A 57,215-nucleotide genomic window follows, 5' to 3' on the forward strand; every position below is an offset into this window, starting at 1 on the left:
TCAAGGCCGTTTCTTGAGCGATTAATTCCAGCTTCCGTTGATAGGAAAAACCTTCTTCTGTTATCTCTAAGTTATAGTATTTATTGACTTGAAACTGATTAAGAACCTTGCCCACTCTCAAAGCTATCTTATCTTGACCCTTTAAAGCTCTTTTCTCCCTTTGAGTCGCCTGAACAATAGAACTCTTGCAAATTAATTATATGTTATAGCGGTAAGCGCTTGAGTGAGATACAGACCAAGCTTTGCCTAGCATGGTTTATAGCTCGTGAAACTGTACCTCATACGACTGCACACCGCTATATAATGAGGCTTTTACATGAGTATTTAAGTTATCTTGAATTACTCTAATTTTCTGGGCATCCGGATAATGCTCATCAACCAAATATTTCATTTGGTGTGCATAATCGCTCGCCGTCCTTTGTTGTGTAACTTCTACATGTCGCCAACCTTGTAATGGTTCAAAAAACATAAACATATTCGCTACACCATTACGCTCATATTGATAGTCATACCTTTCTGGTTCTCTCGGTTCGGCTGGTATTTTCTCTTTTGTTTCTTTGACTAATTGTTTACAACTCTCATCAAAACACAGCCAGGGATTTTGCTGGTCATACTCACTATGATAAATATCCAAGACATCTTCCATGGCACAGACAAACTCCGCTGATTCTTTTGGGGGAATGACCCATGATTGATTCAGCCATGGTTTCAATTCATTTTTTTTAAGGTTTTTCTGATGGTTTCTCGTGATATTTTTTCCACATATTCAAGTTCGACCATTTTATCTGCCAGCATTTGAAGTGTCCATTTTGCTCGTCCCGTTGGTGTTTCACTACAAGCGATGGCAATCAGATATGCTTCCTTTTCCCCATCGATAATTTTGGCACGGCGATGTTCTTGCTTTTTTCGAGTTAATGATGATTCAATTCCTGACTCGACAAATCTTTTTCGTACTCTCTCAATGGTGGCTTGAGCAACATTTAAGGCTTCACTAATTTTCGAGTCAGTCCAACCACCTTCCTGTTGATTGACGTCTGCTAAAAGTAGTATTCTGGCATGGTTCATTTTGTACGCTGCTATTTTTCCTTTCTTGGTTAGCTGCTCGAGTTCAGTTCTTTCGGAGTCTGTTAGATCTACAATATATTTTTTCTTCGGCATTTTTTTGTCTGAAGTTGGATAACTTCTTCCAGATTAGCTCTTTTTTATCCCTCAAAACAAAATTGATGCTCTAATAGATACAGCTAACGGCAGTATCCTGATACCAGAATCAGCGTCTAACAGTAGGTTTTGTCCCCTTAGATATTTCTGGCTAAAACTAAATATTTAGCCACGGCGTTAGGAACTAGCGTCGTTAGATGCAGATGGTAGAACCGCTACCTAGTAGAGCCGTCAGGACTCGAATGGCAAGTTTACCGCGAGAAGCGTCAGAAGCGCAAAATCTGTGAGATTAGTCTTGGAAACGCTAATCGAGCGCGAAGCGGATTAGCGTAGTTCATTAAACATGGGTACAGCAAAAAAAGTTAAGGGATGTATCCATTGATGGATAAGGTTTTTCGGCTATTGTAGTAGATACGTTTGGGGTCAGTTGAGATAGACAAAAATAGTCAAAATATTTATAATGGAAGATTGGACTAAAATTTTCTGTGATTTGCCCATGTTATTGTCTTGCGCCACCGGTAGGGAACAGTTTTTAGGGAGTGAAGCGATCGCCACTTACGCCACAGCTAAGGCCGTAATCCTGCCGATTCCCTACGAGGCCACCACCACCTATCGCAAGGGTTGTGAAACCGGGCCGGCGGCGGTGATTACCGCTTCCCAACAATTGGAAGCCTATGACGAGGAACTCAAGAGGGAAACCTGTTTAGAAGTGGGCATCTATACCCATGATGCGATCGCCGATACCCGTCAACAACCGCAATTGTCCGCCGAGGAGATGTTAGCCGTCACCACAGCTACAGTTTCCCGTCTAATTGCCGATGATAAATTTGTCGTCGCCGTCGGGGGTGAACACGCTATCACTACGGGAGTAGTACAAGCTTACCGACAGGCTTTATCGGAACCCTTTACCGTGGTTCAAATTGATGCCCATGGCGATATGCGTTTTGAGTACGAAGGCTCCCACCATAACCACGCCTGCGTGATGCGTCGGGTGTTAGAAATGGGTTTACTGACCTTACCCGTGGGAATTCGGGCTATTTGTCGGGAAGAAGCGGAATTAATCGCTAAACAGCAGATTCCCGTGGTTTGGGATCGAGATATCGCCGGTGATCCGAATTGGATCGAAAAAGCGATCGCCAAAATCACCACCGAGAAGGTATTTTTAACCATAGACGTGGATGGCATAGATCCGGCTTTAATTCCGGGGGTGGGAACACCTGAACCGGGGGGGTTAAGTTGGCATCAAACCCTAGGCTTTCTCCGTCGTCTTTTCCAAACTCATCAGGTGATTGGCTGCGATGTGATGGAATTGGCCCCGATTAGTGATTCGGTGGTTTCGGAATTTACCACTGCCAAGTTAATTTATAAGTTAATTGGCTATCAATTTACTGCCTAGGGGCTTGCCTAATTAGGAGCAATCGTGTTATGATAACAATTCGTGCGGACGTATAGCTCAGTTGGTTAGAGTACATCGTTGACATCGATGGGGTCACTGGTTCGAATCCAGTTACGTCCATAAGGTATAATCTTGATTTCTAATGATAGGATGAAGGATCGAAGCTCTCCAGAGAAACCCTATGACTAGCTTACTGCGCGACTTTTGGTATGTGGCCACACCGGCAAATAAACTGAAACCCGGTCAGCTAATGGCCAAAAAAATGCTAGGTGAACCGATTGTTGTCGGTAGGAGAGAGGATGGAGAAGTGTTCGCATTGCGGGATATTTGCCCCCATCGTGGCATTCCGCTGCACCATGGCTGGATTGAAGGGGATGGGGTGTACTGTTGCTATCATGGCTGGAAATTTAACACTAGCGATGGCGTTTGTTCTGAGATCCCCTCATTGACCGAACACGATCGCCTTGATATTAGCAGAATTTGCGTCACCAGTTATCCCTGTCGCGAAATACAAGGTCATATCTGGGTGTTTATTCCAGCAGACTCAAAAAGAGAAATTAATCAAGAAAATCTGCCTCCTGTGCCGACTATTAGCGCTTTTGGCAAACTTACCCCCAAAGTAGCCGAAACTATCACTTTTGACTGCAATATTGACCATGCAGTGGTGGGATTGATGGATCCGGCCCACGGTCCCTACGTTCATACTTCTTGGTGGTGGCGCAGCGGTCCGCGCAAATTTCGGGTCAAGGAAAAACAATACGAACCTGTTCCCCTCGGTTTTCGTCTTGCTCCCTATGATATGCCCGTCAGTGCGAAACCTTATAAAATTTTGGGTAATAAGGTATCGATTGAAATTGTTTTTGAATTGCCCTCGGTGCGTACAGAAATACTACGAGGCGATCGCTATTTGGCCTGTGCTTTTACGGCAATTACTCCCATCGATGAAAATCACTGCGAAGTCCATCAAAGTTTATACTATACGATTCCTTGGTTGGCATTTTTAACCCCTCTTTTGCGTTATTTAACTCTACAATTCCTCAAACAGGATCGCGATGTGGTGATTAAACAACAGGAAGGACTTAGTTATCATCCGGCTTTGATGTTAATTGATGATGCCGATACCCAGGCCAAATGGTATTATCGCCTTAAGCAAGAATACGAGAAATCTCAAGCAGAAAAACGGGATTTTGTCAACCCCGTTAAAGCACAGATTTTACGATGGCGCAGTTAGAATTCGATGATTTTATTTAGGTTCTGCTCAGGGATTTATTGACACTTGTTTCAATTTGATAAATAGAGGAAAGGACGCTACCTTGATGATTATTGACTAGATCGTATTTGACTTCTTGTAAATAATTAAAAATGGCATCCCGCAGAATCGGTTTTTCAATGTTTACCGTGTGCTGATAGTCCCATAAATCCCAAACTATCAAACCAATTCCCACGATTGGATCGATTAATTCTGCCCCAAAACTACTCGCTACTGCTCCACCGGTTTTAGTGGCAATTTTCGCCCCCGTTTTTCCCGCTAGGGACAAATAAACTGTGCTGCCCACTTTCATCACTGGGATCAGAGATTTAACTCCTAAAGCAGTGGCACCACCGACTAAAAGTTTAATTGATGTGTTAGAAATATTGCCCTCGGTATCTTGAATTGTTATGGCTATATCGCTAAGATAACGGTCCCATTTGCCTTGGGGAATTTGATAACTGGCCTGAATATTCTCTAATTCATTGCTTAAATTACTGACATATAAATTAACGGCATCCCTAGTAATTCTCTCTAGACGTAATTGGGCCTCTTGGGGACGAATTACCCGTTTAGTAAACTCGGTTTGAATAGTTTTGGTCAAATTTTCTGCCACCACCTGTTCCGGGGGTGGATTATCTGTATTGACCCAGTGAGCGATCGAGGAGTATAATCCGCTTAAAAAGGCCTTACCCTCAAATTGTTTTTGATTGAAATAGTTAAAATACCAAGGCAGAAAACCCTGATCTACTCGTGTCATCAACTCCTTCACCCATCCCTCAATTTCTCCTAGGGCAAAGGTTTGAGAATTTGCTCTCGCTGTCTGTAAAGCTTGGCTAATTTTTTGATCGATTTTACTGTTCGATTTTTGGGGTATAGTGACGGGAATCTCTAGGGTAGTTTCAGTAGCAACCTTAGTTTTTAACGGTTCATTGCTGGCAGTTCCTAGCCAAATTTTCCCTAAAAGAGGCACAATAACCACTAGAACAACTATAGCCCAAATTAACGGGGTGATCGCCTTAATCAGTTGACTGATCGCCTGAATGCGGTTAGTTTTTTCACTATACTGAGGTGGCTCAATATTTTCTTGTGAATCTGGCCTGGAGTTCATCAGCTAACCTACTTAAAATTATTAGATCATTGTTCTCGAAAAACCGCAGAAACCCCAATTTTCCGAGCGGTAAACTGGAGAGGCCATTATCGGGTAAAAGACAGCCAATACCCGATAAATATCGGCAATTTTAGCGAATTTCTGCCTTCATCCGCTCAAGGGTTTGCTGCATTTGGTCGAACATCATTTGCGGAGTCATACCAAATTGACCTAGTTGGGTTTTTAGCTGTTCTACGGTCATTTGGGCGGAGAAATCCTCAGATAACTCAAAACGCTTCATAAATATCTTGTAGCGTTCCATTAACTCCTCCATCCTATCGATAAAGATGATTTTACCCTCTCGATCGAATTTCCCGTACTCGCTGCCCAGTTGTGTGAGGGACTGGTAATCCTCAAATAGCTGTCTAGCTTCCTGTTGAACCACTTCTGAGTCAAAGAATCCCATAATCTTAAAACTGCTTATCGTCGATAGTTATTCTTCCCCCTATTTTATTTTAGTCGGGGAAAAAGTCTAGCTCTGGCCGATTTACGGATTACCGTATTGGGGAAATTGAGAGGATCACAAACGGCCTCCCCTCGCGGTTTATCCTAAATCCAGTTATTAAAAACCGATTATCTATTCCGCCTTTTGCCTCTTGCCTCTTGCCTTTTGCCTATCCTGATATGTTACCTATACTTAACGGATTGAGTATTAACCGTTGCCCCAGGGAGTTTAAGATAAAAAGTGAAAAATCAAAAATTGTCCTTTAACTGCTCCACAGTGGCTATTTCGCTAAATTTGGGCTGCAGCCCTTATAATTTGCCAAAACGACGATGACGACCCTGATAATCTTTTAAAGCGAGGTGAAATTGCACTCGATCGAAATCGGGCCAGAGGGTGTCAGTAACGTAGATTTCCGCGTAGGCCATTTGCCAGAGTAAAAAATTACTAATTCGCATTTCACCACTACTGCGAATTAACAGGTCTGGGTTAGGAATCCCAGCAGTATAAAGATACTGTTCAAAGAGAGATTCATCGATCGCTTCCGGGGAGATTAAACCCTGTTGCACCTGACGAGCGATCGCCTGACAAGCTTGCACGATCTCCTCTCGGCCACCATAATTAGTAGCTACCGTAAATTGAATACCGGAATTTTTGCTAGTTTCTGCTTGAGATTTAGCAATTTCCCGTCTTAAAGACTCTGGCAAGGCTGATAAATTACCAATAAAGCGAATTTTAACATTTTCCTGCATCATTTCCTCTAATTCGCGCCGCAAAACCCGCTCGAATAGAGTCATTAAAAACTCTACTTCCTCGAGGGGACGACCCCAATTTTCCGTAGAAAAAGCATAAGCGGTCAAAGCGGGAATACCCCAGTCACGACAACAGCGCAGCAAGTCTTTGAGCGCATCTACTCCCCGTTGATGGCCCATAATCCGCGGCAAACCACGATTTTTCGCCCAACGACCGTTCCCATCCATAATCACTGCGACGTGCTGAGGCAAACGGTTTTTATCTAAATCCGTAGGTAATTCTGGTGATAAGCTCGGTTTAAGAGTCATTTTCTATCTTTGGGGGTTGCGCTGGGCGAACGGGAGAACTTTTCTAAGATTAGACGACCTTTTAAGCCAATTGTACGCCCTAAACGTCCCCAACTCGGTGCGACCACTTCCCCCTCTCCCGACGGAGAAAACTTCGCTTCGAGCAGCTCTTTTAGTTTACTGCTGGTTAAAGGCCGATCCAAATTACCCCCCGACGCGAGGGAAATCGAGCCGGTTTCCTCAGAAACCACAATACAGATACAATTATCTAGCCTTTCGGTAATGCCCATGGCTGCCCGATGACGGGTGCCTAATTGCCTAGAGGTACTGCGCTCCGATAGGGGTAGAATAACACCAGCGGCCACCACTCGATCGCCGCGGATAAATACGGCCCCATCGTGCAGTAAAGTTTTAGTTTGAAAAATAGTTTGAATTAATTCCTTAGATACTTCGCCATTTAGCGTCACCCCCGGATTGACAAACACCCTGGTGTCGAGATTGCCACTGGTTTCTAATACCATCAGCGCACCGGTGCGATTTTGAGATAGATCCTTCACCGCGTCCACTAACTCATCAATGACATTATCGGTCTTGGGAGTGGGGGAACTTTTTTTAAATAATTCCCACACTTGACCTTTGCCCAATAATTCTAAAAAACGGCGGAATTCCGACTGAAAAATCACAGCAATCGCCACTGCTGCCCCCAAAATCAATTTTTCTAGGACTAACCCTAGCAAGCGCAATCCTAGGGCATCGCTAATCACCGAGGCTAGCATTAAATAGATTAGTCCTCGTACCATCCAAAAGGTACGCCGCTCGCCGATAATTAGCAGCAGCATATAGGTAAGCAGCAGAACTAACCCAAAGTCTAGGACTGACAGACCATGGCTGAGAATCCAGGACAATAACCGGCGAGGGTCCAGAAAAAAACCCGACATGGGGGGACAATAGCGATGAGGTTTATATTAAGGAGAGTCGAGTGGGTAGGCGGTCTTGACGCAGCAGATCCGCCAGATTTTCCCGTTCAAGGATCAGATTAGCTTCTCCGTTGTGGACAATTACCGCCGCCGGACGGGGTAAGCGGTTGTAATTAGAAGCCATACTGTAGTTATAGGCTCCTGTGGCTAAAACCACTAAAATATCCCCCGGGTTGGTTTTCGGTAGCGTAATATCCTTAATTAGAATATCGCCGGATTCACAATGTTTTCCAGCTATTGTCACTACTTCCTGACATTCTTGACTCATTTTATTGGCGACCACGGCCCGGTAAACCGATTGATAGGTAATCGGTCGGGGATTATCGGACATTCCGCCATCGACGGCGATATAGGTGCGGATTTCGGGGATTTCTTTGCGATTACCCACTGTATAGGCCGTTACGCAAGCGGTGGCAATCAGAGAGCGTCCCGGTTCGGCAATAAGCAGCGGATAAGCGATACCTCTTTCCTGACAAGCTTTGGCCACTGCTAAGGACACTGCTTGCACCCATTCCTCGATACTTGGGGGGTCATCACTTTCGAGGTAGCGAATCCCTAAACCACCACCGACGTTTAATTGCTCTAGGGGTAAACCCCGTTCTAAACCTAATTTAAACCAGTCTGCTAAGACAGCGGCTAAGTCTTGGTGGGGTTGACGTTCAAAAATCTGGGAACCGATATGAGCGTGTAAACCCAGACAATTCAGCTGCGGATGAGCTAAAACATAGTCAAATACCGCTTCGATTTGATGGGGGTCAAAACCAAATTTACTGTCTAAGTGACCCGTGCGAATATATTCGTGGGTGTGGCACTCGATGCCGGGGGTTAAACGCAATAGGATCGGAATAGGGTTATCAGGACGATTTTCGCCTAATTTAACCAGATTTTCTAACTCTAGCCAGTTATCAACGATAATAATGCAGTTATGCTCAATCGCATATTCTAACTCAGCGATCGATTTGTTATTACCATGAAAGTATATCGGCACATCAGTTTTATTGATCTGGTCTAAAGCGGTTAACACCGTGTGAATTTCTCCGGCCGACACCACATCAAAACCTAATCCTTCACTAGCGACCACGGCCGATACGGCCAGGCAATTCCACGCTTTCGAGGCATAAATTACCCTAGATTCTCCGGGATAATGAGTCTGGAAACCTTGCAGATATTGACGACAGGCAGTGCGGAGGGTGACTTCATCGACAATATACAAGGGTGAACCAAAACGTTCCACTAGGGTGGTCACATCGCAACCACCGATTTCTAGACAATCGCGGTTATTAACCTTGGCCGTCAGGGGTAACAGGGTTTGATTCGGGGATAGACAATCTTGATAGGCTAAATATTTTTGTCCGGAATTGCTGATTTTAGGTTCAGTTGATAGCATGATCGGTGTTTTTTGTCAAGAAATCGATAATTTTTGTTACAATCTCCGCGCATCCCCGATTCAGTTAAGGGAATTTTGACCGTCGGTGATCTAGATAACCAAAATAGTTCTCTCTTTCAGTGTACGATCAACGACCCGCTAAAAATCCCTTTTTTGTCAGGAAAAAATCGAGCAGCCACCCCGAAATAGTGGTAATAGTATTGAAGGAGTGGTCTTAAAAGTGATGATATGACTGACCAGAATGGCGTGTTAGTAGAAGAACAGAGCGAGGATATTACCCGTAAGATGAGTCAATTAGCCACCGAGTCGCCGAAAAATCAATTACAGATTCTGACACAATTAGCTGGGGACGGAGAAGCTGGCCTAACTGTGTTGAGAGATTTTTTATTAGCCCTGCGGCCCACTCCTGTTAATCTGGTGACAGGTAAGGCCTATCAGTTGCTCTATCAAGATAATAGCGCTCAGAGCAAGGAGTTTTTAGCTAATTATTTCCCCACGGGTATTGTTCCCCTCGATAGTGCTAAGGGTATCGATTATCGACTTTTACAGGAATTATTGGCTAAACAGGATTTTCAAGCTGCCGATAGTCTCACCCGTCAAAAACTCTGTGAATTAGCAGGAGAAGGAGCAATACAGAGGAAATGGGTCTATTTTACGGAAGTAGAAGCTTTCCCCGCTGTGGATATTCAGACTATTGATAATCTTTGGTTAGTTCATTCGGAAGGGAAATTCGGTTGGTCGGTGCAGCGCAAATTATGGATAGGTGTGGGACAAGATTTCCCGAAACTCTGGCCGAAAATTGGCTGGAAAAATGGCAATAATTGGACAAAATACCCCCAAGAATTTATCTGGGATTTAAGCGCTCCCGTCGGCCATTTACCCCTGTTAAATCAACTGCGCGGGGTGAGAGTGGCTGCCTCTTTATTCTCCCATCCCGTCTGGAGCGAAAATTGACTCTCCCCCGCTAACCGCTCGTGCGGTGTAGCGGGGGATTCTTGGTTCATAGGCTCTTGACTAGATCAAACAGGTTTAACCGGACGACCCCCGTCAGACCGCCTCCGCAAGCGTTTTCTAACACGGTCAGTCCGACCGCGTTTTTTCCTCGGTTCTTGATTACCTTTGCTGATGCCGTATCTCTCGGTTCGATGTGACCGCAGGAATCGCATCGGTGAACTCTTTCCGATAACGACTTTTTACCAGTAATCGCACCGCAATTCGGACACTCTTGCGAAGTTCCGTTTTTATCGACCTTAAGATAATATTTTCCCCGTTTCCAAACAACAAATGGTAGTATCTCGTTAATAAAACTACCGATGCCCGAATCCAGAGATTGTTTTCTATAGCGGTAAGCGCTTGAGTGAGATACAGACCAAGCTTTGCCTAGCATGGTTTATAGCTCGTGATACTGTACCTCATACGACTGCACACCGCTATAACGATCCCTCTAGACCAGGAAACAAAGTTAATATCTTCAACGAAGATGTTATCAGCGATATCACAAAGATAATGAGCTAGTTTAAAGTGCCAATCTCTACGAGTGTTAGACACTTTTTCATGTAATCTTGCTATCTTCTCCTGAAGTTTTAACCAATTGTTCGAGCCTTTGACTTTATGTTTCAAGCGTCTTTGTAGCAATTTAAGCTGACTTTGTACTTTCAACAAAAATCGAGGGGCTTTGATTAAATCTCCCCGTGAAGTAGCTACAAAACTTTCAATTCCCGCGTCGATCCCTAAACAGGTTTTCCCAACTGTCATATCGGGAACTAATTCCGGAGATTGGAAGGAAACCGAAACGTAAAATCCCGACGCTTTTCGGATAATTCAAGCTTGTTTAGGCTCGAACCAGGGCGGGTACTCTCTGGATTTCCTAATCCGAATTTTTCCCAATTGTGGAAAATTTAAGTATTCGTCACCTAAGAAGTTTTTTGACAGCGCAGGAAAAACAAAACTCCGCATCTTTTTCTTAAATCTAGGAAAGCCAAAGCCTTTCGATTTCATGTCAGAAAACGCCTTATCTAAAGTTTTTAAGACTTGCTGTAAGACTTGAGCGTTAACCGTCTTTAATATCGGATAAACTTTTTTAGCTTCCGTTAGATTTTTAGCTTGAACGAAGTAATTAGGATAGGGTTCATACGCAGGAATTATGTACTCGGAAACTAACGAACAACGATCCGCAAGACACTTTCGAGAGTTTAACCAATCTTTCCGTTCTGAGAGTGCGTAATTGTAAACGCTTTTACAAACATCGAGAATGTGGACGATCTTTTGTTCCTGTTGCCTGTTTACCTTTAGTTTGTACTGGTAGGTAAGCGTTATCACTGTCGTTCGCGAGGGTGATGTACAATCAGATTATAACATTTACCGCCTAATATGTTAACTGATTACCATCATGGATTTCGCTCTGTTTACAAACTTACTGCTCACGTCGTATTTGTCATCAAATATCGGCGGAAAGCTATTAACGATGAAATCTTAGCCCGACTTAAAGAAATCTTTGCGTCAACGCTCACGAAATGGGAAAGCGCGTTGCTTGATTTCAACGGTGAATCGGATTACGTTCACCTGATTATTGATTACAAGCCTGACATCGCTTTATCCAAACTAATCGCTAACCTTAAAACAGTTAGTAGTCGCTTAATTAGAAAAGAATTTCCGGATTTGGCGGCAAAGTATTTCGACAATAAACCTTATTTTTGGACGGGAGCTTATTTTGTGGCTAGTTGTGGCGGCGTTACCGTCGAACAACTAAAAAAATACGTCGAGAACCAAAACTCCCCGAAAGTGGAAACGCTACCGCGTTAGTTTCATTCTGGTGGCGATTCTACGCGGTTTAACGGGAGTCCTCTGGCTCCATTGAGATAGATTGAGAATACTTGTACAGCTAGTGTATCAGCTTTCTACATTTTCGGGACAATTTCCTCTAAGGCCGCTTCTAGATTAGGATAGCGATAGTCAAAACCGATCGCTTGGGTGGCTTTTGGCAGCACTTCTTGACCTTCTAAGACGATTTTTGCTCCTTCTCCCAAGAGAATTTCGAGGGCAAAATCTGGCACCGGCAACCAAGAAGGACGCTTCATTACTTCCCCTAAAATCTGACAGAATTCTTTCATCCGCACGGGATTGGGTGCAGTAGCGTTGAAAGTGCCGCTAATTTCTGGGCGATCGAGACAATAGATAATTAAATTAATTAAATCATCCCGATGAATCCAAGAAAACCACTGACGACCGCTGCCAATCGGTCCGCCGGCAAAAAGTTTGAAGGGTGGGATCATTTTCCCTAAAGCACCCCCATTGCCTAAAACAATACCAGTGCGAAGAATGACTAAACGAGTGCCGTAATCTTTAACTTTTTGGGCGGCCGTTTCCCACTTTTTACAGACATCTGCCAGAAAATCGCCACCGGGAGGGCTGTTTTCGTCAAAACTAGCGGTTTCACTGGTTCCATAGTAACCGATCGCCGAGGAGTTAATTAAAACTTTCGGTTTCTGGGCAGCAAGTGCGGTCGCAACGCGCTCGCTACGCGAGATCGCCTCGACAATTTTCTCGGTGCCGATTTGCCGACTAGCGACGATTGCCTGTTTTACTTCACCGGTCCAGCGTTCCGAAATCGGTTCTCCCGCTAGATTAACCACCGCGTCACATCCAGAAATCTCTTTTTGCCAATCCCCCGATTCTGTGGCGGTATAAGGGATAATCTCTATCTTAGGATAGATTGACTTTGGGTAAATTCTTCGGGCTTTATCGGCATTGCGCGTCAAAATTAGGATGTCATCGCCACGATCATGGAGTTTGACCACCAATCTACTACCCACAAATCCCGTCGCCCCAGTAATCGCTATTTTCATGGTTTATTGACTAAATTTATCCTTATTTTAGCTGGTTTTTAACTATCAGAACTCAGGAGTCAGGAGTCAGGAGTCAGAAGTCAGGAGATTATTTTTATTTATTCTCCCTACTCCCCACTCCCCAATTCATAATTCATAATTCATAATTCATAATTCCCACTCCTGTCTTCTCACTTATCCTGATACCCCATCCCGTTAGCGGCTGCATAACGATTCATAAAGCGCATAAAACGCTCCCAGTGTTCATCGGTGATTTCAAAACCACATTCTACCCGTTGAATTTCATCTCCTTCATCTCCTCCAAAAATAAATTTAGTCGAGTTGGGAATCACTGTAATCACTCCTTCCTCATCGGTGAGACGGAGATCACCGTAGGTACGGGTGGTGAAACTTTGGAAACGTTCGATCGCTTTCAGGGTTTTAAAAGTCATCAGGACATTGCGAATCCCGGTATTTTTATTTTTGCGGAGACTAACACCGCTTAATTCTTCTGATAAACCGACAAAAAACTCGATCGTGGGAGTGGTCATAGGTATAGCTATAAAATTTTAGTTATTGATTTTCTCTTAATTACTTTGGAAGGGGAAAAGTAGTTCATGATTACTAATAAAGTAACCATGAACCGAAAAACAAGCTATTCCGCTTCTCCACCTTGGATTTTGAGGAGGAGAAAACCCCAAGCTAATCCGACAAGGACGAGAACGCTCGCCACGATCGGCCCATTAAATAACATACTTTCTGCGGTCATGGTGATTGCTCCTGAGCCTACAATAATCGATCAACAGATCAATGGTATTTTAACCTACGAAGGCGATCGACTGCAGCCGGACTAGGGCAAAATTGAGGGAGAAAATCGGCAAATAAATTTGAGAACTTTACTAGTATATATGTTCTAGCTATGCCGCCCCTCTCCTCAAGGAAGGATGCTCACCCCGATGCTAGATATTTTTAATACTATCTTTATATTTGCCGTCGCCACTTTGTGTTAGGGTCTTATCTGCTTAATTCTCCACTTATACTAGAAAAATTAAGTATTGATAACTATTGGTGATGACTGGTAAAAAATCCTTTATGCTCAAGATTAAGTTAATATTATTCTTAGGTTTGTTGCTGCTGAGTTGTCAATTGACTAATCTCAATGGTAATAATAGTTCAATGGCTCAGATTACAACTGAGAATCAAGGGCAAATATTACCGATCACGGCCAAAGCAGATATTAATGGTCAGATGATTGAATTAGAAGTAGCTCAAACCCCAGAACAACAGGCCAAGGGTTTAATGTATCGCTTGTCTTTGGAGAAGAATCGTGGTATGCTATTTCCCTTTGCACCACCTCTGATAGCCCGGTTTTGGATGAAAAATGTCTCGATTCCTCTAGACATGATTTTTCTAAAAGATGGTATAGTAAAAGCAGTTTTGCTCAATGTCCCCCCTTGTGCTGTGGATCCTTGTCCTGTCTATGGGCCAAATACCATGGTTAATCAAGTGATCGAACTAGCTGGGGGTCGAGCCAAAGAATTAGGAGTGAAAGAAGGAGATAAAATTAAGATTGAGTCTATCTCAAGACCTTAATTTTTGAAAATGGTTTTAACTTTCTTATGGAAAGTGTGCCTTGTCCGGAAATATAAGTATGGCTTTTAGAAGCTATTAGGCATTTATACTGTTTAAAATCTAACCATATCGATTAAGATTTTCATAGTCTATCAAATGATAGATTGAATAATCTTCACACTTGCTATAGATTAAACAGAGACAAAATTCTGCTCGCTCTAACGGGACTATCTTAAGAGAGCCGGCGATTTTTAGGAAAGCACTCTCTATCCTCTATCATCGAGATAGCTTAGATACAGAGAAAACGTTCGCTAGACTAACCGTCCTTGAAACCGATCAGGTGGTGTTTTGTTAAAATCACGAGATGTACTATTGAGGAAAAAAATACCCCTATGTCAACGATTGCCTATTCCCAATTCCGACAATTTCTGCAAGAGGAATTGTCCCTTCCCCAAGAATCGATCGCTATGGCCGAGCGCTCGATCCAATCTGATAAAATTCATTTACCGATGATTCTCTGGCAGTACGGTTTAGTGACCTTGGAACAATTAGACAAAATTTATGATTTTCTCGAAGAGGTAGTCTAATCTTACAATTGCTCACTATTGACAAGGAGAATAATTGCCATGGCTGCTGATAGTTTCTGGCACAATTTGAAAATTCAGATTCCAAAAACTACTAATCATCACCTGAGAAGTGGGTTATTTAAACCCACTTTTTTAATAGCTATACAATTGAGAATTATCGATTAACTGCTCAGTCCATGAAACCCCATGACCAATTTGCCAAAAACTACCTTGAACAATTACTTTCTCCCCTGGGAATCGTCGAAATCAGCAAAGAAGTCAGCGACGAAACTCGACAGATAGATTTATTTTTTTCCCCCAATCCCGAACCCAACCCCGATTATCTGGGATTATTAGGCAGAATTGTCCTTAATACTGTCTTAATTGAACCCTATCGCAATCCTCCCAACCGGAGCGAGATTCGTAATTGTTTAGCGAAACTTTTGACGATTTTGGCCGAACTGCAAAGACAAGCTAAACGGGAAAATCAGAGTTACAATGAAGACAATTCCCCTCGTTTATGGATTTTATCCCCTTCCGCTAGTCTGACTCTTTTAGAGAGTATTGGGGCAGAATTAGACCCAGATTGGCCAGAAGGAGTCTATTTTCTTCCCGCGCTTTATCGCACGGCAATTATCGCTATTAATCAATTGCCTGTGACTGCTGAGACTCTCTGGTTAAGATTATTAGGAAGGGGAAAAACTCAAAACCAAGCGGTGCGAGAATTGTTAGAATTACCTCAAGGTAATGCTTTTCGGGAAAATGTCCTGGAATTATTAATTAGTTGGCGGGTTACTATGGAAATAAATAACATCCTAGAAACTGAAGATAGAGAGGTGTTTATGACCTTATCTCAAACCTATCAGGAATGGAAGGAAGCAACTAAACAGGAAGGACGACAGGAAGGACGACAGGAAGGAAAACTGGAATCTATTCCCCGTTTGCTTGCTTTGGGTTTAAGTGTGGAACAAATCGCTCAAGCTTTGGATTTAGACTTAGAACAAGTCCGACAAGCTATTCAAGAAACTCCATGAAACCCCATGACCAATTTGCCAAAAACTACCTTGAACAATTACTTTCTCCCTTGGGAATCGTCGAAATCAGCAAAGAAGTCAGCGACGAAACCCGACAGATAGATTTATTTTTTTCCCCCAATCCCGAACCAAAACCCGATTATCTGGGATTATTAGGCAGAATTGTCCTTAATACTGTCTTAATTGAACCCTATCGCAATCCTCCCAATCGGAGCGAGATTCGCAATTGTTTAGCGAAACTTTTGACGATTTTAGCCGAACTGCAAAGACAAGCTAAACGGGAAAATCAGAGTTACAATGAAGACAATGCCCCTCGTTTGTGGATTTTATCCCCTTCCGCTAGTCTGACTCTTTTAGAGAGTATTGGGGCAAAATTAGACCAGGATTGGCCAGAAGGAGTCTATTTTCTTCCCGCGCTTTATCGCACGGCAATTATCGCTATTAATCAATTGCCTGTGACTGCTGAGACTCTCTGGTTAAGATTATTAGGAAGGGGAAAAACTCAAAACCAAGCGGTGCGAGAATTGTTAGAATTACCTCAAGGTAATGCTTTCCGGGAAAATGTCCTGGAATTATTAATTAGTTGGCGGGTTAGTATGGAAATAAATAACATCCTAGAAACTGAAGATAGAGAGGTGTTTATGACCTTATCTCAAACCTATCAGGAATGGAAGGAAGCAACTAAACAGGAGGGACTCGAACAAGGACTAGAACAAGGACTAGAGCGAGGACTAGAGCGAGGACTAGAGCGAGGAAAACTAGAGGCTAAACTGGAATCTATTCCCCGTTTGCTTGCTTTGGGTTTAAGTGTGGAACAAATCGCTCAAGCTTTGGATTTAGACTTAGAACAAGTCCGACAAGCGGCGCGAGAGTAAAGGTGGAGAGTTAAAACGCAAAAATGCCACAATGGATAAAATAGGCATTTTCTGACTAACTGACATCCTCTATGAGTAACCACCTAAGCGGAAGCGAGATTCGCCAGCGATTTTTAGACTTTTTTGCGGCCAGAAACCATAAAATTCTCCCTAGTGCCTCTCTAGTCCCAGAAGACCCCACCGTTTTGCTGACTATTGCGGGAATGCTCCCTTTTAAACCGATTTTCTTAGGGCAAAAGACCCCAGAATTTCCCCGCGCTACCACTTCTCAAAAATGTATTCGCACCAACGATATCGAAAATGTCGGCCGAACTGCCAGACATCATACTTTTTTTGAGATGTTGGGCAATTTTAGCTTTGGTGATTATTTTAAAGAACAAGCGATCGCCTGGGCCTGGGAATTGTCCACAGAAGTTTTTAACCTTCCCCCCGAAAGATTAGTCGTTAGTGTCTTTAAAGAGGATGAGGAAGCTTTCGCTATCTGGCGCGATAAAATCGGTATTCCTGCCCATCGTATCCAAAAAATGGGCGAAGCGGATAACTTTTGGGTATCGGGTCCCACGGGTCCCTGTGGTCCCTGTTCGGAAATTTACTACGATTTTCACCCGGAATTAGGGGATAAAACCATCGATTTAGAGGATGATAGCCGTTTTATCGAGTTTTATAACCTCGTCTTCATGCAGTATAACCGCGACGCGGATGGCAATCTGACACCCCTAGCGAATAAAAACATCGATACGGGGATGGGTTTGGAACGGATGGCGCAAATCCTGCAAAAAGTCGCCAATAACTACGAAACTGACCTAATTTTCCCGATTGTCGCTGAAGCGGCCCGGTTAGCAGCGATAGACTACCAGAAAGCGGACGAAAAAACGAAAGTTTCCCTAAAAGTCATCGGTGATCATGTGCGTTCAGTAGTACACATGGTGGCGGATGGTATCTCAGCATCGAATACTGACAGAGGTTACGTCCTGCGTCGTCTGATTCGGAGAGTAGTACGACACGGGCGTTTGATCGGTATTGAAGGTCAATTTATCACCAAAGTGGCGGAAGTGGCGATCGCTCTTTCCGAGTCCGTCTATGGCAATGTTCGGGAACGAGAAAGGGTGATCAAGGCAGAATTAGAGCGAGAGGAAGCGAGATTTTTAGAAACCCTAGAAAGAGGCGAGAAACTGCTCGAATCGATTCTAGAAAAAGAAAAAAGCCAGATTTCGGGAGTCGATGCCTTTACCCTTTATGATACCTATGGCTTCCCCCTCGAACTCACTCAAGAAATCGCCGAGGAGCAGGGTTTAAGCGTCGATACGGCGGGTTTCGAGGAGGAAATGAAAAAACAGCAGCAAAGATCAAAAGCCGCCCACGAAACCATAGATTTGACGGTACAGGGCAGTTTAGATAAGCTGGCAGAACATATTCACCCGACGGAATTTCTCGGTTATACGGATTTGCAAGCAACCGCAACAGTAACGGCGGTTTTAGTCGCCGGTAAAACGGTGGAATCGGCCGCAGCAGGCACTGAGGTGCAGGTAGTTCTCGATAAAACCCCTTTTTATGCCGAATCGGGTGGACAAATCGGTGATAAGGGTTATTTAACTGGCGATAATCTGCTTATCCGCGTGGAGGATGTGCAGAAAGAATCGGGGATTTTTATCCATTTTGGCCGGATTGAGCGGGGAGTCGTCACCACCGGCGATACAATTAATGCTCAGATCGATCGCTCCTGTCGTCGTCGCGCTCAAGCTAATCATACCGCGACCCATCTGCTACAATCGGCCCTGAAAAAGCTTGTCGATGGGGGGATTTCCCAAGCAGGTTCCCTCGTCAGTTTTGAGCGCCTCCGTTTTGATTTTAACTGTCCTCGTCCCCTGACTAGCTCTGAATTGCAACAGGTGGAAGAACAGATTAACACTTGGATTGCCGAAGCGCATGACACCGAGATAGCGGTGATGGGATTGGAAGAAGCGAAGCAAAAGGGAGCTATTGCCATGTTTGGCGAGAAATACGGCTCAGAAGTGCGAGTTATTGATATTCCTAGCGTTTCTATGGAATTATGCGGGGGAACTCACGTTAAAAATACCGCCGAGATCGGTTTATTTAAAATCATCTCCGAGACGGGAATCGCTGCGGGAATTCGTCGCATCGAAGCGGTGGCCGGCCCTGCCGTGTTAGCATACCTGAATGAACGGGATCAGGTGGTGCGGGATCTGTGCGATCGTTTTAAGGTCAAACCTCTGGAAATTCCTGATCGCATTACGGCCCTACAATCAGAGTTAAAGGGGACACAAAAGCAGTTAGAAGCGGTTAAACAGGAGTTGGCACTAACTAAATCGGATGCTTTGCTATCTCAAGCTGAATCTATCGGCGAATTTAAGCTATTAGTCGCTTCTTTGGGCGATATTGATGCCAATGCTTTGATGGCCGCAGCCGAAAGACTACAGCAAAAATTAGGGGAAGGGGCAGTGGTTTTGGCCTCGACTCCCGCAGCTGATAAAGTGAGTTTAGTGGCCGCTTTTAGTCCCCGGGTGATTAAAGATAAGGGTTTACAAGCGGGTAAATTTATCGGTGCAATCGCTAAAATCTGCGCTGGTGGTGGTGGTGGTCGTCCCAATTTAGCTCAAGCTGGGGGACGGGATGCTAGTAAGTTAAGCGAAGCTTTAGCTAAGGCCAAAAGTCAGTTAACTAGCAGTTTACAATAGTGTTAAGGGTGGGCATTTTGTCCACCTTTAAAAAATTAGTTATCCTCTCGGTGTGATTGGTAAAAATAATATGGAACTACTGATCAAGAATTTGGGGTCAATTAGAAATAATAATCAAGCAATAGATTTAACCAAGAAGTTTTATACTTTTATTGGCTACAACAATAGTGGCAAAACCCTAGTTTCTCAGCTTTTATGGACAATTTTTAATCATGACAATATTAGAAAGTTTTCCGAAAATACCCAAATTGATTCTTTAGTAATTGACTCTGAAAAACCTATTAAAAAAATTACGATCAATCAAGAATTAATCGATGAGATTCTCAATAAATTTAGCCAGTTTATTGAAAAAGAAGTTGTTAATACCTACAATCTTGATGCTAGTATTAAAGAAACGATTATTGGTTCCAATAAATTAATTTTTCAAGCGGATATTAAAGAATTTAAAGAGACGGAATTTCAACCAACTTTTTCGGTTCGTGTTGCAGGAAATAATGATCTGGAGTATTTACAGATTAGCAAGCGCAAAGGTAGCCTAACAATAAATATAAAAGAACTTAATATACCTGAGAAAGTATTTGATCAAATACCCAGAGACTTTTTTGAGAGATTTAACCCATACAAGGAATCAGTAATTATTCCGTCAATAATAAGAGTGCTTTTGTCTCCGATACAAGATACTTTTTTTATCCCCGCTAGTCGTAGCTTTTTTCCTGTTTTCTACCAGTACATTTATGAGATAGAAAGAAATAAGAGAATTGAGTCTAACCGTCTATTTTTAGAATTAATAGAAAATATTGATGATGATAGTGACAGTAATGAAGATAAATTAAAACGTCTTCGGGAACAATTACCCAAAAGGTCTTATACAGAACCAATGAATAAAGTGATTGAGTCGCTTTATTCTCTCAATACCAAGAAAAAAATTAATTCAGTTTATAATTCTCTGATTGAAAAAATGATCGGATTAATGGGAGGAGAAATCACGATTTCTAGCCTAGAATTGATCGCACCTATTCAATTTTCTTTTAAATTCGATGAAAGCAAAGATTTACCTATGTATCTAGCTTCATCTTCAGTCAATCAGTTGACTATCTTGTATCTTTATCTCAAATATTGGGCCAAGGAAAAAAACAATTTTTTGATGATAGATGAACCAGAAGTTAATTTGCATCCCGAAAATCAAATTCGCTTAATGGATATTTTAGTTCAATTTGTCACCGAGCATAATAATCGGGTTTTGATCACCACCCATAGCCCGATTTTAACCGATATTCTCAACAATTATGTTTATCTTCATACCTTAAAAAGTTATGATGTTGATGTCACAAAAATTATTGAAGATAATCAATTAAAAAATTTAAATCCAGAAATTTCAATTGCTAAAGAAGACTTAGGAGTTTACTTTTTCACGGGTGATAAAATTATTGATTATGGAACCAGTCAATATGGTGTTTATTTTCGTAATTTTACAGAAGTTATCAACTCTGTGCAGAAATCTGGAGAAATTTTAACCAATCATATCTATTTAGCAGAGAATGAGTAAGTCTAACTCAAAAAAAGAAATATTTTCCCTTAGACAAGAGTTTCATCAAGCTTTAGAAAAATCGGGTTTTATTGAAGAAATCTGCCTTAGTCAGGATGAGTATATTCAAATTCTAGAAACAAATAAGAGCGATTTAAAGAAAGTAGTTATTAATCACTTACAGTTATCGTCTAAAAATGACAAAAATATATCTACAGAAGTAGATAAAATCTGGGTTATCAATTTAGAAAAAGAGTTACCCGGTATCTCTGCTTCTGGCAAAACCCCTGAAAAAGCTATATTAGTTTTACAGAGAAAAGTCAATGATGCTGGTAAATTTCTCAATTATCATCTGCAAATTTGTTTAATTGAACTCAAAGCATCCCTACAGGCAAAAAAAGGCAAAGAAAGCACATTAAAGCAGATTGCTGGTAAATTTCAAAGCGGGATGAATAGAATCTATATGCTTCTGACTCTCAATAATCATGCTAATCCCCAGAAAAACTATCAAGATACAGAAATATTTGTGCATTTCAGAGGAATCATTTTTTATAATCGTAACGAAATTAGTGAGATTGCCAAAGAAAATGAGCCAGACTATAATTCGAGCGAGAGTACCTTATATAAAATTCTCTCTCCATCTACAACATCAAATTTATTAACCCTAGAAACCCTATTAGAAGAACGAGATAAAATCGTCGTTAGGTTTATCAAAAATCCCAATCAAAATCAAAATTATATCACCATAGGACTGAAAGAATTACTCTGAATAAATGCTGCTTCTCTGCAATATTGACAAGCTTTTTAGCTGGCAGCCTTTCACTGTTTACTGTTTACTGGACGGCTACGCCGTGCCTTTGGCAACACTGAAAAAAAACCGCCACTCTCCTATACCTTTTAAACAGGATTTAGTATAATTTTGATGGGCAAAAATTGCTATTAACTACCCGGAGGGGGAATTACAGGAATTTCGATCCCGTCCGGCGCTAAGGGGGGAGGTGTGGGGGTTAGTTCTGGCTGGTCAACAGGTTCAGGTGTACTAACTAAGGGAATATTTTCCAGCACGGGAAGACGGGGAGTGATGGGTTGGGAAAACATCGCTTGAATTGCCGCTTTTCTGGTTTCTGGAGGTTCCAAAGCTTGCTGCCAGAGACTTTCATAGAAGAAGAAAATCACCCCTAAACCCCGTTGACGAGCAGCCAATACCTTTTCTTCAATAAAGGGTAGGGCAATCGGTCGATTGCGTAAACCGGTTAAAACTCCCACACCAGTGGGGATAGTTTGCTGGGTTTCCTGAATTTCGGGACGCTCTAATTGCTTGAGAAAACTGGGCAGATCGGGACGATAAACCTGTACGATTAACTCATCGACTAATCCTTGCCGCACCCAACCGAGCCAATCCTGTAAATGACCATTATAGGCGAATTCGTAGGGATTAGGGGCGATCGAAAGCAGTATATTCGGTTTAATTGCCTCAATTGATTCTTTGAGATTAGCCAGAAAAGCAGTGATTTTATCGGCCCGCCATTTTGTCCATTCGGGATCCCGGGGGTTAGCCGGAGGTGTTTTTTCCGTTTCCTGTTGATAAAGGGCGATAGTATAGGGATCATAGCCGAATTCGTTGGGTAAACTCAGATGATCGTCGAATTGGATGCCGTTAATATCGTATTGTCCCACCACTTCCAAGACTAATTCCCGCAGAAAATTCTGCACCTCGGGACGGAAAGGATTCAACCACACCACCTCACCGGCTGCCCCCACCCAAGTGGTCCCTCCGTCGCGTTTTTGGGTTAACCAGTCCTGATGTTTTAAGGCTAATTCTGAGGTGGGAGGGGCCATAAATCCGAATTCAAACCAAGGAATGACCAATAATCCCCTTCCACGGGTTTGTTCCACCAATTCTGCCAAGATATCTTGTCCCTGCACTCCCGTAGGCACAAAAGGCTGTATTCCTTCCCGTTGAGCGATCGCACTAGGATAGAGAGCATAACCGGAATTCCAAACCACGGGATAGATAGCATTAAAATTAAGATTAACTAATTGCTCGATCGCCTGTTGTCGTTTATCCCTGTCCATCAGCATCGCAGTATCGTTGGTGGTAATCCAAACACCGCGGATATCAGGATCTCGACTTTGAGAGAAAGCGGCAGAAAAATAGCCTAAGAATAGGACTATGAGAAAAGATGCTAAGAATAGTAGTATAGGGAGCTTTTTAAGAATTTGCCGCCAAATGCTGGTCGGAATTAGAAAAGTCATTTCTTTAAGGTGAAGATTAACGCTTTTAACTGGTTATGATAACAGCTTTGCTCAACTCTTTCAGGCTAGATTGACCCAGAATATATATTTGCCTATTTCTTCCCTCGCCACAATTGACCTTGAGGATAGAAATAATCAAGACGAATATCGAATTGATCTAGGGCCAGTAATAACCGATTGGAAGGACGAAAAAGAAATAAGTTGACCCCTGGAATTTCTAGGACTTCTTTTAACTTATCGGTATCGGGGTTAGTGGTAGTCAGGAAGTATTGTACATCAGAATTAAGACGATAATTAAGGGAAAGCAAATCACCTAAGTTAGTCCAGTCATTACCTTCGTCGCTGATAATAATGGCATTGGGTACAGCATTGATTTTTCTGGCAACTTCGCCATTCCAATAACTAGGAACTTTTGCCCAAGTAGTTTCGGAAAGAGCATTATTAAAGTTTGATATTATACTAGCAGTTAACAAAAAAATCAAGATAATTTTACCGAAAATTCTACCTTGATTAAGCAATTGTGATAAGAAAAAAGCCACAGTTATATAGATAGTAGGAAAGGACGCAATTAGATAACGGGTGACAGTTGATCTAGTGGTGGTCAAAATTAGATCGGGAATGACTAAAGCTAGGAAAGGTACTAGGGTTGAGGTAATCAGAAAAGTAAAAGCTATCGGGTTATTGTAGCGATAAACTCGCTCAAAAGCATAGATAGTTAAGATTAAAAAAATTAGTCTATATATATAGGTGAAGATGTTATTAAAACCAAAATCGCTATCGCTAAATGGAGAAGTAAAAGTTAAGAGCCATAATTTACCAAACAATCCCCAATCGAGATAGTTAACGGCAGCCCAACTGGTGGAGTTAAAGGCCCTTTGAGAGTTAGTTAAAAAAACCTGTAACCAGGGTATATATAAAATTATCATTGTTAACCCAGATAACAGGAAAAATATCAAGTTATTTTTTCGCTCTGGTTTCATAACAAGATACCAAATTATCAAGACTGCTTGAGCAAATAAGTTGAGAATAAAAAAGAGATGGGTGTAGAGTCCGAGAGTATTAGAGAAGGTGTATAAAGACCAATTAACAAGAGTTCTTTTTTTGAGACATTTTAACAGCATTAATTGACTGATTATCGTTAACAAAACTAAAAGACTATACTGACGAGACATTTGAGCAAATATTATATCAACTGGAGAAAGTGCCAATAAAATTACTGCTAAAATTGCCGTTAATTTTGATGCAAATAATTCTAGGGATAGATAGTAAATAAATGGCAGGGAGAGAAGACTAAAAAAAATCGCTAAACTGCGGGAAGAAACGGGAGAAAAACCGAATATTTTTTCCCAATAGCGAGAGATCATAAAGTATAAAGGTGGGTGCTGAGGGTCTTCTTTAGCGAGAGATTTTATTGTATCAAAAACATTACTTTCGGGTTTCAGTTGTTGAAATTTTCCTAATTCTGTGGTAGATAAAAGACGATTTTTAAAGATAGTATCGGCGATTTCCTTTGCTTGATAACCAGTGGTTCTAATCGTGGTGTAGGATTCATCATGCCAATAGATTTTTTTATCGATATTTGCCAAACGAAAAACCACACCGAGAGTTAGGATAATTACCAAAAGTATTAAGAGCCAATTGGTCTTTGTATAATTAATATTTGCTTGCATTTTAATAATTAGAGCGACTTTGTTTAAGATTAAGAAACTTGGTAAATTCCGGTTGAAAAAGTAGCTTAATTGTGCCGGTGGGACCGTTACGGTGTTTAGTAATAATTACTTCGGCCACACCTCGATCGGGACTATCCGGGTTATAATATTCATCTCGGTATAACATCATAATTAAATCCGCATCCTGTTCGATCGATCCCGACTCGCGTAAATCGGACATCATCGGTCTTTTATTATTGCGAGATTCCACAGCGCGACTTAACTGAGAAAGAGCAATTACCGGAGCATGAATTTCTCTCGCTAAACCCTTAAGACTGCGGGTAATTTTAGAAATTTCCTGAACGCGATTATCACCTCCACCTTCCATTAATTGCAGATAATCGATTAAAACTAAGCCCATTTGTCCCTTTTTTTCCGCCTGTAAACGCCGCACTTGGGAACGCATTTGAAGCACACTTAAATTGGCACTATCATCGATATACATGGGCAAATTTAATAACTTTTCTAGTCCCCCAAGAACCTTCTCTAAATCATTTTGTCCCAAACGGCCCGAGCGAATCCGATTACTTTCGATTTTAGCCTCATTCGATAACAAACGTTGGGCTAATTGTTCCTTGGACATCTCCAAACTAAAGATAGCTACAGGTAAATTCTGTTGAGCGATATTATAGGCAATATTAAGAGCAAAAGAAGTTTTTCCCATGGAAGGCCTACCCGCGATAATAACTAAATCCGAGGGTTGTAAACCACTGGTCATCGCATCGAGATCATAAAATTGAGTTTCGATACCGGGTAGAGTGGTCGTCTCCTGCATTTTCTCAATTTCGTTAAAAGTTTCAATTAAAGTATCCCCCAGAAAAATTAAACCCTCCTGGGGTCGTTTTTGGGTGAGACGAAAAATCTTTTGTTCCGATTCATCGAAAACATTTTCTAATTCTAGCGTCGTATCTCTGGCTAATTCGATAATTTCTCCCCCGGTGGAAATTAACTGACGACGCATATATTTATCCATCACTAATTCAGCATAGCGATCAATGTTGGCAGCCGAAACAGTGCGCTCAATTAATTGTAACAATCGCGGCATTCCCCCGATTTCTTCCAGCAGATAGTTATCTTGTAACCAACTGCTAACCGTCATTAAATCCGTCGGTTTTCCCTTCCCTTGTAAAGCAAGTGCCGCACGATAAATATCTTGATGGGTTTTCACATAGAAAGCTTCTGGAATTAAAAAATCACTGATTCTACCTAAAGCTTTTGGATCTAGTAAAATGCCACCTAAGATAGATTCTTCCGCTTCAATATTTTGGGGGGGGAGGGACTGATCGCTAATCATTGTCAATGCTGACCGTGCTTTATCATTAATATTGTATAGTCAGTTTCACCGTAATTAAATACAAATGTTCAGGTTAATGATCGGGGTTGGGTTTTGGGGTTTTAGGGTTTTGGGGTTTTAGTTGAAATTTCCCCACTTCCCCACTTCCCCACACCCCACACCCCACTTCCCCACATCCCACATCCCACACCCCTTGTAAACAGGATTTAGTATGACTTTAATGGACTCCTCTGCGCTCTCCCCGGCCGTTTACTTTATTGGTGCAGGACCCGGAGATCCGGAATTATTGACGGTAAAAGCCTATAAAATTCTCCAAAAAGCCGATGTCATCCTCTTTGCTGATTCCCTCGTCCCCCAACAGATTCTTGAGGATACTCGTCAAGATGCCGAGTTAATTCCCACCAGTAGCATCACCCTAGAGGAAATTATCCCTTTAATGATCGATCGCGTGCGTCGGGGTTTAGCGGTGGTGCGACTGCAATCGGGGGATTTAAGTCTCTATAGTGCCATCCAAGAACAAATTGAGCTTTTGACAGCAGCAGATATCCCCTTTCAGCTAATCCCCGGAATTAGTGCCTTCCAAGGATTAGCGGCCAAATTGGCCCTAGAATTAACGATTCCGGAATTAGTCCAGACAATTATTCTAACCCGGGTGGAAGGAAAAGCCTCTCCCATGCCAGAAAGTGAAGAATTAGCCTCTTTAGCCGCCCATAAAGCCAGTTTATGCCTATATTTAGCCGCCCGTCACGTTGACAAAGCCCAGGAAAAACTCCTACAATACTACGGGCCAGAGCAACAGGTGGCCGTTTGTTTCCGTCTCGGTTGGCCCGACGAAAAAATCTGGGTTGTCCCCCTGTCAGAGATGGCCCAATTAACCCATCGGGAAAATTTAACTAGAACTACCCTTTATCTAATTAGTCCCGCTTTAAACCAGATTACAGGAACTCGATCGCAACTTTATCACCCGCAACATTCCCATCTTTTCCGTCCTCATTCTTAGGTATTTTCTGGGAAATGTACCGAAAGAAATACCTGGTTTCTACCTAAAGATAGATTTAAAGAGCGGCGATTTTGTTTAGGATTATTTCAGGAGGTAGGACAATTTTAAAAAACGTTTAAAATTCGTCTAACAATCCATGCACAGCTGCCCTATATGTTCGGGAATTACCCTTCGTCACCTTGTGGCTAGTCGTGCCTACTGGTATTGTCCTCACTGTCGTCAGGAGGTTCCTAACTTCCTTGATTGCTCCAGTCCTGCCAAGGTAAAGGTAGAGCGAGTTGGAGCGCAAAAAACAGTCTAGATTTGTAAAGTTGGTAGATGGCAATAATGTCTGTGGGATGGGTTAATTTTTAACCCACCCCACTTTATCTGTCTATACATCCCGAGGATTGAGATGACTCATTTCCCAAGTCACATAGGTACCGATCGGACTCCAAATCAGGTAGGGTAAGAGTAGGATGCCCGCCCAAGAAGAAACAGGGAAAACCAATAGCACCAGAAGACAACCCAAGAAAAAACCCGTACCTCCGATAATCGTTCCCGCTTTGAGACTGCGTAGTTTACAGGTGACGGGAGTATAGGCAGTAATAGTCAATTCCACCAACAGATAAAAAGCCATCAAAAACCAGCGATTAGCCGGTTGAGCTTCCCAGACTAAATAAGCAGAAATTGCCCCACAAATATAGATAATTGTCCAGATAAGAGGGATTAATCCTTCAAAGGTTAACCAATCGGGACGACGCAAACGCGCAAACCAACGTACATCGCGAGAATTGAGTAATCCCCCAGCTAACGCTACCAAAAATCCCACGACACCGATAAGCAACCAAGAGGGAATCATGATTTTAAGCTATCCTCCGCTAATTTTGGCTTTGTAACCCGATTCAATGAGAATTTGTAGAATTTTTTGGCGATGATCTCCTTGGATCTCAATGGCATTTTCTTTAACTGTACCACCCGTCCCGCAAGCAGTTTTTAACTGTTTTAATAATTTCGTCAGAGTTTCGGTTTGGCATTGAAAACCTGTAACTATGGTAACGGTTTTTCCCGCCCGACCAGATCGGGAGGTTTGTACTCGCAAATTCTGCTGATTTGGGGGTAATTCAGGAATGGAACGCTCAAAAGCTTGAGAATTGCTTTCATTTCCAAATTCCTGATAGGCAATCCGGTTTTTTTCCTTTGATTTACTCATATAGCAATTATCATACTGGGTTTGGGGTTTGGGGAAGTGGGGAGATGGGAATTATGAATTATGAATTATGAATTATGAAGTGGGGAGAAGGGAGAATAAATAAAGATATAGCGTTTCCTGTTTGCAAGAGGTACATTATCGATGTTGAAAAGCTTAATCAGCAAAAGTTTAAATGTACCACACAGGTGTGAAAAACGCTATAATCTCCCGACTATTGACTACTGACTCCTGACTCCTGACTCCTGACTCCTGACTCCTGACTGCTGATAGCTCTTAATTGGTTGGACTGGCAGCGCATTTGATTAAGTTCAGCTGCCGACATTCGATCGAGATGACCTAAAATCATATTAACTCGACCTTGAGACTTTAATTTTTCTCGATGTCGTGCCAAAAAATCCCAGTAAAGAAAGTTAAAAGGACAGGCTAAATCCCCGACTCGTTGATTTTTTTTATACAGACAACCCCGACAATAATCACTCATTTTATCAATATAGTTGGCCGAGGCGGCGTAGGGTTTGGAGGCGAGAATTCCCCCATCGGCAAATTGTCCCATTCCCAGTACATTAGTCTGCATTACCCAATCGTAGGCATCGATAAAAACACTATGAAACCAGTTTTCAATCTCTTGGGGAGAGCAACCAAAAATTAAGGCAAAATTGCTCAAAATCATTAATCTTTGAATATGATGAGCATAACCAGTATTTTCCACCTGTGATAATACTTGTTTGAGGCAATTCATCTCGGTTTGATTACTATCCCAAAAGAAAGCTGGTAGGGGTTGTTGATGCTCAAACCAATTGAGATTAGCGTAATCTTCTCCCAGATAATGATAAATCCCTTGCATATATTCCCGCCATCCCAACACCTGACGGATAAATCCTTCGATGCTATTTAGGGCTAAATTATCTTTTTTATAGGCAATTTCTGCCCCTTGAATCACTTCCAAAGGCGTTAGTAATCCTAGATTCAGATAGGGAGATAATAGGGAATGCCAGAGGGTTTCTTCTCCCGTTATCATCGCATCTTGGTACGGTCCAAAGTTGGGCAGACAATTAGTAATAAAATGCTCTAATACTTGTAAAGCTTGTCGGCGGTTTACTGCCCAGCAAAAAGGTTTAATGTTTCCATATTTAGGAATATCTAAAGCTTCCACATCAGCGATAACTTGAAGGGTAATTTCATCGGGTTCAAACCAAAGAGGAGCAGCAGTTTTTAAGCCATCTTTGGGCGGTTTACGGTTTTGTTTATCAAAGTTCCATTGTCCTCCTATGGGTTGATTATCCTCGATTAAAATCTGCCATTTTTTGCGACTTTCTCGATAGAAATCCTCTAGTAATAGTCTTTTACGAGATTTAGCCCAATTATTAAAATCTGTCCTTGTCCAGAGAAAGTGATTATTATCAATTAGGGTTATAGCACAGTCTAAATTGAGATTTTTAATTAATCTAAGAAAAGGCAAATCATTAGGCATCATTATCTGTAATTCTTTAATACCTAATCTTTTAATCCAAGCAGACAAAATCGGTTCAAAATCTTCAGCAATTTCGTAGGTGACAGACCATTCTAAAGTTTTTAATTCTTCGGCAAAATGACGCATCGCCGACCAGATTAAAACTAATTTTTGCTGATGATAGGGTCTTTGTCGAATATGATTGTGGGATTCAATTAAAATAACTGGTGTTTCCTGTGAATAGGCTTGACGATTAGCTAAGGCCGCTTGTCCTGTCCATAATTGATCCCCTAAAATCCAAATACCAATAGTCATAATTATCTCATTGCCTCGACTATTCCCCCATATTTTTTAGCCATAATATCCGCCATTTCCCGAGCAGAAAATTTACTGGCTTTGTCCATGCTGGGTGTAAATGTACCCGTAGAGGTTAAATAATGGGTAAATACCCCGACTTTTTTGCTAATAATCCACATATTTCTTGAAGTCAAAAATCAAAAAGGGGATGGTAATTATGAATTAGGAATTATGAATTATGAATTAGGAATTGGGGAGATGGGGGAAAAAAGCTGTCTCCTGACTCCTGAATACTGACTCCTATCTCCTGACTCCTGATTAGGTTTTTGTCCTAAGACTTTGGGCGCTTAGATAAAGTTGCGTCCATTCTCTGACCACTTGCGTGCGTTTACAGTTTAATTCGCCGGCGATTTCCTCAAGGGTTTTACCCGCTTTTAAGCCATCGATAACGCTTTTACCCGTGGGAGAAAGCCCGGCATAGAAACTTTGCCATTGACTCAGAGTTAAGCCAAAATTATGCTCTTGCGGGCTGATTTCTAACCATTCAGCGATTAATTCTCTCTCTTCCTTGAGGGCAAAAACCTTAATCGCATGATAGCCAACTTTTTCCCGGAGACGATAGATCTGTTGGATGGGAATATTCATCGCTTTGGCGATCGCATCTTGGCTTTGGCCCCCTAGATAGAGGTTAAACCAAGTCACCGCCTCCGGACTAACATTTTCCTCTAAATACTTAGCAAAACTCTCTTGAACTTTTGCCCGTTGAATTTGCGCTTCTTGACAAGTGCGTTGATCTTCGTAGGTAGCGATCGCATTTTGATCCAGTAAACTTAAGCTAGTTTCCCCCTCATCGCCACTAATTTCATCGGAGAGAATCCGGATCATTTCTTGCCGAGGCACATTAGTGATACCGCTTCTCGATTGACGACGGAGATAATTAACAAAACGATAGGCTAACAGGGGTTGATTGCGGATCGGACGCAGAGCGTATTCCTCCAGGGTGGCTAACAGCAGCTGATCACGAGTAGCTTGATCATTGGTACAACGAGCGATCCATGCTAACTGGGATTGCAGATAGCGATCGCTATTTAACATTTCTTGAATAATTTCTTGCAAGACATCGGCCACCGCTTGCTGACGATCGCGACTTAAGGAAACCCAAGTGCGAATTTGTTGCCGGAGAGTGACACAAGCACCGAGACGATCGATCAGGTTACGATAGGCGCGGGTGGGATTAACTTTCAGATAGCGTTGCCGCAGAATTTGCCAAAGATAGACTAATCCCCGTTTAGCGATTTCTAAATCTCTCTGGTCCAAAGTTTCCCAACGTTGGCTATCTTCACCGAGTAACCAATTGATAATGGTATCCCTTTGGCGATCGGTTAAGGAATCCTCTGTTTGAGAGAGGCGATCTTGCCATTGTTGCCTTAACTCGTCGATTATTGTCGTCATCGAAAAATTGATTCCCAAACCCCGTCTTTTTAGGACGGCTTTAGTTTCAATACTAGCGCATTTACACGGTGTATGCTAAAACCTGAGCCATGGAGAAAGCCTATCGCTACCGATTTTACCCAACACCCGAACAAGATAGGACTCTAGGCAGAAGAGAAATAGGAATTGTGCGGAAAGTGCGCGCGCATCGCTAGGGTGTGTTCCCTGAAAACATGACAATTTCAAGGTTAACCAATATTTGGGAATGCACCACCCCTACCATTTATAATTCGGGAACATTTTCCTGTTCATAATTTTCTATTAATATTCCCAAAATTTCCATTAAAGAAGCAAGAGGATGATTTTCATTTTCTCCTATTTCATCTATCAAATTATCTAACATAATTACTAATTGTTCATATTCTGATTCGCTACGGGGTATAAAGAGTATTGGCTTTAAGTTTGTCCAGGCTTGCCGTGTTTTCTCTAGATCTATCGTCGGCATTTTTTTACTCCTTCCATTTGTTTTTGTCCTATTCAGCATGAGTTAAAACTTCTCGAATATATAGCGTTTTTCAGTCTGCTGAGGTACAAAAGTTATGGGTTTTAGGCAAAAGGCAAGAGGCAAAAGGCAAAAGGGAAGAAAATAGATGTACCTCACTAGCTTAGGAAGCGCTATAAATTTTTTGTCGATGTAATGAATCGCTGCTATGAGTCTAATCTTATTTCCGCCTATGTTAAAGACAGTCATTTTTCCTACTTTGTCAGCACTGGGGAAAATAGTTCTTAATTCTGCTATGGACTGAAATTGTCCTGTCTTTATTTTTTGATACCATTCTTTTAATGCTGATTTTGTTTCGGGATACCTTTCGGCAAATTCATTTAATTTCCTCCGACTGATAACGGGCATTTTATTAATAAATCCCGAAAATATTGCCCTTAATTAGCTTTAACTTTCTGCCCGATTGTATCGGCAGTGGTAGTGGAAACCATGGCCGCCATGACTTGTTCGGGGGAAACCGTAAAAGGCAGACGATGAATGTCCGAATTAGGCTGACAGGCAATTGCGGCCGCGTGGCGCAATTGGGCCAGGGAAACATCTCTTAATCCTAAATCCTCTAGGGATTTCGGTAAACCAATTTGTTCATAAAACTGGATTAGTTGCCCCCGGGCCGATACTGCTAATTGATTACCCAAAACTATTTCCTCTAGACGCAATTGGGCGAGAATTCCGTAGGCGACTTTTTCCCCGTGCAGGGCATGATGGCAAGCGGGAATATGGGTTAAACCATTATGAATTGCATGGGCGGCCACGGTACGACAATTAGCGCCCCCCAAACCACCAATTACTCCGGCTAATAAAACGGTGGCATCCACCACCTGTTTCCAGTCCTCCCCGCCGATATTTTCCAGGGCTGCCGGGGATTTTTGGAAAAGAATATCCCGCAAAACCCGGGCCTGTTGGACAGCGGCAATGATCAGGGTTTCTGTGCAATGACCGCTACTGACGGAAGCTTCGTACCATTTAGCGATCGCATCGCCAATACCGGCGATTAAGGTTCTTTTCGGGGCAGTTTGGATAATACCGTAATCGAGAATTAATAAATCCGGACAACGGGCTAGGGACAGATCGTAAAGAAACGCCCCCGCATCGGAATAAACGTTAGATAGGGCTGTCCAGGCGGCACAGGTAGCGGCGGAGGTGGGAATCGTAGCGATCGGCAAATGGCACTGATGGGCGAGTAATTTGGCCGTATCGAGGGCCTTGCCGCCACCCACACCGATGATAAAATCTGCCTCATGACTCTTGACAGATGCCTTTAAATATGCTAGGGAATTTTCCGAACAATCGGGGGCGTAACTGTGATAGCTGGGGGTGAGATTTTTCAGGGGAGATGACAAAAAAGCTAAATTGCGATCGCCGCCCACCACGAGGGGACGTTTACCCAAATCCGCTAACTTGCCGGTGGATTCTTCTAGGGCATTGTCACCCCGAATCACTTGTGCGGGGGCGATCAACAGGGGCAAAACAGCGACAGCATTGGACATTTTTTGACAACCTCAAGGATTATTGGCTAATTTTAGCGAAACTTTCGGGAAAAAGCTGTAGTTCGGGCGTATTATCCCCCGGAGCGGAGAAGGATTTTTTAATCTGTCCCAAGTACAAAGGAGCAGATAAACCGGGCTGAGGATGAACGAGAGTGCGAGCGCTAATGATAAATTGATTATTACCGCCAGCACCGGCGCGACCGGAGGAAAACAAGTCACTAGCGGCTTGTTTTAGGGTTGCTTCCACCTGCTCGGGAGTAACAGTATTGGGCAGGGAGATAACGGCTTGATTAGCTCCGTTATCATAGACAAGGGAGAATCTCACCGCTCCCGGAATTTCTGTCCGGGTAAACAGTCCCAACCCAAGACCGAAAATCCCCACCGTCAACACGGCCATAAAGCTAGTGACACCGACGAGACGAAAGCGGATTCCCCAACCGACGAGAAAAGCGATAATCGTAAGTACCAAAAAAACCAGCGTGGCAATACCAGACCATTGGGTGTATTTGGCGAAGTTCAGGGGAATGTCCATATTTTCTATAATACTAATTCTATGAAAACGGTTAGCATAAACCATTGTACCTATCCTGTGGTCGAAACTTTCCATTCCGTGCAGGGCGAGGGCTTTTGGACGGGAAGCAATGCTTTTTTCCTCCGTTTGGGAGGTTGCGATGTCTATTGTCCTTGGTGCGACCAAAAAGAGTCTTGGAATGCCCACCGTTATCCCCAACAATCCCTGCGGGAATTGGTAGAGATGGCAAAAGGGGCTAACCCCGCTATGGTGGTGATTACCGGGGGTGAACCTTTGATGCACAATCTTGATCCTTTGACCGAGGAATTAAAAAATCAGGGTTTACGGGTACATTTAGAAACTTCTGGCGCTCATCCTTTTACTGGGGTTTTCGATTGGGTGACTTTTTCTCCTAAAACTTATAAAATGCCCGATCCTACTATTTATGCACAGGTGAATGAGTTAAAAATTGTCGTGGCTAATCCAGAGGATTTAGACTGGGCAGCTATGCAGGAAAGTAAGTTATCGGAAGGGGTGATTAAATATCTACAACCTGAATGGAATACAGTGGAAAGCAAAGAGTTAGTCTTTAATTATGTTCTCCGGCATCCCCAATGGCGCCTCAGTCTCCAAACCCATAAGTTTTTAGGAGTCCGCTAGTCAGTTATCAGTTATCAGGAGTCAGTTATCAGGAGTCAGTAGCCGGTCGTCAGGAGATTACTTTTTACTTATTCTCCCCACTTCTCCCCGCAACGCGCACGAAGTGGTCTCCCCAACCCCTAATTTACTAACAAGAGGTTAAATAAGTAGCTAGACACAATTAATTACACATATCTAACTGCCTCTTGACTTTTGCCTCTTGCCTTTTGCCTATCCTAACCAAGAAGTTAATTTTGTCCTATTACTTACTATGTCTAACAACAATTCTGAACGAGTAGTGCGTCGTGGTCGAGTTTTTCCGGAGATTCAATCTACCGAGGAAGAAAAGGCCAAACATCGCGCCCGACAATTAGAATTTTATCATCGTTGTTGGCCGATTTTTCAGAGTTTACAGCCCCGGTTAATGAAACATTATTATGGTTGGTACATTGCGATCGAACCCGATAGCGGCGATTATTTTATCGATCCCGATCAAGAAGTGGCCAGTAAAAAAGCCAGGGCAAAATATCCCGACAAAATTCATCACATCTTTGGCATTAATGAAACTGGAGTTAGTGGCAGAATATGATTGAAGGGAGATTTGGAACCAAAGGACAAATTTATTTTGATATTGATTTAGTTGGCGATGATGGATTGATTCTACCCACAGAAGTCATGCTGGATACGGGTTTTACCGAGTTTTTAGCCATAAATAGTCAAGATGCTGACAGTCTTGATTGGCGTTTTTGCGACAAAATAAATTGATAACCGCTCAAGGAGAAGCATTTTTTGATATATATTTAGGCAGAGTAAGAATTGATGGTCAAGAATACGAAATTCCCGTCTTTGCAGGGGAGGCAATTAAGGAGATTTTGTTAGGTTCGCGGTGGCTAAAACAATTTATCTTAGTAGCTAATTATCAACAAACACAGGTGACATTAGGATAATGACAAAAAAGGCGATTATTTTACTTTCTGGGGGATTAGATTCAGCGACAACAGCAGCGATCGCTTTAGCTGCTGGTTATCAATTAATCGCCCTTTCCTTTCGTTATGGACAAAGACACGAGCGGGAATTAGCGGCGGCGAAAAAAATTGCTAATTTCCTCGAAATTAAAGAACATCATCTGATCGAAGTCAATCTATCTTTGTGGGGAGGTTCCGCTTTAACCGATCAATCTATTGCTATTCCCCAAGAGGGAATTAACCCGAATATTATCCCGATTACCTATGTACCGGGGAGAAATACAGTTTTTATTTCGATCGCTCTTTCTTTAGCGGAAGCAAGGGCAGCGGAGGCGATATATTTAGGAATTAATGCGGTGGATTATTCCGGTTATCCCGATTGTCGTCCCGAGTATTTAGAGGCCTTTCAAACTTTAGCTAATTTATCATCGAAAGCGGGTTTAGAAGGGAAAGCACCCCAATTAATTGCCCCTTTGGTGATGGATAGTAAGGTAGATATCGTCCGGCGTGCTGTTAGTTTGGGGGTTCCCATCGCTGATACTTGGTCTTGTTATCAAGGAGAAGTTGAACCCTGCGGTTTATGCGATTCCTGCCGTATCAGAGATCAGGCTTTAATTGAGGCCGGTTATCCCGAATTAGCTACTTCCTTCTTGAAACAGTCAGGAAAAGGGGGAGCATAGTGAAAAATGGAGATAATCTAGGCTATTAAATGTTCAATGAGGATTTTACTGCCGATTAATATTAAAACTAAACCGCCGAGAATTTCCACCTTTTGACTAAATAAATTACCGAATTTATGCCCGATAAAAACAGCTATAAAACATAAAACAAAGGTAATAAAACCAATGACAGTGCAAGCTAAAAGTAAGGGAGTTTTAATCATCGATAAACCCAAACCAACTACCAAAGCATCGATGCTAGTAGCGATCGCTAATCCGATTAAAGTATAGCAATCTAGAGGATTAAATTTTTTTTCCTCGTCATCATTTTGAACAGCTTCGTAGATCATTTTACTGCCGATCGCCCCTAGAATAATAAAAGCGATCCAGTGGTCAAAAGAGGCAAGAAAATCGCGACAGGTTAGACCGATACCCCAACCAATCATCGGCATAATTGCTTGAAATCCCCCAAAAAACAAAGCAATTTTCAAAGCCTTATTAACATGAATATGGCGAATCATCAGGCCACTGGTTAGAGAAACGGCCACGGCATCGGCGGCTAATCCCACGGCAACAAAGGAAGTGGTTAAAAGTTCGAGTGAAGTAAACATCTATAGTTGTTTATCCTTTAATTTCCCCTTATCTTAACTAATTTTTCCCCAGAAAACTTTCATATTTCTCTCATGATCCTCTCATTTATCTATCATTTCTCTAACCTAAGTAGGTAGGCGTTAAAAGTTGTCAGATGCCCCCCTTATCAAGGGGGGATTAAAGGCAAAATCCATTTTTAATTTAATTATAACCAGCTACTTAATTACTGAGAGGATCGAATTGAAAACGTTTAAAACCACATTATCGGTTCCTCACCGATCGCCTGCACCTGATGGATCGCTTCTGGGGTAAAACTGATGATATCCTGAACTTATAGGACTTTTTCGCCCGCTACTGTGATTTTATGGGCAAATTCAGCCGTAGGAGTCCGAGTAACCAATGCTGCTGTTTCATAAATTCCCCCGAATTTTTTCCCAGACAAAGTTAAGGAAGATACTTTTTCCCATCATCGATCATCCCGTCGGCTTTTAAGGTGGCGAACGCTACCATATAGGAAAAGTGCCAAGTAAAAAATTATGATAATTTCGAGAATTACCGGAGAATGAGGTGGGAGAGAACGGTGATAAAATTAGCTAATTGACTCCCCCAACTTAAGCACCCAATAACCGCTCACCGAAAATATGGCTGATTTTTTTAACACCTATGGTTTTTTAATTGTTTCAATGATCTTTGGGTCCATCTTAGGCATTTCAATTTATCTGCCCTTAATGGCCGGTCAATTATCCTTAGCAACCCCCGGTTTTTACGCTTTAGGTGGTTATGTGGCCGCCATTCTTTCCACGAAAGTTTTTACTAATACTGGTAGCAATTATCCCCTGGCTTTGGTCTTTTTAGAAATGTTAATTGCTGGCATGATTGCGGGAATATTAGCAATAGTTTTAGGTATTCCTGTTCTACGTTTGCGAGGGATTTATTTAGCTATTGCCACAATCGCCTGGGTAGAAATTTTGAGAATTATTGCCCTTAATCTCGATATAACCGGCGGTGCGGTCGGTATTTTCGCCATTCCCCAACCTTTCACTACTCAATTAGCCTACCTTTGGCTGGCTTTGCCCCTCTTATTCCTAACTATGCTGTTTCTCTACCGGTTAGAAAACATCAAAATTGGTCGGGCATTTAATGCCATTCGTGCCGATGAATTGGCGGCTGCGGCCATGGGAATTAATCCCACCTATCACAAAGTTTTATCCTTCACTTTCGGGGCAGTTTTAGCGGCAGTTGTGGGAGCGGTAAGCGCCCATTTTATCAATACTTGGAATTCCCGTCAAGGAACCTTTGATGCCAGTATTATTTTCTTGGCTTTCGTTTTAATTGGTGGTTCCAGAACTTTTGTCGGGCCGGTGGTGGGCGGCATTGTTTTAACTGCTTTGCCCGAAGTTTTACGCGCCCTCGGTGGTGTGAATGGTTTACCAATTTGGTTAGGGAATTTCTTGCGCGATGGTCGTTTGATTATCTTTGGAATTTTAATCGTTTTGGGAACGATTTTTTATCCTCAAGGTTTAATTACACCTGAATTAATCAAAAAACTAATGCCTTTTAAAAGACGTTCCTCTCTTAGTCAAGTTGATTCCTAATTACAGTGATCAGATTTTAGTTTTCAGGTAATTGATTACTGTTTAAGTACCTAAGCAAAATTAATTACACATTTCGATAAAGCTTTTGCCTATTGCCTATGGCCTCTTGCCTATCTTCACTAGGAAATTTATTTTGCACGACTACTTACTGTTCACAGCAAAAAACTCCCCACTCCCTACTCCTGTCTCCTAACCCACCCTACTGATACGGATATCCCCCTTCCGGCTAATGTAAAGAAAACGTTACAGTAACAGGTAAAGCCCAGTAGCCAGGAAGCCGTCGATCATGTTTGAATACTTTAACCAGAAAGCTATCAAAGCGGTGATGTTCGCCCAAGAGGAAGCCCGTCGTACCGGTCACGGTGTCGTGGGTACGGAGCATTTACTCTTAGGATTGATAGGAGAAGCCACCGCCACCGCAGCCTCAATTCTCAAGGATTTAAAAGTCACCCTGCACGAAAGTCGCCGCGTGATTGAAGGAATGACCGGCCGCGGCACCGGTTACAGTCCCGTTAATATCCCTTTTACCCCGAAAGCGAAAAAGATGTTCGAGCAAGCATTTCAGGAAGCTCGACAATTAGGGGAACAGGCGATCGCACCTGAACATCTATTACTCGCTATCACCGCCGATCCCGAATCCCTAGCCGCTAAAATTTTAATTATGCAGGGTGTTGATTTGATCAAACTTCGCGGCCTTTTAATTAAAAATGCCGGGGAAAAAGTCGCTAGTGGTCGCTTCACGAGTGATAGTGACTATGAAGACCAGAAAAATACTCCTCAAGGCGGTATTTTAGCCCAATATGGCCGCAATTTAAACCAAGAGGTCAAAAATGGCAAAATTGACCCTTTAATCGGTAGAGACCCAGAAATCGAGCGAGTTGTCCAAATTTTAGGCCGTCGCAGCAAGAATAACCCGATTTTACTGGGTGAGCCGGGGGTGGGCAAAACAGCGATCGCTGAAGGGTTAGCACAACGCATCCATAATGGCGATATTCCCGAACTTTTGCAGGATAAACAGGTAATTGCCCTCGATATGGGGTCTTTACTGGCGGGAACCCGTTTTCGCGGCGATTTTGAGGAACGTTTAAAGGGTGTGGTGGAGGAAGTTCGCAAATCGGGCAGTATTATCCTGTTTATCGATGAAATTCACACTCTTGTGGGTTCTGGTAGCATGGGAGGGGCCATGGATGCTTCTAACTTGCTTAAACCTGCTTTAGCTCGCGGCGAGTTACAGTGTTTAGGGGCAACCACTCTCGATGAGTATAAACAGCATATTGAGCGCGATGCGGCTCTAGAAAGACGTTTTCAGCCAGTTATGGTGGGAGAACCGACCAAAGAGCAAGCGATCGAGATTTTACGCGGTTTAAAAGCCACCTACGAGGATTTCCATCAGGTAAAATACGATCAAAAAGCGATCGAAGCTGCCGTTAATCTATCCTCGCGCTATATCAATGATCGCTTTTTACCGGACAAAGCGATCGATCTTCTCGATGAAGCCGGATCCCGCACCCATCTGCGCTATTCTCTGCAAAGTAAAAGTCCTGCGGAGGTTAGCGAAGAATCCCCCCTAATTAACCCCGAATCTTTAATTCCGGTGGTGGATGCGGAGGAAATCGCCCAAATTGTCGCCGCTTGGACTGGTATTCCCGTTACCCAATTAACTGAAACTGAGTCAGAATCGCTCTTAAATCTGGAATATCAACTGCACGAGCGGATTATTGGTCAACAGGAGGCAGTGAATGCCGTTTCTCGTGCTATTCGTCGAGCGCGAGTAAATTTAAAGAATCCTAACCGTCCGATTGCCTCGTTTATTTTTGCTGGTCCCACGGGAGTAGGTAAAACCGAATTAACGAAAGCCTTAGCTAAGTTGCTCTTTGGCTCGGAATCCAGTATGATTCGCCTAGATATGTCGGAATTTATGGAATCCCACACGGTTTCTAAGTTAATTGGTGCGCCTCCCGGATACATCGGTTATAATGAAGGCGGTCAGTTAACGGAAGCAGTGCGTCGTCAACCCTATAGAGTGGTCTTGTTTGACGAAATCGAGAAAGCACATCCCGATGTTTTTAATCTTCTCCTGCAACTGTTAGAAGATGGTCATTTGACCGATTCCCAAGGTCGTCGGGTGGACTTTAAGAATACCCTAATTATCATGACCTCGAATATTGGCTCAAAAGTCATCGAAAAAGGCGGTAATAGCTTAGGATTCGAGATGGCTGACGATTTTGCTCAATCCCGTTACCAACAGATTTCTAATCGGGTGACAGACGAGTTAAAACAATATTTCCGTCCCGAATTTCTCAACCGTCTCGATGAAATCATTGTTTTCCGACAGTTAACTCGCGAAGAAGTTACCCAAATTGCCGATATTCTGATCGCAGATATAGCCAAACAATTGACAGAAAAAGGAATTTCTGTGGAAGTTACCGCCGCTTTCAAGGATTTGGTCATCAATGAGGGTTATGATCCTAGCTACGGTGCGCGGCCTTTACGTCGTGCCTTAACTCGACGCTTAGAGGATAGTTTAGCCGAGGCGATGTTATCGGGAAAAGTCAATTCTGGAGACCATGCGCTATTAGATGTAACTGCGGACGGTGTGGTGACAGTCTCTAGTCATCAGCGCTCCGAGCAGAGCGATATTCTCTCGCAATTACAGTTACAACCGGTGGGTTAATCCGCTCAAAAATTGCTTTTTCCGGGGTTGAAAATTTTTCAACCCCGATTTTTATAATCTAGGCAAAATAACTTCTAGGGGAGCGGGAATCATCTCGGTGCGAAAGTCCAGAATCTGGACTAGGATTAAATAGGCAACGGCGATTAAAATCGAAATCGCTCCTGTGATAATGGCGATAACTTTACCAGAATTCATATAGTTAAACGTTAATTTCCTGAGATTGCCGCAAAAGCTACCGAAATTTATTCTCATCTACGATTGCGAGCCTAAACAATTGAAACTGAGGATATCTTACAGCACAATTCTCCCGGACGGTTGAGAAGGCAGTGCATCTCAGCAAAGCTGTCCCTTGAAAATTTGACAGGAGATAGTTCTTGTCGCTCAATTCATAGATTAAACTCTATGGTCAAGCTTTAAATTATTTTTTACTTGAATCTATACAACCAGCAAAACCCTTGCTATAATCGCCAATATATGGTAAGGAGAACAATTCCATCCACTGCATCGGCATCTTCAAAGTTGATCAACCTCGCTTTGTTTTAAGGTAGGCTAAGGCCTGCCTTACTTTTTATCGGTGATCAGCAACCAGTAAGCAGAAAATTGCCATTTAATACCGATCACCGCTCAGACTGTTCACGGAAAACTCACATCTGATAACTGATAACTGATCTGATCCCCTAGCGTGATAAGCTGAGTATTGGCTAATTTTACAAAAAATTAAGACTTTCCCCTTGTGGGAGTTATCAGCTAAAACCCAGAGTAGACATAAACAATGGTAGCGACAACAGAAACTAACGTTGGTAAAATCGTCCAGATCATCGGTCCTGTCATCGATGCCGAATTTCCCAGTGGCAACCTGCCCCGTATTTATAATGCCTTAACCGTAAAAGGAACTAACTCCGCCGGTCAAAATTTATCCGTTACTTGTGAAGTCCAACAGTTACTCGGTGACAACCAAGTGCGGGCCGTTGCCATGAGTACCACCGATGGTTTAGTGCGCGGTATGGATATCGTGGACACCGGCGCAGCAATTAGCGTTCCCGTGGGTAAATGCACCCTCGGTCGGATTTTTAACGTTCTTGGTGAACCCGTGGACGAAAAAGGACCGGTTAACGTCACCGAAACCTCTCCTATTCACCGTCCCGCTCCCAAATTAGTCGATCTTGAAGTAACACCGACGGTTTTTGAAACCGGTATCAAGGTGATTGACCTGCTCACCCCCTACCGTCAAGGTGGCAAAATCGGCCTCTTTGGGGGTGCTGGTGTGGGCAAAACCGTCATTATGATGGAATTAATCAACAATATCGCCATTCAACACGGTGGTGTCTCGGTTTTTGGCGGTGTGGGTGAAAGAACCCGCGAAGGAAACGACCTCTACAACGAGATGATCGAATCGAAGGTAATCAACGCTGATAACCCCGAAGAATCGAAAATCGCCCTCGTTTACGGTCAGATGAACGAACCCCCCGGAGCGAGAATGCGCGTCGGTCTCTCCGCTTTGACCATGGCCGAATATTTCCGCGATGTCAACAAGCAAGACGTACTCTTATTTGTTGATAATATCTTCCGTTTCGTGCAAGCTGGTTCGGAAGTATCGGCGCTCCTCGGTCGGATGCCTTCTGCGGTAGGATACCAACCCACCCTCGGCACGGACGTAGGCGACCTGCAAGAGCGGATTACCTCCACCAAAGAAGGATCGATCACTTCCATCCAAGCGGTCTATGTACCGGCGGATGACTTGACTGACCCCGCTCCTGCTACTACCTTCGCTCACTTGGACGGAACAACTGTACTATCCCGGGGTCTGGCTTCCAAAGGTATCTATCCGGCGGTAGATCCCCTCGGTTCCACCAGCACTATGCTCCAAGCTGATATCGTCGGTGATGAACACTACGGCACCGCTCGCGCTGTTCAATCTACCCTGCAACGCTATAAAGAGTTACAGGACATCATCGCTATTCTCGGTTTAGACGAATTGTCGGAAGAAGATCGTCTCACCGTTGACCGCGCTCGCAAAATTGAGCGTTTCCTCTCGCAACCTTTCTTCGTGGCCGAAGTGTTCACCGGTTCTCCTGGTAAATACGTTACCCTCGCTGATACGATCAAAGGCTTCCAGATGATCCTCAAAGGTGAACTCGATAGCTTACCCGAACAAGCGTTCTACATGGTCGGCAGTATCGATGAAGCGATCGCTAAAGGCGAAAAACTCAAAAAAGGCTAATTAAAAGTCAGTAGTAACCGCTAAACGCGGTTACTTAACCCAGAAATCTGCCAAAATTATCGTTATTATCACCAATGAGCATTACAGTACGGGTTATTACACCCGATCGCATTGTCTGGGATAACGTGGCCGAAGAAGTAATCCTACCCAGTTCCACGGGACAATTAGGTATTCTTAGCGGTCACGCTCCTTTATTAACTGCCCTGAATATTGGCGTAATGCGAATTCGACCGGGGAAAGACTGGGAAAATATCGCGGTTTTGGGCGGTTTTGCTGAAGTCGAAAATAATGAGATCAAAGTCCTCGTTAATGGGGCGGAATTAGGCTCAAAAATCGATAAAGAAAAAGCTCGCGCCGAATACGAACGGGCCCAAACTCGTCTCGATGAAGTCAGTAAAGGGGATGACCGTCGCAAAACTATCCAAGCGCAACAATCATGGCGCAAAGCTCGCGCTAGATACCAGGCCGCTGGCGGTTTAGTATCGGTTTAAACCAAGCCAAATCAAATTAAATTAAAGCAAAATCGGGCGGGTTTATATAAACCTACCCGATTCTTTTTCAGTTATCAGTTATCAGTTATCAGTTATCAGATTTGAGGTTTCAGTGAATACTGTTAAGTAGTCGTGCAAAATTAATTTCCTAGTGAAGATAGGCAAGAGGCAAGAGGCAAGAGGTGTTTAGATATGTGTAATTAATTTTGCTTAGGTACTTATTGAGAAGTTGCTGTTCTCCTACTGATCGGTGATCACTGAAAAAGTTTCCTGTTTTCCGTTGCCTAAAACTGGAGATTTTGTCGCTCTCCATTAAGATAACTGCTAAACTAAGACGCATTTAAAACGCTTATTCTTAGATTAGCCCAACCTTCCCCAATCCCTTTACTGTTGCCTTTTGACTCTTGCCTCTTGCCTCGTCTCAACAAGCAATTTAAATTACGAACAGCTTATAAATTAATTGCTACCACTAAAAACAACTTCGGGGAATTTTAACTGTGCATCGGCCATGGGAATTTGTCGGCCTTGATTGCGTAACTCTTGCCAAAAATTAATTACTTCTGTGGCTTTGTTGAGAACATCGACGCGATCGGATTCATCAATCCAGTGTTTTGCTTCTAACTCCTCTTGCAGTTGTTGCCAAGCATCATTGCGCGGCCAGAAAAAATAAGCGGTGAGGGGGCTAGTTCCTTTGCCGACCACCTGATCCACAGCGATCGCTACGTTCTGATCTAACCACAATACTTTTAAAATAAACTTTGATTCGGAACTGACTGTCATTGTTAATCGTTAATCGTACAATTCTCGATTATATCATCTTTTGACTCAATTTTTCGCAGTCAATTTTTAACTATTTTTTGCTGTTTTTTCGTCAATAACCCCTATGATTCCAGAAACAGACTCTTTAGCTTCTAAACAAATCGGTGTGGCCGTAATTAGAGACGATCAAGATTTAATTTTAATCGATCGCCGTCTAGCCAAGGGACTCCTGGGCGGTTTTTGGGAATTCCCTGGCGGCAAAATCGAAGGCAATGAAACGGTGCAGGAATGTATTAAACGGGAGATATTAGAAGAAATTGGCATTGACATTGCGGTGGATAGTCATTTAATCACTATCGATCACACCTATAGTCATTTTCGGGTTAATCTACAGGTATATAACTGTCGTTATCTCAGCGGACAAGCAAGAGCGATCGAATGTGAGGAAATCCGCTGGGTAACTATCCAGGAACTAGATAATTACACTTTCCCCGCGGCCAATCAAGAGATTATCAGAGCCTTAAAAGACATGGTAAACTCGAAATGATTGCTGTTAATCGTCGAGTGATTATGCTTAATCCTTCTATTCGTCAAGAACCCCGCTACGAACCGGCCGCGGTTATTCCCCTAAAAAAAGACGCTTCCATTGTCGAGTGGTTAGAAAAAAATAATCGCATGATTCCCCGGGATAAAATCGCCGAACCGGATCTGACTCTGGAAGAAGATGTGGAACTATCTGAACTGATGGATGTCGATGATATCGGTTATGATGACGACGAGGACGAATTAGTCTTAGATGAAGATTAATCCCGTCTTCTTTGGCAAATTTTCCCTTTATCTGACGCTTTAGTCGTGAACGCTAACATTTTTTCCGCCCCTATCTTTAAAAAACCCACTGGAACCCATCTCCTGATTCTACTAACGGGATTACTATTTCTGTTAGTAGTTTTTTTTCAGTCCACTAATTCCCTGTTACTCCCCCTGATGGCCACAACGCTAATTAGTGCTGGTTTTGGTTGCTGGGTAGTACCGATGCTGCGGCGCTTGAAAATGGGTCAGATTATGCGCGAAGATGGTCCCCAGGCTCATTTAAAGAAAGCAGGAACCCCAACCATGGGAGGCAGCTTTTTTGTGCCAGTAGCCCTTATTTTCGCTTTAATCTGGTCTAAATTCACTCCTAATGTGGTGGCGGTTGCTTTGCTAACCTTTGTTTACATGGGTATCGGTTGGTTAGATGATTGGCAAATTCTGCGTTATAAGTCCAATAAAGGCCTATCTCCCCGGATGAAGTTAATTTTACAGATAGCGGGGGCGGTGCTTTTTTGTCTCTGGATGTTGGTCAATCAGGTGAGTACCGATATCACCCTTTGGGGTCGATTAGTGATTCCTTTGGGCTTTTTCTTCTGGATTTTGGCGGGATTTGTCCTTGTGGCTGAAAGTAACGCCACTAATCTCACCGATGGGGTGGATGGATTAGCGGGGGGAACTGGTGCGATCGCTTTTTTAGGTTTAGGTATTATTATCGCCCCTAGTCATCCGGATTTGGCGATTTTCTGCACTTGTTTTAGTGGTGCTTGTCTAGGCTTCATTTTTCACAACCGCAACCCCGCTAAAGTGTTTATGGGTGATACGGGTTCCCTCGCTTTGGGAGGCGCTTTAGCTGCGGTGGGTTTAATTACTGGACATCTCTGGGGATTATTTTTAATTAGTGGTCTCTTCTTTCTGGAATCTCTTTCGGTAATCGCTCAGGTTATCTATTATAAAGCCACAAAAGGACCCGATGGCAAGGGCAAAAGATTATTAAAAATGGCTCCTTTTCATCATCATTTAGAATTAAGTGGTTGGACGGAAACGAAGATTGTGGGAGCTTTTTATCTGGTTAATGCGCTTTTAGTTGTCTTGGCTATTTGGAGCAGTTAATTAAGCACTAAAGGAAAGACCACAACCGCAGGTATTTTGGGTGTTGGCATTGGTAAAACGGAAACCACCACCCATGAGATCTTCTGAATAGTCTAATTTTAAAATTTGTAGGTAGCGATCGCTGTCAGGATCGACTAAAATATTAATACCCTGACTTTGATAAAAGCGATCGTTTTCTGCCACAATAGGGGTTAATTCGAGATGATAGTGAAGTCCCGAACAACCACCGTTTTTTACTGCCAAACGCAGATAGGAACCAGTCAGGCGACGGCTTTGACTCCAACGTTCAATTTCTCTAGCGGCGGCGGGACTTAATTCGATCATTGTTTTTGAGACTATTGTAATAATAATATCGGTTCTTCCGAACTTACACTGTAGAAAAGTCCCCAAGCTCCCTCTCTGTCCAGCAATGTTCTAAAGTTGATAAATATCAATCTAACAAAAACTCAAAGCCTTATTGTACAAGCTTTACAAGCATAAGTTGTTGATAGTTTTGCATGACAGGTTCGGTAGAGCCGTGATGAATGACTACTCTTCTCCATTTTATTCTGAAAAGTCGGTTTTGGCAACGGATTGTTATGACCTCACCCCCTTAACCTACGAAAAGAGGGGGATGCTTTCAGAAAACGGGTTTCTTGAAGAAACCCGTTTTCTAAATATATGAGATTGCTTCAGGGTGTTATAGTGTTGAGACAAGTGCAGCTTTTTACCCCATCTCCCCATCTCCTAATCCCTGACTGATAACTGATTACTGGTCACTGATAACTGAATATCCCCCAATAACTAAAGGAAAGATAAAGTTATCGATCGCCCTCCGGAGCCAGTGTCAGAATAAAACTAGGGAGATGACCAAGGAAAACCGACAACTCTCCATCTCTTTCCCGTCATCGCCCCTAAAATTTATTTGGTTCAGATTTATGCAAACTGCCAATCCTCCTCAAACGGAGAAAAAAGAGCATCCCAGTGGCGATAAACGCTTCAAAGTCCTCGACATCACCATGAAGCGAGCAGGATATAATCAATCAGCCCTGATTGAAGTCCTGCACAAAGCTCAAGAAGCCTTTGGATTCCTAGAAGAAGATGTTCTCCTCTACGTTGCCCGGGCGCTAAAACTGCCCCTCAGTCACGTCTATGGAGTAGCAACCTTCTATCATCTCTTTTCCCTGAAACCGGCGGGAAAACACACCTGTATCGTCTGTATGGGGACCGCTTGTTATGTCAAAGGCAGCGGCAAAATCCTCGAAGACATCGAAAACAGCTTTGATGTCAAAGTGGGAGAAACCACCGCCGATGGAGAAATTTCCCTAGTGTCGGCCCGTTGTATCGGGGCCTGTGGGATTGCACCGGCCGTGGTCTTCGATGGAGTCGTGGCCCCAAAACAAGATTCGGAAACTGTCTTGGCGAAACTAAAGAGTTTCTCCCAGTAATTTTTCACTCTAGTGGATTGAGAAAAATATGGACTTACAAGAATTATTGGCAGTGGCCGAGAAAGAAAAAACTAGACAAAAAAGCATCCGGGTGCATTGTTGCACTTCCACCGGTTGCCAAGCTGCTAACTCCCTCCAAATCGAAAAAAACCTCGCCACCGCCGTCAAAGAGGCACACCTAGAGGATACAGTCGAAGTGGTCGGGGTCGGTTGTATGGGTTTTTGTGGTCGCGGTCCGTTGGTGGAAGTGGATCCCCAGGACCTCTTATACGAAGAAGTCACCCCGGAAAGTGCGGCCAGCATTATTGCAGCCTTAAACGGCGGCAAAACCGAGGTGCAATTAGGGGACTCAAAACATCCCTTTTTCTCCCATCAGGTCAAAATTGTCCGGGAAAATAGCGGTAAAATCGATCCCGATCGCATTGAGGAATATATCGCCGTCGGGGGTTATCAATCTCTCTACAAGGCCCTCTACGAGATGACTCCGGCCCAGGTGGTGGAGGAAATCACCCAAAGCGGTTTGCGCGGCCGGGGAGGTGCGGGTTATCCCACCGGTTTAAAATGGGCAACGGTGGCTAAACAACCGGGTCAACAAAAATACGTTATCTGTAATGCTGATGAAGGCGACCCCGGGGCGTTTATGGACCGTAGTGTTTTGGAAAGTGACCCCCATTTAGTCCTGGAAGGAATGGCGATCGCTGCCTATGCCGTGGGGGCGGATCATGGTTATATCTATGTTAGAGCCGAATATCCTCTGGCGATCAATCGTCTGCAAAAAGCGATTAATCAGGCCAAAAAATTTGGTTTAATGGGTTCCCAAGTATTCGAGTCCACTTTCGATTTTAAGGTGGATATCCGCATCGGGGCGGGAGCTTTTGTCTGTGGAGAGGAAACCGCTCTCATCCATTCCATTGAAGGCGGCCGCGGCACTCCCCGCACCCGTCCCCCCTATCCGGCCCAATCGGGCCTCGATGGTTGTCCCACCCTGATTAATAACGTCGAGTCCTACGCTAATATCGCCGCTATTATCCGCGAGGGAGCCGCTTGGTACGCCAATATCGGTACTGCCAGCAGTAAAGGCACAAAAATCTTCGCTTTAACGGGAAAAATCCGCAATAATGGGCTGATTGAAGTGCCGATGGGTATTACTCTCCGGGAAATTGTCGAGGAGATGGGGGGTGGTGTTCCCGATGGTCAGGTGAAAGCGGTACAAACCGGCGGCCCCTCCGGGGGTTGTATTCCCGCTAATTTACTCGATACTCCCGTGGATTACGAATCCTTAGCCAAACTCGGTTCGATGATGGGATCCGGGGGTATGGTGGTTATGGATGATACCACCAGCATGGTGGAAGTGGCGAAATTCTATATGGAATTCTGTCGCGAGGAGTCCTGTGGTAAATGTATCCCCTGTCGCACGGGAACAGTACAAATGTTTGAATTATTGGCCAAAATTATCGCTCGAAAGGCCGATATTCACGACCTCGAAAACCTAGAACATCTCTGTCAAATGGTTAAAGAAACCAGTCTTTGCGGTCTTGGTCAAAGCGCCCCCAATCCGATTTTAAGTACCCTAAAGTATTTTAAGGAGGAATATCTGGCTCTGTTACAGGAAACCAAGCACCCCGTCTCTGTTTGAGAAAAAATCGATCGAGGCCTAACAATCTTCGGCCTCGAGCAATTTTTTCAGTTACGCGAAGTCTGGTGGGCTGCCGGGTTATCTTGGAGAGAGTTAGCAGTAGTCTCAGGAGACAATAGATTATGACTTGGCGCGGCTCAACCGATACAAAAGATCGCATTTTTGCAGCCTTAGTATATCTTTTACCCTTATATTCGGCTTTTGCCTTCGGGATCTTTATCTTTCAGCAAATTCCTTTTTTAGGAGCGGCCTTAGCAATAGCCTTATATCCCTTAGCTTTTCTCTATAGTTCCCTGGGAACCTTTGGCAGTTTAATTATCTTTTTCGTCCTCTTTTTCGCCGTGGTACGCAATCCCCGCATTAGTCATTTTATCCGGTTTAACACCATGCAGGCGATTTTAATCGATATTTTGGTGTATTTATTGGGATTGGTTTTAGGTTTCGTCGCTAGGGGTGGGGCGAATTTAGTGGTAGAAACTCTTTTTAACGTCGTCTTTTTGGGAGCATTTGCCGCCTGTGTTTACAGCATTATACAGTCGGTTATCGGCAAATACGCCGATATTCCCACAATTTCCGAGGCAGCCTATTCCCAAGTGGGAGGTTAGGTTAACTTGAGTTTGTCCCCTTTTTCGGCTACAGTCTCTCCAGAATCAATGCGTTCGCTGCCAGGCCACATCTATGAGTCCATTTAAACAGACGCTACGGGAACTCAACGCTCAGAAGGGGAAAATAGCCGCTTCTGTGGGCAGAAAAACCCCTAAACGGGTTAATCGTTGGTTTAAATGGCTTTCTCCCGGTCTTTTTGTCAAACGCTGGCTTTTAATCAGTTTAACCGGCGTTTTTCTCACCTCCTTCGGTTTGGCTATTTGGGTAAAATTAACCCCGGTTAATCGCTTTTTAGAGTTTGTTTCCCAAGCATTAGAAACGATCGCCCGTTTGGTCCCTAATTCTGTTTCTGGGCCGCTGGCGGTTTTGTTGGGTGTCTTTTTGTTATTCTGGGGTCAGAGTCGCACCGTCGAAACGATTACAGAAGCACTACAACCGGACGCATCGGAGGAATTAGTTGATCTCCTACGCACCCATCGTCGTCTTCATCGCGGCCCGAAAATTGTAGCAATTGGTGGCGGTACGGGTTTATCGACGCTTTTACGCGGTTTAAAACAGTATAGTTCTAATATCACCGCTATTGTCACTGTAGCTGATGATGGCGGTTCTTCGGGCCGATTACGTCGGGAAATGGGCATTTTACCCCCGGGGGATATTCGCAATTGTATCGCCGCTTTAGCCGATGAGGAAAAGTTATTAACGGAATTGTTTCAATATCGCTTTCATGCCGGGGATGGTTTATCGGGCCACAGTTTTGGTAATTTATTTATCAGCGCTATGACCGAGATTACTGGGGATCTGGAACAGGCGATCGATGCTAGTGCCAAAGTTTTGGCAATTCGTGGGAAAGTGCTACCGGCTACCCTTACCGATGTTAGTCTCTGGGCTAAGTTAGCCGATGGGCGCATTATTGAGGGAGAATCGAAGATAACCGAAGCTATGGGCCAAATTCGTCAGATTGGCTGTCATCCTGCCGATCCGGTCGCTTTACCGGCGGCTTTAGCGGCGATCAAAGAGGCAGATTATATTATTATCGGGCCGGGTAGTCTTTATACCAGTATTATCCCTAATTTGTTGGTTCCCGCAATTCGTCAGGCCCTAGCACAGGTGACAGTTCCCCGTGTCTATGTTTGTAATATTATGACCCAGCCGGGGGAAACGGATAATTATTCGGTGGCAGATCATTTGCGAGCGATCGAAGGAGTCTGTGAAGAACGCGTCTTTGATGCAGTTTTAGCCCAAAGAACTTCACCATCGCCCCAATCCTTAGAATTATACGCCCAAGAGCATAGTCATCCCGTCTTTTTAGATCGCGAGGAGGTGGGGAAAATGGGTTATCGCATTGTTTTAGCGAATGTAATGGCAGAAGATGAAGTTACTGCCAAAGTTCGTCACGATCCCCAACGTTTAGCCCGAGTTTTATGGCGCTGGTATGCTAAAAAGTGAAACTTCGTTTTAGGTAGCCTGTCGTCGGTCGTCAGGAGATTATTTTTATGGTTCTTACGAACTTACACTGTAGAAAATTCCTCAAGTTCCCGCTCTGCCCAGCAATGCTCTAAAGTTGATAAATATCAATCTGACAAAAACTCAAAGCCTTATTATACAAGCTTTACAAGCATGAGTTTTTGATAGTTTTACATGACAGGTTCGGTAGAGCCATTTTTATTTATTCTTCCCACTTCATAATTCATAATTCATAATTCATAATTCCCTGCTCCTATACCTTTTAATATCAATCTCTTCCTTGGGTGCCATGGTGGGCTGCACCGAGGTATAATTCCCCTACTTTCGGGTTATTGAGTAAATCTTGACCCGATCCCTGAAAACGATCTTGACCATTTTCTAAAACATAACCTCGATCGGACATCATGAGGGCTTTTTTGGCATTCTGTTCCACTAAAATAATGGCAGTTCCCGTCTGATTAATCGCTTTTATCTGTTCAAAAACGCTGGTTACTAGGATAGGAGATAAAGCTGCCGAAGGTTCATCGAGAATTAATAAATCTGGTTGCAACATCAGCGCTCTTCCCATGGCTAACATCTGTCTTTCTCCTCCGGATAAAGTGCCAGCTTTCTGACGACGGCGCTCGTTCAAACGAGGAAACATGGCATAAATGCGCTCTTTTAGGGGTTTAATCGCTTTTTTACTGGTAAAAGCCCCCATTTCCAGATTTTCCTCGATGCTCAGGGATGGGAAAACATTAGCAATTTGCGGAACATAACCCATCCCGAGGGGAACGATTTGATTAGATTTCCAACCAGTGATATTTTTTCCCTTAAAAGTGATAGTTCCAGCACTAGGTTTTAATAAACCAAAAATCGTCTTAGCAAGGGTAGATTTTCCCGCACCATTGGGACCGATAACCGTGACTAATTCCCCCGGTGCAATGCGAAAGTTAACCCCTTGCAATATGTATAAATCCTGCACATAACCAGCATAAACCTGTTCAACTTCTAAAAGGTAATCCATGATAAGGTAAAAAGGAGATAGGAGAGAGTAATATGAATTGTCAATTATGAATTATGAATTATGAATTGGGGAGTGGGGAGTGGGGAGATGGGTAACATTTTCAGTGAACAGTAAACAGTGAACTGATAACTGATAACTGATAACTGATAACTGATAAATTAGGGAGTTTTTTGTAAATCGGGACGTTCTTCTGGTAGAATTGCACCTTCGACGGGACATACTTGAAGACAGATACCACAGTCGATACAAGTGGCAAAATCAATCCAATACCAATCGGTTCCTTTAACATTTTTACCCGGTCCTGGATGGATACAAGCAACAGGACAAGCGGAAACGCAATCAGCAACCCCTTCACAAATTCCAGTGACGATCGAATGTGGCACAGTGTTTTCTCCTCTAATTCTTAACATTACTTTACCACTTTTAGGCCCTGCCGTGCCAGGATTGGAATCATTGTTAGGAAACTTGCCCTTAATTTTCTAAAATCTTGGGAGTTTTTTCTTGATCTTAGCAAGAAGTAAAATAGAAGTTTTCGCTAGGGTTTTTACTATTCCCTTACGCGAGTACAAATAGTTAATTTTTTCTCGTAATTCCTGATTATTTTTCTGGAGATTATTATGATTATTTTCTAATTCTTTTAGGGATATTTCCATCTCTTGTATAGTATGATCATCTTGCTGTTGTTTCAGATACATGATCTGTTGTGCTTCCTGTAACTTTCTTAACTCTAACCAGACTTGATTCTGACTTGATTCCTTACTTTCCCTGAGCGCATAATGGAAAAAATTAGTGATTTCTTCAGCGATTTTTTGATTAACTTCAAAAAGCTCGATAATATTAATCTTTTCCCTAGAAATTCTTGGGTATGACTTTCTGAAATCTTGGGCGATATTAGAGGAAAAAGAAATGATTCTATAAGCGGACAAAATGGCATAGTGTTTTTCTAAATCCACTGGTAAATTGCCGTTTTTTTGTTGTAGTTCAGAAGCAAGCAAAAGTAAAGAAGGAGTGCTTAAGGGACTGGTATAAAAAGTGGAAATAAACAAATTAGCCTGTAGGCGATCACAAATAGCTTGGATTTTTATGGCATCCTTTCCCGTACAATTATAATCGTAGGATTCCGCAGTCCAATATTTAAATTCTTCCCATCGTGGTGCGGTGTTATTTCTATCTAAAATAACAATGTGTTGACTCAATTCTAATTGACTCCAATGCTCTAGAATTGAAGACCAAACCCTGGCTAATTTTCCTTGATCGATTTGAAAAATTACGCCATCAATAACAATAATTGGGTGTTTCTTCTGGGAGATAGATTGAATTATTTGTAATTTTTCTCGCTCATTCTTATTTAAAATTGTCCCTAAATCTTCCATCTTAACTGGATTGGGTTTAATTTCTAGCTCCTTAATTTCTGGGTGAGGAATTTCGTAGATTTTACACACTTGATAATGTTCTTGCAATGCTTGACCATTGCTGCCATGTTCTAAACCTCGGAGATTTAAATAATATAAACCTAAAATCTCAGGAATCAAAGCCATTTTTTCCCCTTGACTGCCGATTCTTAACCAAAATTCGTAATCACCAGCACAGCGAAAGTTTTCCTGAAAATAACCATATTTATCGTGCAGCATTTTTCGCCACATTGGTTGAGAACCCACACAACAACCTTGACGCATCTGTTGATAGGAGTAATTTGGCCAATTCCAATGTTTTAAAGCTTGGGTAGTGGCAAAAGTATCATTTTTGATTGTAGTAATTAATTGATCGGCATAAACTAAACTAATCTCTCTATTGTTATCTAGATAATTAGCCATAATTTCCAAAGCATTGAAACAGCGACGGTCATCAGTATTCCCATTGGTGAGATAAAGCCCCCTAGCTAGTTTAATAGCGCGATTCCAAGCGCAGTAGAGGGTTTCTCGTTCTTGAGTTCTCTGGTAAATAATATTAGGATAATTTTCTTGAAACTCTTGGATAATCTCCCCTTCATTCTCCGGAGAAGCACTATCGATAATAATAATTTCTACTTCTCCCTTTTCATAAAGAGTTTGAGTAACTAAATCCTCTAGACAACCCCGGATAAACTCTGCTGATTTATAGGTAGAAACAATTACAGAAACTTTGATCCTCTGCACGGGTATAGAGTTATTATAACTAGGATTCATTGGCTTATCTGATCGCAATTCAAGACAGGGAAATTTTTTGATAATTCTGGAAAAGAAGATTTTAAGACTCTATATTCGATCAGGAGAATTGTCAAGATGTTATCGACTCTTATTGGAGATACCAGTTTATTTACCTTTTGCTTGTTAATTGACATAATAAAAAACTATAATGGGAAAGCTGTGGAAAATGAGCAACAATGACCGTATCTTCCTCCCTAGACTGGCTAACCCGTGGAACCAGTGATTTATTCCCCCATCAACCCGACTCCCAAGATCCTAGGGAAAATTTAACCCAACTACTGCAAACCACCGATCGCCCTTTAAGAATTAAACTAGGTATTGACCCCACCGGCAGCGATATTCATCTAGGCCATAGTATCCCTTTTCGGAAACTGCGTGCTTTCCAGGATGCTGGTCATGTAGCAGTGGTGATTATTGGCGATTTTACCGCTAGAATTGGCGATCCGACGGGAAAATCGGAAGTTAGAAAACAATTGACGAGCGAAGAAGTGAGAGCTAATGCCGAGAATTATCTGGCACAATTACGCCCAATTTTAGATTTTAACACCCCTAATCGCCTAGAAATTCGCTATAACTCGGAATGGTTGGGAAAATTAGACCTCTCGCAAATTCTCGAACTTCTCTCCACCATGACCGTCGGGCAAATGTTGGCAAAAGAAGGCTTTTCCGAACGCTACGACCGAGAAAACCCGATTTTTCTCCATGAATTTCTCTATCCCTTAATGCAGGGTTATGATTCCGTAGCTGTTGAGGCCGATGTCGAATTGGGAGGAACCGATCAAAAATTTAATATTGCCGTCGGTCGCGATTTACAGAAATATTTCGGCAAAAAACCGCAATTCGGGTTACTTTTACCGATTTTAATCGGAACCGATGGCAGTCAAAAGATGTCCAAATCCCTGAATAATTATGTGGGATTGCGGGAATCGGCCCTGTCCATGTACTCGAAACTGGAAAAAACCCCCGACGCTTTGTTAAAAGATTATTACGAACTATTGACAAATTTGCCTTTAGATGCTATACCAAGCAATCCGCGGGAGGCACAAAAACAACTGGCGATCGAGGTAGTTGCCCAGTTTCACGGGAAAGAGGAGGCATTAAAGGCACAAAAAACGGCGCAGGACATAGTTTTACAGGGAAATACGGCAGCTGCGGCTTCTGTCCCCGAATTTTCCCTAGCTGCGGTCAATTTTCCCCTAAAATTATTCTATCTTCTTTCGTCCACCGGCTTATGTAAAAGTAGCGGCGAAGGGAGAAGACAGATTCAGGGGGGTGCAGTAAGAATAGATAGCGAGAAAATCACCGATGTGGACAAAAGTTTTGAGACAGCCGAAGCTTTAACAGGAAAAGTCCTACAGGTGGGCAAAAATAAATTTATTCGCTTTGTAGCTTAAATAAGCGAAAAAGTCCCTATTCGGCGGCTTTTTCCAGGATTTCTAACTCAAAATCTCGAAAATGGGCTTTAAACTTTTTACTGAACTGGACGAGGACGGGTAGGTTGGCGCTAACCGGCCTACCACGCCATTCGGTGACAATCCCTTTCACCTCTCCTTCTAATCCTTTCACGTCAAAAGGATCCGATTTGTGTTCAGGATGGTGATAAACTACCACGGACTCAATTACACGAACTCGATCGCCAACTTTCATAAACTCTCTAGCGAAGACAAACGCCTATTGTATCTTTAAAAACAACCTTATCATTGTACGGTATATCGGTGATCAGTAAACAGTGATCAGCTTCTGAAGGCAAGAGGCAACAGGCAAGAGGCAAAAGACACAAGCAAATAAGGTCATTAAACCTAAATAAAGCTTTAGGGAATAGAGGGGTGACAACATATACAATGATTGGGGTTTATAGTCAAGCAACCCTAAGCCTATGCCACGCCGTGATGACTTACAGAAAATCCTAATCTTGGGCGCTGGCCCGATTGTCATCGGACAAGCCTGTGAATTCGACTATTCGGGAACTCAAGCCTGTAAAGCCCTACGAGAAGAAGGTTATGAGGTAATTTTAGTCAATTCTAACCCCGCCTCGATCATGACCGATCCAGAAATGGCTGATCGCACCTACATTGAACCAATTCTGCCGGAAATTGTCGAGAAAATTATCGCCAAAGAACGTCCCGATGCCATTCTCCCGACCATGGGTGGTCAAACTGCCCTAAATACCGCCGTAGCTTTGGCCAAAAGCGGCGTTTTAGAAAAATATAACGTGGAACTGATCGGGGCAAAACTCCCCGCTATTGAAAAAGCCGAAGATAGGGAACTATTCAAACAAGCAATGGAGAAAATCGGT

At 42.9% G+C, this 57,215-nt stretch carries 58 protein-coding genes, 1 tRNA gene and 4 pseudogenes (1 of these 63 cut by a window edge); 33 read left to right on the forward strand and 30 right to left on the reverse strand.

The genetic code is table 11. The annotated features are described in order from the left end of the window. Positions 1-271: 271 nt before the first annotated feature. Positions 272-1,158: pseudogene (locus N0824_RS05205) on the reverse strand (IS630 family transposase); the annotation flags it as partial. A gap of 496 nt (positions 1,159-1,654) precedes the next feature. Between N0824_RS05205 and speB the strand changes: the two are divergent. From speB to N0824_RS05220, 3 genes are all read left to right on the forward strand, one after another. After that, positions 1,655-2,554: an agmatinase gene (speB, locus tag N0824_RS05210; protein ID WP_108936058.1), complete on the forward strand. Its 900-nt coding sequence runs from the start codon at positions 1,655-1,657 to the stop codon at positions 2,552-2,554. Between the two features lie 46 nt (positions 2,555-2,600). After that, positions 2,601-2,674 (forward strand) — tRNA-Val (locus tag N0824_RS05215). Positions 2,675-2,735: 61 nt separating this feature from the next. Next, positions 2,736-3,785 (forward strand): aromatic ring-hydroxylating dioxygenase subunit alpha, encoded by a 1,050-nt coding sequence (locus N0824_RS05220; protein WP_108935971.1) that lies wholly within the window; start codon positions 2,736-2,738, stop codon positions 3,783-3,785. 16 nt (positions 3,786-3,801) lie between these two features. Here N0824_RS05220 and N0824_RS05225 read toward each other — a convergent pair whose 3' ends face one another. From N0824_RS05225 to lysA, 5 genes are all read right to left on the reverse strand, one after another. Continuing rightward, the gene (locus N0824_RS05225) at positions 3,802-4,914 is read right to left on the reverse strand and encodes a hypothetical protein (protein WP_108935972.1); all 1,113 of its coding nucleotides are present in this window, start codon (positions 4,912-4,914) and stop codon (positions 3,802-3,804) included. Positions 4,915-5,044: 130 nt separating this feature from the next. Continuing rightward, positions 5,045-5,359, reverse strand: a complete 315-nt coding sequence (locus N0824_RS05230) for a DUF1825 family protein (protein ID WP_002738222.1) — start codon at positions 5,357-5,359, stop codon at positions 5,045-5,047. Between the two features lie 347 nt (positions 5,360-5,706). Beyond that, a complete protein-coding gene (gene uppS / locus N0824_RS05235; RefSeq protein ID WP_108935973.1) occupies positions 5,707-6,456 on the reverse strand; it encodes a polyprenyl diphosphate synthase in 750 nt (249 codons plus the stop codon). Continuing rightward, entirely contained in the window at positions 6,453-7,373 is a 921-nt protein-coding gene (gene cdaA, locus N0824_RS05240; RefSeq protein WP_108935974.1) for a diadenylate cyclase CdaA, read from the reverse strand. Before cdaA ends, uppS begins: the two co-directional genes overlap by 4 nt. A 22-nt stretch (positions 7,374-7,395) precedes the next feature. Further along, positions 7,396-8,799, reverse strand: coding sequence for a diaminopimelate decarboxylase (gene lysA / locus N0824_RS05245; protein WP_108935975.1), 1,404 nt, complete (start codon positions 8,797-8,799; stop codon positions 7,396-7,398). 33 nt (positions 8,800-8,832) lie between these two features. Between lysA and N0824_RS20665 the strand changes: the two genes are divergently transcribed. After that, positions 8,833-8,988: a hypothetical protein gene (locus N0824_RS20665; RefSeq protein WP_158269539.1), complete on the forward strand. Its 156-nt coding sequence runs from the start codon at positions 8,833-8,835 to the stop codon at positions 8,986-8,988. Between the two features lie 39 nt (positions 8,989-9,027). Continuing rightward, positions 9,028-9,753 (forward strand): GUN4 domain-containing protein, encoded by a 726-nt coding sequence (locus tag N0824_RS05250; protein WP_108935976.1) that lies wholly within the window; start codon positions 9,028-9,030, stop codon positions 9,751-9,753. Between the two features lie 46 nt (positions 9,754-9,799). Here the strand turns inward: N0824_RS05250 and N0824_RS21220 are convergent. Beyond that, a pseudogene (locus N0824_RS21220) lies at positions 9,800-11,118 on the reverse strand (RNA-guided endonuclease InsQ/TnpB family protein). Positions 11,119-11,169: 51 nt separating this feature from the next. On the opposite strand from N0824_RS21220, the gene tnpA reads away from it, so the two are divergent. Next, positions 11,170-11,601 (forward strand): IS200/IS605 family transposase, encoded by a 432-nt coding sequence (gene tnpA, locus N0824_RS05265; protein ID WP_108935978.1) that lies wholly within the window; start codon positions 11,170-11,172, stop codon positions 11,599-11,601. 95 nt (positions 11,602-11,696) lie between these two features. Here tnpA and N0824_RS05270 read toward each other — a convergent pair whose 3' ends face one another. The 3 genes from N0824_RS05270 to N0824_RS05280 form a co-directional block, all read right to left on the reverse strand. Then, positions 11,697-12,644, reverse strand: coding sequence for a TIGR01777 family oxidoreductase (locus N0824_RS05270; RefSeq protein ID WP_108935979.1), 948 nt, complete (start codon positions 12,642-12,644; stop codon positions 11,697-11,699). Positions 12,645-12,814: 170 nt separating this feature from the next. Next, complete coding sequence (gene psb28 / locus N0824_RS05275) at positions 12,815-13,174, reverse strand: photosystem II reaction center protein Psb28 (RefSeq protein ID WP_002753287.1); 360 nt, start codon at positions 13,172-13,174, stop codon at positions 12,815-12,817. 104 nt (positions 13,175-13,278) lie between these two features. After that, positions 13,279-13,392, reverse strand: a complete 114-nt coding sequence (locus N0824_RS05280; RefSeq protein WP_043995981.1) for a PetM family cytochrome b6-f complex subunit 7 — start codon at positions 13,390-13,392, stop codon at positions 13,279-13,281. Between the two features lie 302 nt (positions 13,393-13,694). On the opposite strand from N0824_RS05280, the gene N0824_RS05285 reads away from it, so the two are divergent. From N0824_RS05285 to N0824_RS05315, 7 genes are all read left to right on the forward strand, one after another. Further along, the gene (locus tag N0824_RS05285) at positions 13,695-14,216 is read left to right on the forward strand and encodes a DUF192 domain-containing protein (protein WP_108935980.1); all 522 of its coding nucleotides are present in this window, start codon (positions 13,695-13,697) and stop codon (positions 14,214-14,216) included. A gap of 371 nt (positions 14,217-14,587) precedes the next feature. Continuing rightward, complete coding sequence (locus tag N0824_RS05290; protein WP_002732568.1) at positions 14,588-14,782, forward strand: DUF2949 domain-containing protein; 195 nt, start codon at positions 14,588-14,590, stop codon at positions 14,780-14,782. Between the two features lie 176 nt (positions 14,783-14,958). Next, a complete protein-coding gene (locus tag N0824_RS05295) occupies positions 14,959-15,795 on the forward strand; it encodes an Rpn family recombination-promoting nuclease/putative transposase (protein WP_108935981.1) in 837 nt (278 codons plus the stop codon). After that, positions 15,792-16,670, forward strand: coding sequence for a flagellar assembly protein H (locus N0824_RS05300; protein ID WP_108935982.1), 879 nt, complete (start codon positions 15,792-15,794; stop codon positions 16,668-16,670). The genes N0824_RS05295 and N0824_RS05300 overlap by 4 nt, the downstream gene beginning before the upstream one ends. A 71-nt stretch (positions 16,671-16,741) precedes the next feature. After that, a complete protein-coding gene (gene alaS / locus N0824_RS05305; RefSeq protein ID WP_108935983.1) occupies positions 16,742-19,366 on the forward strand; it encodes an alanine--tRNA ligase in 2,625 nt (874 codons plus the stop codon). A gap of 70 nt (positions 19,367-19,436) precedes the next feature. Further along, the gene (locus N0824_RS05310) at positions 19,437-20,912 is read left to right on the forward strand and encodes an AAA family ATPase (RefSeq protein WP_108935984.1); all 1,476 of its coding nucleotides are present in this window, start codon (positions 19,437-19,439) and stop codon (positions 20,910-20,912) included. Beyond that, positions 20,905-21,660 carry a hypothetical protein gene (locus tag N0824_RS05315; protein ID WP_108935985.1) on the forward strand — a complete coding sequence of 252 codons (756 nt, stop codon included), beginning with the start codon at positions 20,905-20,907 and terminating at the stop codon, positions 21,658-21,660. Before N0824_RS05310 ends, N0824_RS05315 begins: the two co-directional genes overlap by 8 nt. A gap of 170 nt (positions 21,661-21,830) precedes the next feature. Here the strand turns inward: N0824_RS05315 and N0824_RS05320 are convergent, their stop codons facing one another. The 3 genes from N0824_RS05320 to dnaB form a co-directional block, all read right to left on the reverse strand. Continuing rightward, complete coding sequence (locus N0824_RS05320; RefSeq protein ID WP_108935986.1) at positions 21,831-23,147, reverse strand: family 10 glycosylhydrolase; 1,317 nt, start codon at positions 23,145-23,147, stop codon at positions 21,831-21,833. A gap of 92 nt (positions 23,148-23,239) precedes the next feature. Continuing rightward, positions 23,240-24,817 (reverse strand): glycosyltransferase family 39 protein, encoded by a 1,578-nt coding sequence (locus N0824_RS05325; protein WP_108935987.1) that lies wholly within the window; start codon positions 24,815-24,817, stop codon positions 23,240-23,242. A gap of 1 nt (position 24,818) precedes the next feature. After that, positions 24,819-26,150 carry a replicative DNA helicase gene (dnaB, locus tag N0824_RS05330; protein ID WP_108935988.1) on the reverse strand — a complete coding sequence of 444 codons (1,332 nt, stop codon included), beginning with the start codon at positions 26,148-26,150 and terminating at the stop codon, positions 24,819-24,821. A 211-nt stretch (positions 26,151-26,361) separates the two neighbouring features. Here dnaB and cobM point away from each other — a divergent pair, with 211 nt between their 5' ends. Together cobM and N0824_RS20895 are read left to right on the forward strand one after the other, a co-directional pair. Beyond that, entirely contained in the window at positions 26,362-27,150 is a 789-nt protein-coding gene (gene cobM, locus N0824_RS05335) for a precorrin-4 C(11)-methyltransferase (RefSeq protein ID WP_108935989.1), read from the forward strand. A gap of 136 nt (positions 27,151-27,286) precedes the next feature. Beyond that, entirely contained in the window at positions 27,287-27,451 is a 165-nt protein-coding gene (locus tag N0824_RS20895) for a hypothetical protein (RefSeq protein ID WP_199224880.1), read from the forward strand. Positions 27,452-27,523: 72 nt separating this feature from the next. On the opposite strand, the gene N0824_RS05340 is transcribed toward N0824_RS20895, so the two are convergent. The 5 genes from N0824_RS05340 to N0824_RS05355 form a co-directional block, all read right to left on the reverse strand. After that, positions 27,524-27,991 (reverse strand): TspO/MBR family protein, encoded by a 468-nt coding sequence (locus N0824_RS05340; RefSeq protein ID WP_043997989.1) that lies wholly within the window; start codon positions 27,989-27,991, stop codon positions 27,524-27,526. Positions 27,992-28,000: 9 nt separating this feature from the next. Continuing rightward, on the reverse strand, positions 28,001-28,342 hold the full coding sequence (locus tag N0824_RS05345) for a translation initiation factor (protein WP_108935990.1): 342 nt from the start codon (positions 28,340-28,342) through the stop codon (positions 28,001-28,003). 211 nt (positions 28,343-28,553) lie between these two features. Then, entirely contained in the window at positions 28,554-30,107 is a 1,554-nt protein-coding gene (locus N0824_RS05350) for a cryptochrome/photolyase family protein (RefSeq protein ID WP_108935991.1), read from the reverse strand. Between the two features lie 2 nt (positions 30,108-30,109). Beyond that, positions 30,110-30,268, reverse strand: a complete 159-nt coding sequence (locus tag N0824_RS20900) for a hypothetical protein (RefSeq protein ID WP_008206835.1) — start codon at positions 30,266-30,268, stop codon at positions 30,110-30,112. Positions 30,269-30,407: 139 nt separating this feature from the next. Then, positions 30,408-31,541 (reverse strand): HetZ-related protein 2, encoded by a 1,134-nt coding sequence (locus tag N0824_RS05355; RefSeq protein ID WP_108935992.1) that lies wholly within the window; start codon positions 31,539-31,541, stop codon positions 30,408-30,410. An 89-nt stretch (positions 31,542-31,630) separates the two neighbouring features. On the opposite strand from N0824_RS05355, the pseudogene N0824_RS05360 reads away from it, so the two are divergent. Then, positions 31,631-31,720: pseudogene (locus N0824_RS05360) on the forward strand (helix-turn-helix domain-containing protein); the annotation flags it as partial. An 83-nt stretch (positions 31,721-31,803) separates the two neighbouring features. Here N0824_RS05360 and N0824_RS05365 read toward each other — a convergent pair. Genes N0824_RS05365 through N0824_RS05380 form a run of 4 tightly spaced genes read right to left on the reverse strand, consistent with a single transcriptional unit; the run spans position 31,804 to position 34,146 of the window. Then, positions 31,804-32,025 (reverse strand): hypothetical protein, encoded by a 222-nt coding sequence (locus N0824_RS05365; protein ID WP_002799107.1) that lies wholly within the window; start codon positions 32,023-32,025, stop codon positions 31,804-31,806. 42 nt (positions 32,026-32,067) lie between these two features. After that, positions 32,068-32,430 carry a type II toxin-antitoxin system HigB family toxin gene (locus tag N0824_RS21225; RefSeq protein WP_233256361.1) on the reverse strand — a complete coding sequence of 121 codons (363 nt, stop codon included), beginning with the start codon at positions 32,428-32,430 and terminating at the stop codon, positions 32,068-32,070. 29 nt (positions 32,431-32,459) lie between these two features. Next, positions 32,460-33,569 carry an iron-containing alcohol dehydrogenase family protein gene (locus N0824_RS05375; protein WP_012265683.1) on the reverse strand — a complete coding sequence of 370 codons (1,110 nt, stop codon included), beginning with the start codon at positions 33,567-33,569 and terminating at the stop codon, positions 32,460-32,462. Positions 33,570-33,588: 19 nt separating this feature from the next. Beyond that, entirely contained in the window at positions 33,589-34,146 is a 558-nt protein-coding gene (locus N0824_RS05380) for a Ycf51 family protein (protein ID WP_002781770.1), read from the reverse strand. Between N0824_RS05380 and N0824_RS05385 the strand changes: the two genes are divergently transcribed. From N0824_RS05385 to queC, 4 genes and pseudogenes are all read left to right on the forward strand, one after another. Next, the gene (locus N0824_RS05385) at positions 34,123-34,740 is read left to right on the forward strand and encodes a 7-carboxy-7-deazaguanine synthase QueE (protein ID WP_108935993.1); all 618 of its coding nucleotides are present in this window, start codon (positions 34,123-34,125) and stop codon (positions 34,738-34,740) included. The two genes, N0824_RS05380 and N0824_RS05385, sit on opposite strands and share 24 nt — an antisense overlap. A 250-nt stretch (positions 34,741-34,990) precedes the next feature. Beyond that, positions 34,991-35,308: a hypothetical protein gene (locus N0824_RS05390; RefSeq protein ID WP_002736011.1), complete on the forward strand. Its 318-nt coding sequence runs from the start codon at positions 34,991-34,993 to the stop codon at positions 35,306-35,308. Beyond that, positions 35,305-35,666 (forward strand): annotated as a pseudogene (locus N0824_RS21710) (aspartyl protease). The gene N0824_RS05390 and the pseudogene N0824_RS21710 overlap by 4 nt, the downstream one beginning before the upstream one ends. Continuing rightward, positions 35,666-36,364, forward strand: a complete 699-nt coding sequence (gene queC / locus N0824_RS05400) for a 7-cyano-7-deazaguanine synthase QueC (RefSeq protein WP_108935994.1) — start codon at positions 35,666-35,668, stop codon at positions 36,362-36,364. The pseudogene N0824_RS21710 and the gene queC overlap by 1 nt, the downstream one beginning before the upstream one ends. Positions 36,365-36,381: 17 nt before the next feature. Here the strand turns inward: queC and N0824_RS05405 are convergent, their stop codons facing one another. Then, entirely contained in the window at positions 36,382-36,954 is a 573-nt protein-coding gene (locus tag N0824_RS05405; RefSeq protein WP_108935995.1) for a manganese efflux pump MntP family protein, read from the reverse strand. 621 nt (positions 36,955-37,575) lie between these two features. Between N0824_RS05405 and N0824_RS05415 the strand changes: the two genes are divergently transcribed. Together N0824_RS05415 and N0824_RS05420 are read left to right on the forward strand one after the other, a co-directional pair. After that, entirely contained in the window at positions 37,576-38,529 is a 954-nt protein-coding gene (locus N0824_RS05415; RefSeq protein ID WP_108935996.1) for a branched-chain amino acid ABC transporter permease, read from the forward strand. A gap of 286 nt (positions 38,530-38,815) precedes the next feature. Continuing rightward, positions 38,816-41,203 (forward strand): ATP-dependent Clp protease ATP-binding subunit, encoded by a 2,388-nt coding sequence (locus N0824_RS05420; protein WP_108935997.1) that lies wholly within the window; start codon positions 38,816-38,818, stop codon positions 41,201-41,203. Between the two features lie 51 nt (positions 41,204-41,254). On the opposite strand, the gene N0824_RS20905 is transcribed toward N0824_RS05420, so the two are convergent. Next, positions 41,255-41,398: a hypothetical protein gene (locus tag N0824_RS20905; RefSeq protein ID WP_199224881.1), complete on the reverse strand. Its 144-nt coding sequence runs from the start codon at positions 41,396-41,398 to the stop codon at positions 41,255-41,257. Positions 41,399-41,975: 577 nt separating this feature from the next. Between N0824_RS20905 and atpD the strand changes: the two genes are divergently transcribed. Continuing rightward, on the forward strand, positions 41,976-43,424 hold the full coding sequence (gene atpD / locus N0824_RS05425) for a F0F1 ATP synthase subunit beta (protein WP_046663513.1): 1,449 nt from the start codon (positions 41,976-41,978) through the stop codon (positions 43,422-43,424). A 74-nt stretch (positions 43,425-43,498) separates the two neighbouring features. Then, on the forward strand, positions 43,499-43,915 hold the full coding sequence (gene atpC, locus N0824_RS05430; RefSeq protein ID WP_002735380.1) for an ATP synthase F1 subunit epsilon: 417 nt from the start codon (positions 43,499-43,501) through the stop codon (positions 43,913-43,915). A 456-nt stretch (positions 43,916-44,371) separates the two neighbouring features. Here atpC and N0824_RS05435 read toward each other — a convergent pair whose 3' ends face one another. Next, positions 44,372-44,695, reverse strand: coding sequence for a 30S ribosomal protein PSRP-3 (locus tag N0824_RS05435; protein ID WP_002760450.1), 324 nt, complete (start codon positions 44,693-44,695; stop codon positions 44,372-44,374). Between the two features lie 103 nt (positions 44,696-44,798). On the opposite strand from N0824_RS05435, the gene mutT reads away from it, so the two are divergent. Genes mutT through mraY form a run of 3 tightly spaced genes read left to right on the forward strand, consistent with a single transcriptional unit; the run spans position 44,799 to position 46,594 of the window. After that, on the forward strand, positions 44,799-45,221 hold the full coding sequence (gene mutT, locus N0824_RS05440) for an 8-oxo-dGTP diphosphatase MutT (protein ID WP_108935998.1): 423 nt from the start codon (positions 44,799-44,801) through the stop codon (positions 45,219-45,221). Beyond that, positions 45,218-45,481, forward strand: coding sequence for a DUF3134 domain-containing protein (locus N0824_RS05445; RefSeq protein ID WP_002735746.1), 264 nt, complete (start codon positions 45,218-45,220; stop codon positions 45,479-45,481). Before mutT ends, N0824_RS05445 begins: the two co-directional genes overlap by 4 nt. Before the next feature lie 45 nt (positions 45,482-45,526). Then, positions 45,527-46,594, forward strand: coding sequence for a phospho-N-acetylmuramoyl-pentapeptide-transferase (gene mraY / locus N0824_RS05450; protein WP_108935999.1), 1,068 nt, complete (start codon positions 45,527-45,529; stop codon positions 46,592-46,594). Here the strand turns inward: mraY and N0824_RS05455 are convergent, their stop codons facing one another. Next, a complete protein-coding gene (locus N0824_RS05455; protein WP_108936000.1) occupies positions 46,595-46,918 on the reverse strand; it encodes an iron-sulfur cluster assembly accessory protein in 324 nt (107 codons plus the stop codon). Between the two features lie 593 nt (positions 46,919-47,511). On the opposite strand from N0824_RS05455, the gene hoxE reads away from it, so the two are divergent. The 4 genes from hoxE to yvcK all read left to right on the forward strand — a co-directional run bounded on the left by hoxE (position 47,512) and on the right by yvcK (position 51,709). Continuing rightward, complete coding sequence (gene hoxE / locus N0824_RS05465; RefSeq protein WP_108936001.1) at positions 47,512-48,021, forward strand: bidirectional hydrogenase complex protein HoxE; 510 nt, start codon at positions 47,512-47,514, stop codon at positions 48,019-48,021. A 28-nt stretch (positions 48,022-48,049) separates the two neighbouring features. Continuing rightward, positions 48,050-49,657 carry an NADH-quinone oxidoreductase subunit NuoF gene (gene nuoF, locus N0824_RS05470; RefSeq protein ID WP_108936002.1) on the forward strand — a complete coding sequence of 536 codons (1,608 nt, stop codon included), beginning with the start codon at positions 48,050-48,052 and terminating at the stop codon, positions 49,655-49,657. A gap of 122 nt (positions 49,658-49,779) precedes the next feature. Beyond that, positions 49,780-50,262, forward strand: coding sequence for a Tic20 family protein (locus tag N0824_RS05475; protein WP_108936003.1), 483 nt, complete (start codon positions 49,780-49,782; stop codon positions 50,260-50,262). A gap of 73 nt (positions 50,263-50,335) precedes the next feature. Then, positions 50,336-51,709, forward strand: coding sequence for a gluconeogenesis factor YvcK family protein (yvcK, locus tag N0824_RS05480; RefSeq protein WP_108936004.1), 1,374 nt, complete (start codon positions 50,336-50,338; stop codon positions 51,707-51,709). A gap of 286 nt (positions 51,710-51,995) precedes the next feature. Here the strand turns inward: yvcK and N0824_RS05485 are convergent, their stop codons facing one another. From N0824_RS05485 to N0824_RS05495, 3 genes are all read right to left on the reverse strand, one after another. After that, positions 51,996-52,733 (reverse strand): ABC transporter ATP-binding protein, encoded by a 738-nt coding sequence (locus N0824_RS05485; protein WP_108936005.1) that lies wholly within the window; start codon positions 52,731-52,733, stop codon positions 51,996-51,998. A gap of 158 nt (positions 52,734-52,891) precedes the next feature. Beyond that, complete coding sequence (locus N0824_RS05490; RefSeq protein ID WP_016516721.1) at positions 52,892-53,116, reverse strand: ferredoxin family protein; 225 nt, start codon at positions 53,114-53,116, stop codon at positions 52,892-52,894. A 96-nt stretch (positions 53,117-53,212) separates the two neighbouring features. Further along, positions 53,213-54,898, reverse strand: coding sequence for a glycosyltransferase (locus N0824_RS05495; protein WP_108936006.1), 1,686 nt, complete (start codon positions 54,896-54,898; stop codon positions 53,213-53,215). Positions 54,899-55,095: 197 nt separating this feature from the next. Here N0824_RS05495 and tyrS point away from each other — a divergent pair, with 197 nt between their 5' ends. After that, the gene (tyrS, locus tag N0824_RS05500) at positions 55,096-56,313 is read left to right on the forward strand and encodes a tyrosine--tRNA ligase (protein WP_108936007.1); all 1,218 of its coding nucleotides are present in this window, start codon (positions 55,096-55,098) and stop codon (positions 56,311-56,313) included. A 16-nt stretch (positions 56,314-56,329) separates the two neighbouring features. On the opposite strand, the gene N0824_RS05505 is transcribed toward tyrS, so the two are convergent. Further along, complete coding sequence (locus tag N0824_RS05505; RefSeq protein ID WP_108936008.1) at positions 56,330-56,566, reverse strand: ferredoxin-thioredoxin reductase variable chain; 237 nt, start codon at positions 56,564-56,566, stop codon at positions 56,330-56,332. Between the two features lie 229 nt (positions 56,567-56,795). Between N0824_RS05505 and carB the strand changes: the two genes are divergently transcribed. After that, positions 56,796-57,215, forward strand: partial view of a carbamoyl-phosphate synthase large subunit gene (gene carB, locus N0824_RS05510; RefSeq protein WP_108936009.1) — the beginning only. The gene runs 2,826 nt beyond the window's last position; 420 of the gene's 3,246 nt are visible here — the first part of the coding sequence; it begins with the start codon at positions 56,796-56,798; the stop codon falls past the right edge of the window.

This window comes from Microcystis sp. 0824, from assembly GCF_003112475.1.
GTDB classification, from domain to species: Bacteria; Cyanobacteriota; Cyanobacteriia; order Cyanobacteriales; family Microcystaceae; genus Microcystis; species Microcystis aeruginosa_C.

Coding starts and splice junctions, on each gene's coding strand:
- nuoF (WP_108936002.1), top strand. CDS start 48,050: ATGGACTTACAAGAATTATTGGCAGTGGCCGAGAAAGAAAAAACTAGA.
- N0824_RS05385 (WP_108935993.1), top strand. CDS start 34,123: ATGAAAACGGTTAGCATAAACCATTGTACCTATCCTGTGGTCGAAACT.
- N0824_RS05310 (WP_108935984.1), top strand. CDS start 19,437: ATGGAACTACTGATCAAGAATTTGGGGTCAATTAGAAATAATAATCAA.
- N0824_RS05420 (WP_108935997.1), top strand. CDS start 38,816: ATGTTTGAATACTTTAACCAGAAAGCTATCAAAGCGGTGATGTTCGCC.
- yvcK (WP_108936004.1), top strand. CDS start 50,336: ATGAGTCCATTTAAACAGACGCTACGGGAACTCAACGCTCAGAAGGGG.
- N0824_RS05355 (WP_108935992.1), bottom strand. CDS start 31,541: ATGACGACAATAATCGACGAGTTAAGGCAACAATGGCAAGATCGCCTC.
- N0824_RS05350 (WP_108935991.1), bottom strand. CDS start 30,107: ATGACTATTGGTATTTGGATTTTAGGGGATCAATTATGGACAGGACAA.
- N0824_RS05295 (WP_108935981.1), top strand. CDS start 14,959: ATGAAACCCCATGACCAATTTGCCAAAAACTACCTTGAACAATTACTT.
- N0824_RS05495 (WP_108936006.1), bottom strand. CDS start 54,898: ATGAATCCTAGTTATAATAACTCTATACCCGTGCAGAGGATCAAAGTT.
- N0824_RS05290 (WP_002732568.1), top strand. CDS start 14,588: ATGTCAACGATTGCCTATTCCCAATTCCGACAATTTCTGCAAGAGGAA.
- N0824_RS05375 (WP_012265683.1), bottom strand. CDS start 33,569: ATGTCCAATGCTGTCGCTGTTTTGCCCCTGTTGATCGCCCCCGCACAA.
- N0824_RS05280 (WP_043995981.1), bottom strand. CDS start 13,392: ATGACCGCAGAAAGTATGTTATTTAATGGGCCGATCGTGGCGAGCGTT.
- N0824_RS05300 (WP_108935982.1), top strand. CDS start 15,792: ATGAAACCCCATGACCAATTTGCCAAAAACTACCTTGAACAATTACTT.
- N0824_RS05365 (WP_002799107.1), bottom strand. CDS start 32,025: ATGCCGACGATAGATCTAGAGAAAACACGGCAAGCCTGGACAAACTTA.
- tyrS (WP_108936007.1), top strand. CDS start 55,096: ATGACCGTATCTTCCTCCCTAGACTGGCTAACCCGTGGAACCAGTGAT.
- N0824_RS05505 (WP_108936008.1), bottom strand. CDS start 56,566: ATGAAAGTTGGCGATCGAGTTCGTGTAATTGAGTCCGTGGTAGTTTAT.
- N0824_RS20895 (WP_199224880.1), top strand. CDS start 27,287: ATGCACAGCTGCCCTATATGTTCGGGAATTACCCTTCGTCACCTTGTG.
- N0824_RS21225 (WP_233256361.1), bottom strand. CDS start 32,430: ATGCCCGTTATCAGTCGGAGGAAATTAAATGAATTTGCCGAAAGGTAT.
- N0824_RS20905 (WP_199224881.1), bottom strand. CDS start 41,398: ATGAATTCTGGTAAAGTTATCGCCATTATCACAGGAGCGATTTCGATT.
- N0824_RS05405 (WP_108935995.1), bottom strand. CDS start 36,954: ATGTTTACTTCACTCGAACTTTTAACCACTTCCTTTGTTGCCGTGGGA.
- dnaB (WP_108935988.1), bottom strand. CDS start 26,150: ATGATTAGCGATCAGTCCCTCCCCCCCCAAAATATTGAAGCGGAAGAA.
- psb28 (WP_002753287.1), bottom strand. CDS start 13,174: ATGACCACTCCCACGATCGAGTTTTTTGTCGGTTTATCAGAAGAATTA.
- cdaA (WP_108935974.1), bottom strand. CDS start 7,373: ATGTCGGGTTTTTTTCTGGACCCTCGCCGGTTATTGTCCTGGATTCTC.
- N0824_RS05485 (WP_108936005.1), bottom strand. CDS start 52,733: ATGGATTACCTTTTAGAAGTTGAACAGGTTTATGCTGGTTATGTGCAG.
- N0824_RS05345 (WP_108935990.1), bottom strand. CDS start 28,342: ATGAGTAAATCAAAGGAAAAAAACCGGATTGCCTATCAGGAATTTGGA.
- N0824_RS05315 (WP_108935985.1), top strand. CDS start 20,905: ATGAGTAAGTCTAACTCAAAAAAAGAAATATTTTCCCTTAGACAAGAG.
- cobM (WP_108935989.1), top strand. CDS start 26,362: ATGACTTTAATGGACTCCTCTGCGCTCTCCCCGGCCGTTTACTTTATT.
- uppS (WP_108935973.1), bottom strand. CDS start 6,456: ATGACTCTTAAACCGAGCTTATCACCAGAATTACCTACGGATTTAGAT.
- N0824_RS05285 (WP_108935980.1), top strand. CDS start 13,695: ATGACTGGTAAAAAATCCTTTATGCTCAAGATTAAGTTAATATTATTC.
- atpC (WP_002735380.1), top strand. CDS start 43,499: ATGAGCATTACAGTACGGGTTATTACACCCGATCGCATTGTCTGGGAT.
- tnpA (WP_108935978.1), top strand. CDS start 11,170: ATGTTAACTGATTACCATCATGGATTTCGCTCTGTTTACAAACTTACT.
- N0824_RS05220 (WP_108935971.1), top strand. CDS start 2,736: ATGACTAGCTTACTGCGCGACTTTTGGTATGTGGCCACACCGGCAAAT.
- N0824_RS05435 (WP_002760450.1), bottom strand. CDS start 44,695: ATGACAGTCAGTTCCGAATCAAAGTTTATTTTAAAAGTATTGTGGTTA.
- N0824_RS05230 (WP_002738222.1), bottom strand. CDS start 5,359: ATGGGATTCTTTGACTCAGAAGTGGTTCAACAGGAAGCTAGACAGCTA.
- N0824_RS05380 (WP_002781770.1), bottom strand. CDS start 34,146: ATGGTTTATGCTAACCGTTTTCATAGAATTAGTATTATAGAAAATATG.
- mutT (WP_108935998.1), top strand. CDS start 44,799: ATGATTCCAGAAACAGACTCTTTAGCTTCTAAACAAATCGGTGTGGCC.
- N0824_RS20900 (WP_008206835.1), bottom strand. CDS start 30,268: ATGTGGATTATTAGCAAAAAAGTCGGGGTATTTACCCATTATTTAACC.
- hoxE (WP_108936001.1), top strand. CDS start 47,512: ATGCAAACTGCCAATCCTCCTCAAACGGAGAAAAAAGAGCATCCCAGT.
- speB (WP_108936058.1), top strand. CDS start 1,655: ATGTTATTGTCTTGCGCCACCGGTAGGGAACAGTTTTTAGGGAGTGAA.
- N0824_RS05455 (WP_108936000.1), bottom strand. CDS start 46,918: ATGATCGAATTAAGTCCCGCCGCCGCTAGAGAAATTGAACGTTGGAGT.
- queC (WP_108935994.1), top strand. CDS start 35,666: ATGACAAAAAAGGCGATTATTTTACTTTCTGGGGGATTAGATTCAGCG.
- N0824_RS05325 (WP_108935987.1), bottom strand. CDS start 24,817: ATGCAAGCAAATATTAATTATACAAAGACCAATTGGCTCTTAATACTT.
- N0824_RS05340 (WP_043997989.1), bottom strand. CDS start 27,991: ATGATTCCCTCTTGGTTGCTTATCGGTGTCGTGGGATTTTTGGTAGCG.
- lysA (WP_108935975.1), bottom strand. CDS start 8,799: ATGCTATCAACTGAACCTAAAATCAGCAATTCCGGACAAAAATATTTA.
- N0824_RS05445 (WP_002735746.1), top strand. CDS start 45,218: ATGATTGCTGTTAATCGTCGAGTGATTATGCTTAATCCTTCTATTCGT.
- atpD (WP_046663513.1), top strand. CDS start 41,976: ATGGTAGCGACAACAGAAACTAACGTTGGTAAAATCGTCCAGATCATC.
- N0824_RS05270 (WP_108935979.1), bottom strand. CDS start 12,644: ATGAAAATAGCGATTACTGGGGCGACGGGATTTGTGGGTAGTAGATTG.
- N0824_RS05475 (WP_108936003.1), top strand. CDS start 49,780: ATGACTTGGCGCGGCTCAACCGATACAAAAGATCGCATTTTTGCAGCC.
- N0824_RS05415 (WP_108935996.1), top strand. CDS start 37,576: ATGGCTGATTTTTTTAACACCTATGGTTTTTTAATTGTTTCAATGATC.
- N0824_RS05320 (WP_108935986.1), bottom strand. CDS start 23,147: ATGACTTTTCTAATTCCGACCAGCATTTGGCGGCAAATTCTTAAAAAG.
- N0824_RS05225 (WP_108935972.1), bottom strand. CDS start 4,914: ATGAACTCCAGGCCAGATTCACAAGAAAATATTGAGCCACCTCAGTAT.
- alaS (WP_108935983.1), top strand. CDS start 16,742: ATGAGTAACCACCTAAGCGGAAGCGAGATTCGCCAGCGATTTTTAGAC.
- N0824_RS05250 (WP_108935976.1), top strand. CDS start 9,028: ATGACTGACCAGAATGGCGTGTTAGTAGAAGAACAGAGCGAGGATATT.
- N0824_RS05390 (WP_002736011.1), top strand. CDS start 34,991: ATGTCTAACAACAATTCTGAACGAGTAGTGCGTCGTGGTCGAGTTTTT.